Raw genomic sequence first — 57,671 nt, 5'->3', positions numbered from 1 at the left:
AAACCTGTCACTTCATTTTATCTGAGTGCGAGCTCGATAAAAAAGACAGGGAGTTGTTAACTCAAGGGCTTAACAACATCATGACGATAGTAAAAAAAGAATCTATGCAGTAATTAATGTGAATGATTTAACTCATTAGTTTTAATTTTTTTTGGTGCTGTTTTAATCGAGCGACGCTTTTCTTCATATGTTGGCTTTATACTTTTGGCCACATAAACACACTCAAAAGAAAGCCCATGAGATAATTCATAAGTTATTGGCTTAGTATCTTTTGAATAAATAGCATCAATTAGGGTTTGCGGCCCGGTAAAGCGCGGAACTAAATTAGGCAATTTGGCTTTATAGTTAACACTCGCATGAGCATTACACATTGATACCGCAGCAAACCCAGCAATATTAAGTTTATTAATAGGAGTATTACCATTTTCAGATGAACTTTGGTTTCTGCTATTAAATGGATCGATCAAGTCGTGTATCGGTGGTACTTCAATTATATTTACAGTGGAGGTGGCTAATGCCTTTGTTGATGCAATTTGATTAGCATGTTGACCAGAAAAATGATTGTCATCGAGTGATACATTTTGGCTCATCATCCATTTTTCGACTTCAAAATATTTAGATCGCAAATGGAACTCTTCAATAATTTCTTCTTTATTCATTTCAAAAGAAGTAACGACTGTTATGTTTTTTTGATTTGTAGTTAGCTTATCAAAAGCAAGTAAATGCGCATTTACATTAGTAGAAACCGCGACGAGTGCACTAACAGATAATGCATTTAATATTATTTTTTTCATTATTGTATCCTTTAGTTATAACTCTAATAACAGTAGTCAAACTGCCTTATTTAATCTAATTCTAATGGGGGTAAATTTAGGGTCTATTTGAAAGAGCCCCTATTTTAACCCCTTAATTTAAAATACATTTTTATTTTTACTGCTAAGTTTCAATGAGCCAGAGGTATGGCTAATCATAAATTGAAACTTAAAGGATATTAAAATGAAAATATTAAAAAAACTCATACTTGGTACCTGTCTTATGAGCGCAGCTTTGCATGTAAATGCGGGTACGGCAACGGTCACAGGTAATGTAACGGCTGATAACGACTTTATTGTTGTGCACTCCCAAGGCAGTGTTAACAACGTTGTGCATCGTGGCGCACATGGAAGCCAATGGAAAAAAATTGAAGAGTTTAAGTTCGCTGTTAATAATTCAGCGAGTGCTATGGAAAGCTGCTCAGTTAGCGTAATTGCTTGGGGTGACGGAAGTAGTGCTCAAGGATTTGCAGGGATTTTTAAAGGTGACCATACCGTTTATACTGGTTCAGGAGTATTTAGAGCGCATCAATCCGATATTGCATCGACGGGATGGGCGCAAAGTGGTGGTCCAAATGCTGCACAAATAACCACGCTTATAAATGCACAAACAAGCCTGCCTTATACTATGAATAACGGTACTGTTGCTAGCGGCACTCCACCGTGGATGGCGTTAAACTTTCCTTTAGCGAATGTGGTTAATACAAAGTTATTTCGTTGGATTTGGTCAACAAGTAATAAAAGTAAGCGCACCTACTCAGTATTTACAGCCCCATGTGGAAAGTTAGTTAAATCGGAGAGTATTGCAGTAAGTGTGCCTGGAGAGCATTTTCAGTGTTACAACGTTGAGAAAGCAGACCGACTTCCAGAAGAAACAATTATGATTGCAGATCAGTTTGGTAGAACAAAGGCAGTTTTAGGGAAGCCTGTTTTGTTATGTAATCCGTCAACTAAAATACATAATAAACAAGAGTTTAAAATGCTAAACTCAAAACGACACTTAGTTTGCTACAACTACGTTAAGCAAAATAAAGTTAAGAGCCAAAATCTATTAATTAATAACCAATTTGCTCCAGACAATATTGTAAGCGGTCAGCGCGAATTGTTTTGTGTACCTTCAAGTAAAAAGCATGTTAGACCTACACGCCCACGCCCAGTTGAAGAAGTGGCTGTTTTGAAGCCCGCAAAGCTTAATAGAATAAATAACTAATAATTTAGGTCGTTAAAAATAGACTATATGATTTATTTATTTTTGATAAAGTAGGCATCATATTATTTTAAACCCAGCAATTAGCTGGGTTTTTACGTTTAGCTATAAGGGCGTTATGCTTTATTTCACGCTATTTGTTAGTGCATTTATATCTGCCACATTACTGCCTAGCTCATCTGAAGTGATTATGGTGGGAATGATTTCTCAAAATACAGTAAACCTTTGGCTTTTATGGTGTGTTGCAACACTTGGTAATGTTTTAGGCAGTTGCGTTAACTATTGGTTGGGTACACAAATATTACGCTTTAAAGATAAAAAGTGGTTTCCGGTATCACAAAGTGGGCTTGAGAGCGCGCAAAAGCAATTTAATAAATACGGTGTGTTTAGTTTGTTGTTTGCTTGGTTACCTATTGTAGGCGATCCGCTAACAGTGATTGGGGGGATATTTAAGGTACGATTTAGCTTATTTTTATTGTTGGTAACACTAGGCAAAGGCGCGCGCTATTTAGCGGTTATCGCCCTTGCCATAGGATTTGAAAAGCTTTTTTGAATGAACTTTGTCGGTTATTTAGCCCAATCAAGCGTTAACGACACCGAGTCAGCAAAACGCAGTGCGTGGGGTTTATCTACACGCGCTTTGGCATAATGTACACTTGGGTGTATGTGGCAAACAGCAAGAATTTCAGCAACCAGTTTTTCAAGTAGTAAAAAATGACCTTGCTCTACTAAGCTAATCACTTCTTTGGTGATTACTTTATAGTTTAATGCTTGGTCTACTTCATCTGTTTTACAGGCATCATCAGCAGGGTAATGAATCTCTAAGTTAATCACTACGTCTTGCTTTTTTTCGCGCTCATCTGGATTAAAACCAATAAAAGTGCGTAGGCGTAAGTTGGTTACATTAATAATTGCATTAGCCATAGATTAACCTCTTACTAGCTGCAAAAATTCGTTACGCGTTTTTGAATCAGCTCTAAAGTTACCTAGCATTGCAGAAGTTCGCATACTTGAATTTTGCTTTTCTACACCGCGCATCATCATACACATGTGCTTGGCTTCAACAATAACACCTACACCTTTTGCACCGGTTATTTCTTCAACCGCTTTGGCAATTTGATGGGTTAGTTGCTCTTGAATTTGAAAACGACGTGCGTACATATCTACTATGCGTGCAAATTTAGATAAACCGAGTACTTTGCCATTTGGAATATAAGCAATGTGACAACGACCAATAAATGGCAACAAATGATGCTCGCACATAGAGTAAAGCTCTATGTCTTGTATGAGTACCATATCGTCGGCGTCAGAGGTGAATATTGCGTTATTGGTTATCTCTTCAAGTGTTTGACGATACCCTTGCGTTAAATATTCCATTGCTTTTGCTGCGCGTTTTGGCGTATCAAGTAAGCCTTCACGATTAGCGTCTTCGCCTACAGCGGTGATTATTTTTTGGTAACTATCTTTTAATTCATTATGCATAAATGTCTCAGTTTATTAGCTTATTTACTTTAAATGACGACCGCCATCCACAGGCAAAGAACGACCTGTGATGTACTGGCTTTGTAATAGTAAATCAATGCTATTGATAATTTCTTGGCATCCGGGTTCAATGCCCATTAATGATTTTTTTAGGGTTTTAGTACGGTACTGATCGTCATCATGCTCATTAAAAATAATGAGCGATGGAGCAACCGAGTTTACTTTTATATTTGGCGCATATTTAGCGCTAAACGATTTTGTTAGATTTTCAAGTGCAGCTTTACTTGCTGCATAAGCTACATGTTTTGGGCTGCCAGTTTCTACTACGTAATCTGTAAGATGAATGATATCAGCAGGTTTTTTTAAACTAGCTTGATAGTTTAATAGTAAATCGGCACACATTAAATTAATTAAATAAGGTGTTTTAGCATGAATACGCATCATGTTATCAAATAATTGAACGTAGTTAGGATTGTTACCTTCACAGTCCCAGCTTGATGCATTATGTACAATTGCTCGCAATGACGTTGTATGCGTATTAAGCGTGTTTATGAAGTTACTTATACCTTCATCGGTACTAAAATCAGCATACACACACACAGCGCCTTGTTGCTCTAATAAATCAACAGCCTTATGGCGAGTACGATACGTAATAATTATTGCCTGCCCTAGGGCGATATAATGCTGAGCCAGTGCCAANGATGTCATATAATGCAGTGTTCTCTTTGGCGGGTGGTTAATAAAATTTCAAAGCGTTATTTAGTTAGCATATACGCAGAGTTTAAATCAGTCGATCAAAAAAGTAATTAATGCTTATTGGGCATTAATTACTTTATATAGCTTACATGTCATCATAAATAGTTGGAATTGCTTGGCGCTTATGTTGCGTACGTAAGTAAATACCTACAAGCTTTTCTTCAACATCTTTAGACACAGGTTTACCTTCTAAAAAGTCATCAATTTGTTCATAACTTAAACCTAGCGCTTCTTCATCGGTAAGCCCTGGGCGATCGCTTTCTAAATCGGCTGTCGGTGCTTTTTCTACTAATAAAGCGGGCGCACCTAATGCTGTTGCTAAAGAACGTACTTGGCGTTTTGATAAACCAAAAAGAGGAGCTAAATCGCAAGCGCCGTCACCAAATTTAGTATAAAAACCAGTAATGTTTTCAGCACTATGATCGGTACCCACAACTAAGCCTTGGCAAAAACCGGCTATTTCGTATTGTGCAACCATGCGTTGACGTGCTTTTACATTGCCTTTAATAAAGTCTATTTTTGCTTGCTCTGGTAATGTTTCACCATTACCAACAACAGCAGCTATTGCTTGTTCGTGAAGCGCATCGGCAGCAGGCTGAACATTAACGGTCATACGCTTGCTTGGCTGNTTGCACGCCATAAGGTAGACGCACAGCAATAAACTGGTATTTATCTGTACTGTGTTCTTTATTAAGCTCGTTTACGGCAAGTTGGCATAAACGTCCACAGGTAGATGAATCAACACCGCCACTAATGCCAAGCACTAAAGACGTTGAATAGGCAGCTACTAAACGTGTTTTTATAAAGTTAACTCGACGAGTTATTTCAGCGTTTACATCAATCATTGGCTGAACTTTCATTTCAGCTATAATTTCGGCGCGCATGGGTAGCTCCTTATTGTTTAATTAATTTATATACGCAATAGACTTATTATGTGATTTAGTACGGTGTAATTAAAGCCCTAAATGGTCTTTTATCTGGCGAAGCTCTGCTTTTAACTCTTCAACTTCGGTGAGTAGTTCATCTAACTCATTATTTTGGACTGTATCTAACGTTGCGGTTGCCGCATTATTTATTAAATTAGACTCTTGATCACCAAACAGATGAATATAACGGCTATCGCGTTTACCCGGCTCTCGATCTAATTTATTAACGTAGTCACTTTTAACAAGTTCGTTTAACGCATTTTCTACTTCGTTTACGTTATTAAATTGAGCAAGTCTATTACTGCGGGTTTTTAATTCACCTGGAGTTTGCGCGCCACGTAACAGCATTAAACAAACAATGGCACGTTGTTGCTCGGTAAATTGCAAATTACTAAATTGCGTATTACAAAAGCGATGGTCGTATTTATTTACACGACCAGACAGCCCTTCGTCTATTGTCACCAAACGCATTTCAATTAATTCATCTAGTGTATTTTGTACGTCATTTTCAGTAAGATTTAAAACTGGGTCACGATTAGATTTTTGATTACACGCATTAGTTAACCCGTTTAAAGACAGCGGGTAATGTTCAGGCGTCGTACTTTGTTTTTCTAGTAAACACCCAATAATACGTTGTTGATTTGCTGATAACTGCATAAATAATCTCAAATTAGTAAGCGTATTTTATTAGCTTACACCTTTATTGAGTACCAAGCCATTGTTGAAGCTTTGGTTGTAATGCAGCTAAATCAAGAGGCTTACTTAAATAGTCGTTCATACCTGCGGCTAAGCATTTTTCCTTATCGCCCTGCATGGCATTGGCTGTTAATGCAATAATAGTAATATTTTCATTATCTTTACCCGCATCGCCTTCTCTAATAGCTTTAGTTGCTTGGTAGCCGTCCATTTCAGGCATTTGGCAATCCATTAAAACTAGCTTATATGGTTTCCCTTGTTTTGCATTGAGTTTTACAATTGCCTCAAGCCCATTTTCAGCAATATCAAAAATCACACCTGCTTGTTTTAATAAAGCAGAGGCAACAACTTGGTTAATTTTATTGTCTTCAACTAGTAAAAGTGTGGGCTCGGTTGAATCAACAGTTGTTGCTTTGGTTAGTTTATTTTGTAGCTGCGCTTGATTTTGTTGTTGCTCTATATATTTATCGTTAGTGAGCGAGTCAAATAAATCAGAGGGAGTGAGTGGTTTGAAGATCATACAGTTGACCTCCATACCAAGCTTTGACTCTTCTCGTGAGTAGCTCATAGGCGCCATAATCACTAGCTTGCAGTTATGCATAATTATAAAGTTTTTGAGGGTGGCAATATGTGACGGAGTGGCTTTTTCAAAAAAGTAGTAATCTACTAAAATAGCATCTGGCTGAATGGTTATATTTTTTAGATAATCAGCTACATCAAAGTAGCTATGTATGCAGTTAACAGTTGCACCCCATACAGTGAGCTGCTTATTTGCAGTGCCTGCATTTAAAGCACATTCATCAATAATAAGAATACGTTTATTTTTAATTAAATGACTCGGTAAATCTTGCTCTTTACTCAAGCGCGGTTGTATTTTTATGGTGAAAGAAAACGTACTGCCTTCGCCTACCATACTATTGACACTTACTTCGCCATTCATAAGCTCACATAGTTGTTTAACTATAGCTAAACCCAATCCTGTTCCACCAAATTGACGCGTAGTTGAGGTATCTGCTTGCGTAAAAGATTCAAATAATGAATTTTGTTGTTTAGGATCAATACCAATACCAGTGTCGATCACTGAGCATTGTAAAAAGGAACCATCGGTTGTTTCATCTATTTTTGCCGTTATTATTACTTCACCATTTAAAGTAAATTTAACCGCATTACCAATTAAGTTATTTAAAATTTGGCGTAATCTATTAGGATCGCTAATTATCTCACTTACTGTAATTTTAGTAGCGTCTAAAATAAGTTTGGTGTTGTTTTGTTCTACTTTTAAAGCAAATGATTCAACTACTTCACCTAATAACCTTGGGAGATTAAACTGCACATTTTCAATATCGAGCTTACCCGCTTCAATTTTCGAAAAGTCTAAAATATCATTAATTATATTAAGCAGAGATTGAGCTGATGATTGCGCAAGTTCAATGTGATGTCCTTGCTGCTGATCTAATTGAGTTTGTTTGAGTATGTTTAACATCCCCAAAACGCCATTCATTGGAGTGCGAATTTCGTGGCTCATACTCGCTAAAAATTCACTTTTTGCAGCAACTGCTTTTTCTGCGTCTTCTTTAGCGGTAACTAATTGCTGTTCTGTTTCTATTCGTTGTTGGCTTGAATGTAGGCTACCAATTAATGCAGCGACGGCAATTAAAAAACTTTCTTCATTTTTAGACCAATAGCGTTTTGATTCACACTGTTCGGCACATACCATTCCTATTACGCCACTGCCAGCAGGAATAATTACGCATAGCATAGACTTAATGTTTAATGGTGTTAAATAACGTTTTTTGAGAGGTTCTAAAATAGGATTATTTAAAGTATCAGGAGCATTAAAAACAGCCTGATGATCTATAGCATTAAAAAAGTTAGGCGTATTTTGTCTAAGCCAAATTGGCTCTACTTCATTTGCGGGTGAAAGTTTACTATGTACAGCAAAGGGATTTAGCTGACTTTTGTCTTTGTTAAAAAGTAAAATACTGGCACGTTCAATATTAAATGCTTGGCAAACAGCTTGCGTAATAATGTCTTTTGATTGGCTTAATTGACCGTTTAAAATTAATTTATTAACAGTAAGTGAAGCTAGAATTTCGTTATGCAGTGCTATTTTATTATCTTCTAGTTCATTTTTTTTACGAGTATCAATATTTTGTAATGAACCAAAAATTCTTACACAACGTCCATTTTTTAACTCGGCTTCGCCATGTACAAGTACCCAAACAGACTCACCTTTAGCATCTATTACTTCTAGTTCAACTTCGTAGTTTTCACCATATTTAATAGCACGCTCAATTAAGGGTTTAATGGTTTCTCTGCTAGTACCTTTTTTAAAGTAGTTTAGATCTTTAGGCCATTCTGGTTGTGCATTAAGCGGGTATTTAAATATTTTTTTAGTCATGTCTGACCAATACACTTGCTGAGCTTCTAAATTAAAAGCCCATGCGCCAATTTGGGCTAGATCACTCATGGTTTCGAGCATTTTTTCGTTTTGTTGTTGGCGCTCAAGCATTTTTAAAAAGAATAAAAATGCCCAAATTAATAGCCCACAAATAATTATTATTGCTAAGCGTAGTGGCCATATAGCTGAGTTAGGAGGGCTCCAGCCGACCTTCGGAACGACATAGAGTTGCCAGTTGCCACCTTGAAAATTTAAAGTAAATTCAATCGGGTTTATGTTTGTAATATTTTGATCTCCGTAAAAAAACTCACCTTTTTTACCTAATCCATTACGCCCTTGTATAGCTATGGTGTATTCTTTTTCGAGCTCATAAACCTCTGAGTTGACATATACTTTTTCAAGATCTAAAACAACGGATAATAAGCCCCAAAAGGTATTATCCGTTTGCAAATAAACAGGAACGCGTGCCACTAGTGCTAAATCACCTTGCTCTAAAGTGAGAGGACCTGCCATAACTATTGTATTTGTATCGCGAGCTCTAATTGCATTTTCGCGCTGCTTTTCATTTTTTAAAAAGTTAAGACCAATTGCTTTTTCGTTTTCTTTTAGCGGATAGCTCATTTGAATAATCATGTTTGGAGCACCAGCAATACTACGTAACTCGTTTGATGTTTTAAAAAGAGGGGCGGCAATTTTTCCAAAGCGTTCTTGTGTTAAATCGGGTTCAGCAGCAACGGCAACGCCTAAACCTCGTACTAGTTGAATATTAGAAACTAAAGTAGATTCGAGCTGCGCTCTGTAGGTGCTTACTTCGGAAAGAATTTGCAGACGATGGGTATCTTTAACACGATTATAGTTAATACGATCAAGAACTACCCCAACTAGTACTGTTAGCGTAAGCGATAACCAAAAGGTCAGCTTAAAGTTATGAACATTCGTTTTTTTATTGTTACTAGACGGTGGCATTAGCTACATCGTGGCGTTAATTTAGGCAAATTAACTATAGCTAATTTATTGCACAAATGAAAACGGCGCATTAACAAATGCACCGTTTATTTTTTATAATTAGTAGTTTAGCGAGTTACGAATCGCTAACTTCACGCGCCCAATGATTTTGCTTTGCTACGTGTAGCTTGCGGTAACCATCAAGTAGTGCCGCATGCTTTTTAAAGCCTTCAAGCGATAAACCAGGAAAAGTTAAACCGTTAAACTGCTTTTTACCTTCGGCAATTTCTATAGCCAGCGCTACATTATTAGCACCAAACATTAAGCCTAATGCATCTTGGTAATCAGCGTATTCGCGCTCGTCATCGTATTTAATTTCAAGAATCGCTTTTAAACAGCGGAAGTGGCGCATTGCATCTTCGTTTACTTGGCCTGTATGAAGTATCCAATCAACCCAATCAATGGCTTCTTCGCTGCCTGCGGCTAAACATAGGTGCGCTTTAAGTTCACCTATACGCAGAGTGTGCCATGGTGTGTCGGCATCAGTTGCTAAGCCAATAAATTCTGCGGCGCGGATAATATCGCTATGACCTGCTTCTTCTAGGCTGTCGTAAATATCCATCCATTGCTCGGTGCTAAACTGATCAAGCGATAAAAATGCTTCGCGGAATTTAGCGCCTTCGTTATTGTTGCGCCAAATAAGCTCATCAACAGGGTAAATGTCTGACATGCCCGGTACTAAAATACGACATGCGTATACGTTTAGGTGCGTGTAATCCATGATGTAGATATCATGATCCATGCTGTGAATTAGGTCAGTACAGAAGTTATATTCTTGCTCTGTTGTGCCGCTAAAGTCCCAATGTACAAATTCAAAGTCAGGTTTTGCACGGAAAAAATCATGCGAAATCAAACCGCTTGAATCAATAAAGTGCAGTTCAATATTCTCTGGTGTTGCTACTTCGTCGTTATCAAATGTTGCAGGTTGGAATACATCTAGTTGATCTAAACGACGACCTTGTAGTAACTCTGTAACGGTACGCTCAAGTGCAACTTCAAATGATGGGTGAGCACCAAAAGAAGCAAATACAGAACCATCAGTTGGGTTAATAAGCGTTACGCTCATTACTGGGTAAATACCCCCAAGCGATGCATCGGCAATACGTAAATGAAAGCCATGGCTGCGAAGTTCTTCACACGCTTCGTGAATTAGAGGATATTGCTTAACAACATCTTCAGGCACGATTGGTAAACAAATACCTTCGGCGATGATGCGGTTTTTAATAGCGCGTTCAAATACTTCTGATAAACCTTGTACGCGAGCTTCAAACTTCGTGTTACCTGCGCTCATACCGTTAGATACAAAAATATTACCAATAACGTTTACCGGAATGTATACGTCTTGGTTATCGCGTTGGCGTGTGTACGGCAGGGTACAAATGCCACGATCAATATTGCCAGAGTTAAAATCAAAAAGGTGTGATGCGTTAAGTTCGCGCTCTGGGTCAAAGTAATCCCATAAGCTTTCATCCATAATACCTTGTGGTACTTCATCGCCTTCAACTTTAAACCATTTTTCAGTTGGGTAATGAGTAAACTCGCCATTGGCAAATTCTTCACCTAGATAAAAGTCTGCAAAAAAGTAGTTACAGCTTAAACGCTCAAAGTATTCACCGAGTGCTGAGGCAATAGATGCTTTGTCGGTTGCGCCTTTACCATTGGTAAACATAACACCGCAGTCACTGTCTTTTATATGAACCGAATAACAGTTAGCTACAGGGTTAAGCCAAAGCGCTTCTTCAACATTAATGTGTAGGGCTTCAAGCTTGTTTTGCATGGTAGAGATTGACGATTCTAGGTCGCGGTCTTTACCTTTGATAAATGTTTTTTCAGTCATATTGATCTCAACTAGTTCTGCACGATGTGTGGAGCTGACATTATCGTGGATTTTGATGTTTATTTCACCCTTTGCGAGCAAGAACATTATTATTTAATAAAACTGCGGTTATTATATGCTCTTAACGCTTGGTCAAAACGTGCAAAGGAAAGGTTGATGTTTAAAGTAATCAAACGCTTGTTATTATTAATTGTGATTTTAGGGCTGGCAAGTACCGCCGTTGTTTATGGTGTACTTAGTTTAAGTTTACCTGCCCTTGATGGAAACGGACGTAGTAACGCGGTAGTAGAGCCTGTAAAAATTTCGCGCGATGCACTCGGGCAAGCAGTGATAAATGCAAATAGCCGAAACGATGCAGCCTATGGTTTAGGTTATGCGCATGGGCAAGACCGATTTTTTCAAATGGATTTACTAAGACGTAATGCCGCAGGCGAGCTAAGTGAATTATTTGGCGAAGCTGCGCTGGGGCTCGATAAAAAGATGCGTTTTCATCAATTACGTAAACGCAGCCAAATTATTTTACAAACCTTACCTGAGACCGATAAGCAATTACTTAAAAGTTACGCTCAAGGTGTAAACGAAGGCTTAGCGCAAGTAGGGTATTCAAGCTTTGAATATTTACTAACCGGTGCACCACAAAAGCCATGGCAAAGTGAAGACAGCCTACTTGTGATATTTAGCATGTACCTTGATTTGCAAAGCGCCACATTTGAGCGCGACCAAGCACTTATTCAAATTGAGCAAGCGTACACAAAGCAAATGGTTGATTTTTTAACGCAACCGAGTAAGTACCAAGGCGCACTTGATGGCAGTAAATTAGTGCCTTATAGCGGCGGCATACCTACTTTGCCAACTCAAACACAGCATACAGTTAAAAGTATTGAAGCCAACCAAGAGCGCGGCAGTAATAACTGGGCTGTTACAGGAGCGTTGACTAAAACAGGCGCTGGTATGGTGTCTGATGATATGCATTTATCGATGGCAGTGCCTGCAATTTGGTACAGAGCCCAGCTAAATTATACACAAAATGGAAAACCTGCTCAGGTAACTGGTGTATCGCTGCCCGGAGCGCCGGCAATTGTTGTTGGCACTAACAATAATATTGCATGGGGGTTTACTAACGGCTATTTAGATACAGCCGATTGGATTGCATTAAACGATGATAGTAAAACATGGCAAGTAGATGAACCTATTGCATTACCCGATGGGGAGATCGAAAACTACTCATTAATACTCAGCGAATATGGTCCTGTAAAGTACATTAGCGGAAAACCTTATGCATTGAGCTGGGCTGCACATCAGCCTTACGCCGTTAATATGCAACTATTAAAGTTAGAGCAAGCCAAAACAGTAGATGATGCACTTGCTGTAGCAAGCGATGTGGGAATACCTGTGCAAAACCTAATGGTGGTAGACAGCCAAGGTAGCGCCGCGTGGAAAAATATGGGCGGTATACCGGCTCGTAAAACGCCTAGCGAACTTGGCGTAAATGCTGATGACTACTCAGTGCTTTGGCAGCAAACCGAATTAGAGCGTCCCTTTATTAAAAACCCACAAAACGGTCGATTATGGACTGGTAATTCTCGAGTGGTATCGGCTGAAGATAACGCCCGCTTTGGCAATGGTGGCTATGCACTCGGTGCACGTTCGAGCCAAATTCGCGATAGATTATTTGAAAAACAAACATTTGCAGAGAGCGACTTTTACGCACTACAGCTCGATAATCAAGCTCGCTTTTTAATGCCTTGGCATGCGTTGCTATTAAAGCAATTAAAAGCCGATAAAACTAAAAATCAGCAATATATAACAGCGCTCGAAAATTGGCAGCAATGTGCGTGTTCAACCTCCATAGGGTATACCTTAGTTAAGCGCTACCGCGATGAAGTGATTAATATTTTATTTAGTAATATTGAAAGCCAATTAAATAAACAGCAAGGCACGCTTAAATACGTAAAACGAGATTTAGAGCCCGCAGTGTGGCAGCTTATTAACAACAAACCCGATACGTGGATAAACCCACAATTTGAGAGCTGGGATGCACAATTACACGGTGCATTTAACCAAACTATTACTAAGCTTACTGAGCAGTTTGGCAATAACGTGCAAAGCTGGCAGTGGGGCAAGGTCAATGAGTTAGTGATAGAGCACCCGTTTGCAAAGCAAATGCCGTTACTTGCTAAGTTATTAAATATGCCTACAGCAGCGGGTTTTGGTGATAGCTACATGCCCGCCGTACAAGGGCGTAGTTTTGGCGCATCGCAGCGCTTTATTGCTCAACCTGGGCATTTAGAACATGCAATTTTAGCTATTCCGGGTGGGCAATCGGGACACCCTCTTTCTGAATTTTATAGAGCGGGGTTTAGTGATTACGTAGAGGGTAAACATACACCTTTATTGCCGCAAACACTTATACATCAAATAGTCATAAGCCCTGTTAAATAACGTTTAAGTGATCAGTGAGTGAGCTTAAATAGTGATAAAAACGTTCTATATTTATTAATTCATACAACAGAGAACAAAAATGAAAAAAATACTACCCGCATTAATAACAGGTTTATTACTAAGTACAGCAGCGCAAGCCGACGAGGGTCCAGTAACAGCACAAAAGCTAAGTGAGCATGTATACGTACTATTTGGGCAAGGCGGTAATATTGCAGCAAGTGTAGGCGATGATGGCATTTATATTATTGATGATCAGTTTGCCAAGTTATCAGACGACATTAAAAAAACGATTAGCGATTTAAAGCCAGGCAGTGCAGAGTTTGTTATTAATACGCACCATCATGGCGATCATACCGGTGGTAACGAAAACTTTGCTAAAGCGGGTGCGCACGTTATAGCACACGACAATGTACATAAACGTTTAGAAGAGCAGCATGGCGAAGGGTCAGACTTTTTACCGCGCATTAGTTTTGGTCACGATTTAAAACTGCATTTTAATAATGAACACGCCCATGTAGTGCATTACGAACATGCACATACCGATGGCGACTCGGTTGTCTTTTTTAGTAACGACAACATAGTGCACATGGGCGACATTTACTTTAATTTTGGCAGCTTACCGTTTGTTGATGTAGATAGCGGCGGCAGCGTTGATGGTATTTTAGCGGCAGTAAACGATGTAGTTAATCAAATTGACGGCAACACTAAAGTAATACCAGGACACGGTAAGGTAAGTGACCGTTCAGGACTGATAGCGTATGGTAAGCTAGTTCAAAACGCGAAAGATGTGATGCTAAAAGCAATGCAAAATAATGCAAGCTTAGAGCAAGTACTTAAAGCCGATCCATTGGCAGAACTTGGTCTTGAATACGCAGGCTGGTTACCAAAAGAGAAAGTAACCACACTCTTCTATCGCAGTTTAAAGTAGTACATCTAAAGTAAAAAACATGATACAAAGCTGAGTGTATTCTTGATTTAATCGAGCGTACATTCGGCTTTTATTTTCTTATGCCTAAAGGAGTTGTGTATGTCGGCAGAAAAAACCCATCTTGAAATTTGTAACTTAACCAGAGAGCAATATCCGCAAATTAAAACCTTGATGGATCAAGCGTATCCCGACTTAGGTGGTGCGTGGCCAAGTCATACCATTTTTAGATTAATAGACCAATTTCCTGAAGGGCAAATAGGTATTGTAGATGACGGTGTGCTGGTGGGCTTAGCATTAAGTGTACAAGTTGATTACACACGTTTTTCAAACCCGCATACGTACGAAGACATTGCAGATGGTCACGACCGTGTATTTAGCGATACCGATGGCGATGCGCTATACGGCTTAGATGTGGCAATTAGCGAAACTCACAGAGGCATGCGATTAGGTCGTCGCCTTTATGATGCCCGTAAAGAACTGTGCCGNCCGCCAATATAACCTACGCGCTATTTTAGCGGGTGGGCGTATTCCGCGTTATTACAATCACAGTAATGAAATGACGCCAATGGAATACATTGCAAAAGTAGATCAGAGAGAGCTATACGATCCTATTTTAAGTTTTCAGTTATCTAACGATTTTCAGGTAAAGCGTTTACTTAAAAAGTACCTACCGGAGGATCAAGAGTCAGTTGGTTACGCCACTTTACTTGAGTGGAATAACATTATGTATGAACCAACCGACACGGTACTCGAGTCAACTAAATCAATCGTGCGTGTAGGTGCTGTGCAATGGCAAATGCGCTGTGTTGAATCGGTTGAAGAAATGCTAAAACAGGTTGAATACTTTGTAGATACCGTATCTGACTACAAAAGTGACTTTATACTATTCCCTGAATTTTTTAACGCGCCATTAATGGGCTTAGGAAATCAAAGCAACCAAACTGAAGCGATTCGTTATTTAGCAGAATATACCGAAACGTTTAAAAACGCGATGTCGCGTATGGCAATAGAATACAACGCCAATATTATTACCGGCTCTATGCCGCTTGCCGAAGACGATAAAATTTATAACGTGAGTTATTTATGCCACCGCAGCGGTAAAATAGACGAGCAACGTAAAATACATATTACCCCGCATGAGCAAAACGATTGGGTTATTCAAGGCGGCGACAAAATTGCTGTATTTGAAACCGATGCTGGGCGTGTAGGTATTCAAATTTGTTATGACGTAGAGTTTCCTGAGCTTTCACGTATATTAGCAAAACAAGGGTTAGATATTTTGTTCGTCCCATTTTGGACTGATACTAAAAATAGCTACTTACGTGTGCGCCATTGTGCACAAGCGCGTGCAATAGAAAACGAATGTTATGTGGTTATTGCAGGCTCGGTAGGTAACTTACCACAAGTAGAAAGCCTTGATGTGCAGTACTCACAATCGGCTGTGTTAACGCCATCGGACTTTTCGTTCCCGCACGATGCAACACTTAACGAAGCCACACCTAATACAGAAATGCTGTTATTTAGTGACCTTGATATGGATAAGCTTAAAATCCTTCACAGCGAAGGTACAGTGCGTAACTTAAAAGATCGACGTGAAGATTTATACGACGTAATTTTGAAAAAGAGAGATGTTTAATGGCGTGGATTTATTTGGTTATTGCCGGTTTACTTGAAATTGGCTGGCCGATAGGTTTAAAAATCTCACAAAACCCAGATACTCGCTGGCAGGGCATCGCAATAGCGGTGGCATTTTTAGTCGCTAGTGGTTTTATGTTGTGGCTTGCCCAAAGGCAAATATCAATGGGCACCTCATATGCCGTGTGGACAGGCATTGGCGCTGCGGGTACGTTTTTAGTGGGTATATTGTTTTATAACGATGCCGCTACATTTGGTCGTATTGCGGGAGTATTAATGATTATTAGCGGTGTGATAACACTTAAAATAAGCTCTTAATTTATATTTTAAAACGGCACTAAGTTTTTTAGTGCCGTTTAGATTAAAAATATTGAGTCGTTTTATACTCGTCTATCGCTCTTTTTATAATATCTGCGCATTCAAGAGGATGTATTTGAGCAATAAAATGCCCACCGAATATTGTGACAACCTTTGTATTATTAAATACGCTTTTTACCTCATCAACAGCACGTTTATTAACTAATAAGTCGTTTGTAGGTTTGATGTATACCACAGGCGTAGCATGTAAGTTTTTAGGTTTACTTAATCGAGATATGTTCTGCAGTCTATTTTTTAGTTTAGCTTTATTTGCGAAGCTAATTGATTTAAATACATCTAAAACTTGGCTTTCACTTCCCAAACCTGCAAATCCCATTTTATTTAATAGCCATATATTTAATTTTGATGCCTGCAAAGCAAATGTAGGAATTAGATAGGCATACCGAGATAATAAACTAGGCGCCGAAATGAAGCTTGCCAGAAATACAATCTGCTTTACATTACTACCCAATAAATTACATAGCTCATATGCTATTGGTCCAGAGTATGACTCTGCCACGATAAATAATTCAGTGCTTTGCAAATGTTTAGCTAGATATTGTGCTTTTTTAGCATAGCTATCGCCTTCGAGTTCATCTAAACAAAACACTTGAATATCTAAAGTCTTAGGAAGTACTTTGAGTATTCCTTTAAAAAGCATTCCTGTTCCATCAAGCCCCGGTAGTAGTAGTATTTTCAATTAAAACCCTTTTTAATTTATAGTGGCAACATGACTAAAACAGCGGCAATGGCTATGAGTATTAAGCCTGCAGTATCTTGTTTTTTAAGTGGCTGTTTTAACCAAAGTACGGCAATTAGCATGGTAAAAAACACTTCCACCTGTCCAAGTGTTTTAACGTAAGCAACGTGCTGTAAGCTCATAGCACTAAACCAGCCAATAGAACCGACACAACTAAAAACACTAATTGCGGCTGTAGTGCCTTTGTATTGCCACAGTTTACTGAGTGTTTGCGGTTCTTTTAATAATAAATAGCTCAGTAGTATTAGTGTTTGTAAGCTAATTACAAACAGCAAAACCCAAGCGGCTGAGTGTGGAAATAATAATCCTGAGTTTAAGCTGGCTTCACGTACCCACAGTGAGGTAAGTGCAAAGCAAGTACCACATGCCAGTCCTAGTAATGCCGTTTTAGCATTAAAGTGTTTAACGCTTGTTATGCCGCTGAGTAGCAATACGGCAATAGCGCCAAAAAACACACCAAGCCAACCGAGTAAAGAAAGTGCCGAGCCAAAAAATAATACACCTAAAATAGCAGCCACTAACGCCTCGCTTTTGGCAAGACCAGCACCTACAGCATAATTATTCATTTTAAATAATTTAACCATTAAACCAGTGGCAAGTATTTGCATAACACTTGCGCCTACAATAAATCCCCAAAAGGCATTATTAAACGTAGGCATAGCTGTATCTTGATATTGATACAAACTATATAAATACACGGCAGCAATAGGACCTGCAATAATAAAGCGGGAGAGGGTTACGCCAGCAACACTCACATCGTTGCTTAATTTACTTTGCAGGGCATTACGCCATGCTTGCATGAAGGCGGCTAAAAAAGTGAAAAATATCCAGGTCATGGTCGTCATCGTTAAAATATAAGGTAGTAAAGTTAACACGCCCTAGTAAAGCGATGCATTAACTATAATGTTGAATATTCATCATCTGCGACATTATGTCGCATGGGTTTGAGGATATATTTAGCTATAGTAAGCCTGATGTTATTGTTAGCCGCCAGAGTTTGTCATAAAACGTATCTGGCGGCTTTTTTATTGCGCTTATGCTAAATTATCCGAAACATCAAAAGGATAAATTATGACAACATTAGTTGTATGTGCATTACTTGCGGTATTAATGCCTTACTTTGCAAAAGTGCCGGTTGCTATAGCAATGGCAAAATTAGGTCGATACGACAATAAACATCCAAGGGCGCAACAAAAAAAATTAACCGGCTTTGGTGCACGGGCGCTCGCTGCTCATCAAAACTGTTTTGAATCGCTCGCTGTTTTTGCTGTCGCTATTGCAGTTGTACTGGGCACTAATTCTGTAGGCGCAATAACAGAAATGCTAGCTGTTACGCATATTGTGTCGCGTATTTTGTACTGTGTTTTTTATTACATGAACCTAGATATAATACGCTCACTAGTATGGTTTATTGGTTTGGGTACAGCCATTGCTATGATTGTGGTGAGTTTGTAGGTTTATACTTTAAAACCACAAAGCAAGCAGCCTAAAAGGGCGCTTGCTTTGTAGTCTTGAACAACTCAGTAACACTAATGCGATACTTTAATTCGCTCTATTAAGTCGGTATTAGCCACTTCACTATTTATTGCAAAATCTAGCTGTACCAGTACATCTTCAAAACCTGAATCTGACGTTTTATACTTCCATTTTGCAAGTGCCTCTTTTGCCGATTTATCAAAAATATCTTTAGGTTTAGATTGAATGACACTGATATTTTTTGTTTTACCGTTAGCTGCAATATCGTACTTTAATACAACAGAGCCGCTGATCCCTTGTTGAGCTGCTTGTATTGGGTAGGCAGGTTCGATGCGTATTGTTGGTGAAATATGATCCTCTTTAGTTATTTCAGTTTGTGGCTGTTTAGCAATGGCTAAGCCGCTAAGCATGCTTGCCGCTATTAGCATTAAGCTACCTTTAGCAAATCGAGAGCTACTACCGCTGTGTTTTATATTAGTTAGTCGTTGTAACATGGTTTTTTTATCTCCGTAGTGTGAGTAAGCCATAAGTCCTGTGGGCGCATTTGCCGCGCAGTTTACTAAGGCTTTGCTGTATAAAATGTGTTGTTGTGTGGTTTTATTGCTAAGTACCCGTTCATCACAAGTCAGCTCTTGTAATCGGCGCATGCTTGCGTAACAAACCCAAGCTAGTGGGTTGAACCACAGTAAAATAGTAGGCAGTAATATAAGTGCGTTTGTTAGGTTGTCTTTGCGTTTAATATGTACGTTTTCGTGCTCTAAAATAAGCGCTAATGTGGCTTTATCAAACTGGGTATTATAGTTACTCGGTAATACCAGCTTACTGTTTAAAATACCGACTACCATTGGTGTGGCTACATGTTGGCTGGTATAGGTTTTAACACCAGTGGTAATAGTGTGCTCAAGGTGCGTTAGCTCAGTTAGCTGCAGGCTTTTAACAAAACGAGTATGCGTAATAAAACTGGCTATTAATAACCCTGCGGTAATAAGTACATACATGAGCGCCCAGCTAATACCCATTTCATGTGCAAAAGGCTGGTTAGGGGTAATTAGGTAATAGCTAATATTACTATTTTGCAGTGGTTTTATTGCATTGGGTAAATTAGCAATAACCAATGCCGCAGGTAATAGCCATGCTAATTTATATACAAACCGCGAGCCAAGGGCTTTTAAACCAAATCGCTCGAGTAAAATAAATCCACAAAACAAAATACTTAATAGTAGTTGCTGCTCAATTAACCAATTAAACCCAGTTTGAATAATCATGTTAATCCCTTACTTTTGGTTTTTTTCCCAGTCATCTATAACTTTTTTAAGCTCGTTTATATCTTGCTGAGAAAGCTGCTCCGATTTAGCAAAACCGCTTACCAGTGGTGCTATACGCCCACTAAAAAAGCGCTCAATAAAGTTTTGGCTTTCTTTTAAGGTGTAGTCGGCGCGCTCAATACACGGCATATAAATATACTGGCGACCGTCTTTTTCAAATGTAAGTGCGCCTTTTTTTACTAGTCGACCTAGTAGGGTTTTAATTGTTTTTTCGTGCCATTGCTTATCGTCGCTTAAGCGCTCAATTATTTGGCTCGCGGTGGCAGGGTAGTTAATCCAAAGTGCGTCTAGCACGTCAAATTCTGCTTTTGATAACTCAATCATTTTATTGCCTACAAATGTAATCTTCAACTTAAGACTACGCTTGTAATCTATAATTGCAAGCTTATTTTTTAACTTTTTAGCGTGTTATTTAAACTAATTGGTATGGGTTTATAGGTGGGCTTTTAAAATATCGGCTTTATTAATGCGTATATACTGCCCTTCAGGGAGGTTTAAACTTTCTAGTGCAAGGTCACTAAATTGTGCCCGATATAAATCAATTACTTTGTATCCGCAGTAATGCGCCATTTTACGAATTTGCCTGTTTAACCCTTGTTTTAAAATAATATTAAATTGATTGCTGGCTATTTTAGTTACTTCACAAGGCAGGGTGATGTGTTTATCAACAGGTACGCCTGCTGCCATTTTTTTACAAAAAGCATCGTCTAAAGGCTTATGTACGGTGACTAAATAATGTTTAGGCTGGTGGAAGTCAGGATGTATTAGTTGATTACAAAAATCCCCATCGTTGGTCAAAATAAGTAAACCACGAGAGTCTTTATCAAGGCGACCAATAGGGTAAACACGGGTAAGTGTAGGCAAATGGTGAATAAGGCTGGCTGGGTCATCAATATTTAATTTGCAATCAATACCAACTGGTTTGTGATACGCAAAATAAACTAAATCGGCTACGCCTTTAATTTCTTTTTCGTTCACTATTACAATGTCTTGCTCATCAACGTGATCTATATGATTCGCTGGACGATTATTTACAGTCACAACACCTTCATCAATTAAACGCGATGCCTGTTTACGAGAACAAATACCCGCATGGGCAATATATTTAGCGAGTCGGATTTTTGTGCTCATAACGTGTGATGCCAGCGACTAATAAAAATTTGATCGCGATTATAGCAAAGCTGCGTATCGATACTGTTAAATTTAAGTAAGGCAAAAATTATGGGTATTAAATTTTCACAGTTAAAAAAGCATGAGCCACTACAAAAAGTCATTGTACACTCGCTAGATATGGCGCTTTATCAAGTATCGGTAATGATCAATAACGTTGAATATTATGTAACAGAAGACAGCGGTGAATTTTTAAGAGCACTAAGCCCACTGCATGTTCAAAAGCGTTTTGATAAAATAGCCTATGCGGGAATGGTACTGCGCCAAACAAGCGCTTACGACGAAATGTGCGGACAGCCCGAAAAAACCGGCAGTAATATGCTCGAAGTACCTTACGGTAAAAACAACCTGTATTGATAGAACTAGTTTGCTAGTATCTGCTCCTTTAAGGGCGGCACATGTATCAATTAAAAGCAGATAGTACCGATGCGTTAAACTCAGCGCTTCGCACAAAAATGGTTGAATTTAACGCCCAGCATTTTGATGCGCAAAGAGTGCCATTAGGCTATAAATTTACGGATGAGCAAGGCGAGCTTGTTGCCGGTATTAGTGGGTGTGTATTTGGAAATTGGCTGATGATTAGTTGGCTTTGGTGTAGCGATAGTGCGCGAGGGAAAGGGCTTGCAGATAAATTGCTAACGGCTCTTGAGCAAGCTGCTATTGAACTAGGAGTAACAACTGCTCAGCTTGATACACTTGATTTTCAGGCAAAACCTTTTTACGAAAAGCGCGGTTATAGTGTTAAGTATCAACTTAATAATTACCCACGCTCAGGTACGCGTTATTTTATGGAAAAGCCACTTTAATTTTTGTTGGCTATTTTGCTTTTAGTGGCTCGCCTTCAAAGGTAATACCTAAAAATGGTGTTGCCTCTGGTGCTAACATAAACGTGCGAATATTTAGGTGATCATCGCCTTTTGGGTTTTGCAGCACGTCGTCTCGGTAAAATTTACCAAAACAATCTAAGGTATTTTTTTTACTTAAATCGTTTAATTTAGCAAATGCAAAAATTTTACACGAGCCATTGTTCTCACTCGCAGAGCTAAGTAATCCATGGTTATTAAAGTCGCATGCGGTAAATGTGTAATTTGCCTCAATAACAGCAATAGTATCGGTAAATTGAATGCTTTTTGGGTTTTCTGCAAGGGTTGCTAAGTAGTCATTTAACGTCATGTTTTATTCTCATATTTTATAATTATTTAGCGCTCAACTCTAGCTCATCTGTTTGCTGATTTATATTGAATTTAAATCGCGATAAAAAGTTCATTCCTAGTAAACCTTGTCCGCGTGTGTTTTCAATGCTCAACACTTCAAAACCATAAATAATTTGCGAGCCCACTTTAAACGATTCAATTTGATAACGCTTTACAACAATTTGACCGTTAGCTGTATTTAGCGTTACATCGCCTAAATATAAAGGCTGTGGCGAAATTTGCTCAATTATACTTGTAGGTAGCGAGGTCACGCTTGCGCCTGTATCAATCATTAGTTCGGTGGATAGATTATTATTTATTTCGGTGTTTATTAAGTAATGCGCGCCGAAAGGCGTTAAAGCAACGAAGTCGTCTTGTGATTGCGCTTTATTGATCATAGCTTGCAGTGTTTGCACTTGGCTTTTTAGATTGTGTTGGTTTGGCATTCGATCAAGGGTTGTTTGTGCGCTAATTAAATCGCCTTGCTGATAGTAGGCATACGCAAACGGATATAAAAACTGTGCATTATCGCTTTTATAATCAAGCCAAATTTGTGTTTGCTCAATAATAGCTTGCCAATTTTGTTGCTCAGTTAATGTGTGTAATTCGTTTTGAGTGAGCGTATTTAAACGTGTATTTACGTTGTTTTGTTGATGAACAGGTAGTAATGAATTCAGCTCAAATAAAGCAATAATGGCGTTTTGTGTTTGCTCGCTATTTATTAAATACTCAACCTGCAAATTAAGTAATTCTACGTTATAAGGGCTGTTATTTAATAGCGCATTGAGAAATGATTCGCTGAGTAATAAATTGCTATTTAGCCATGTTTTAAGCTGCACTAGCCACGATGAATAAAGGTTTTTTGCAATTTCTGGGTAGCTATTTTTGAGTTGTTGATAGCTACTAAGTGCGGCTTCAAATTGGTGTTGTTTAAATTGCTGCTTTGCCGTATTTAGTAACGTATTTTGTTGTTTAGGCAATATGCTTTGTTTAGCACTTTGTGTTTTTTGTGGTTTAGTTAACGCAGGCTGCGGCCATAATAAATAAGCGTTAAGGCTAAGCGAGCCAATTAATAGCAAGGTGATTAGCTTGGTAGAGTGGCTCATTGTGACCTCTTGTTTTTAAACTAGGTTATACCAATTTTATTAAAACATGATTATTTTATCGCATTAAATAACTCATTAACTGCGTTAAAAATTATTCATATAGAACAACTATATGTCACAATTTTCGCCTTGTTATTATGCTATTTTTTTTAGCGCTATAAAAGAACACTTATTTAATGCAATTGGTATTATTTAATAAAGTGCGTTAAGGCATGAATATTGGCTATTTCAATATCAGCCAGCCCTTTATAAGCATAATTAGCACCTTGGTCGTTTAACCATACCGATTGGCAACCAGCATTATTTGCGCCTTGTACGTCGGTATCTAGGCTATCGCCAATATGTAAAATATCGCTTTTAGCAACGTTTAAATGTGTGGCTGCTTTATCAAATAGGGTGCTGTGAGGTTTTGCTTTACCGTGCATACCTGCTTGCAGTACTAGTTCAAATTTATCGTGTAAGTTAAAGCGTTCAATTTCAACGTTACCGTTAGTAATTGCAACAAGCGTAAAGCGTTTGGCGAGGTTATCTAGTAAGTTAAGTACGTCATTGCTTACGACTATTTTGCTGCGCGCATCGGCAAAGGCGTTATAGGCGGCATTTGCATGGCGCTCTACTTCATCTGCGGTAAAGCCAAGTTTAGAAAGCGCTAAACGTAGGGTGTGTTTGCGCCATTTGGTTACATCATCCGCGAGATCTGGGTTTTGTATTACGGCAAGTTCGCGACATAGTTGCCAGTACTTTTGGCCTTGCTCTTGATAGCCCGGTAGCGCGTTTAAATAATTTTGTTGGGCTTTAACGGCTGCTTTTATAATAGGGTGATTGCTGTATAGCGTGTCGTCTAGATCAAAGCTCATGACAGAAAATGGCTTAATAGCACGATTAAATCGGATCATATTTATTTTCCTAATCAGTTCGTTTTTTTGCGCGAGGGTGAGTGTTGTCGTACACCTTGGCTAAATGTTGAAAATCTAAATGTGTATACACTTGTGTAGCCGACAAACTGCTGTGCCCTAGTAATTCTTGCACGGCGCGTAAATCACCAGACGATTCTAAAATATGTGACGCAAACGAGTGGCGCAGCTTATGCGGGTGAACCTGCGAGCTAATGCCTTGTTTTATTCCCCACTCTTGCATACGCAGGCGCACTTGGCGAATCGAAATACGATTTTTTTGGCTACTTAAAAATACAGCTATTTCATCGGGCTTTGCAAACTGAGGACGTATTGTGAGCCATTTTTTTAATGCGTCTAACGCTTTTTTACCCACCGGAATTAATCGCTCTTTATTGCCTTTACCACGCACTAAAATTTCGCCATTGGCAGCACTAATATCTTGCATGTTAGCGCCAACTAATTCGCTTATACGCAGCCCTGATGAATACATAAGCTCCATCATTGCTTTATCTCTAATTGCGAGAGGCTCGTCGTCGGGTATTTCGAGTAAGCGCGCCATTTGATCTACGTCGAGATTTTTAGGTAAAGGCTTTGCAAACTTAGGACCTTTTATACCCACCGCCGGATTATGGTAATGCGATTGCTCGGCAATGTTTTTTGCTTTTAAAAACTTATACAAACTACGAATGCAGCTGAGCTTTAAACTAATAGTACGCCCACTTAATTGTTTTGAGCGTAGTGCCATGCTGTAGCGGCGAATATGCTCGCCTTGCACGCCAAACCAGTCGTCACATAATTTGCTAAAATAAAGGGCTGCAAAGCCAAGCTGGCTTACATATTGGTTTACGGTGTGCGCTGAATATTGTTTTTCAAACTTTAAATAGTCGCTAAATAGCGTTATGGGTGTACGCCAATTGTCGCTTAACTGGGTAGTATTAGGCGCATCGTCACTCATGCTAGTTTTTGCAACCGCAGGTGTAATGCGTTTATAAAGTCGAGTACAAAGAGGTTATCTTGAGCGGGCTCAAAATGGTTTACGTTACAGCTACCAAACGCCAAAATAGCGATAGGGTGTTTAGTGTCACCAATTAAATAAATCGCGACAGATTGTGTATCTTCACTAAATAATAATTCGCGCTCTTGCTGATTAATACGCCCTAAATAATGCCCAGAATGGGTAAGGCGATGCGCAATAAGCTCGTCGTACTCGGGATTGTATTTTACTAATTTGCAGTCGTTAACATCTTCACTTGAGCAAATTATATTGCGTAGATTATTTGCAAGAGTGTCAAAATCGTCATGATTCCAAAGCTGGCGATGGCACTGGCTAAACAAACGATATACAAGCTCGTTTTGCGTTGCATGTTTGCTCATAGCGTCTATTTGGCTTTTTAAAAGCGTGTTGTGCTCGCGTAATTGGCGTTGCTGAATATGTACTAGCGACGTTGCACCTTGAGCTTGCTGTTGCAGCTCAAGTTGTGCGAGTAGCTCTGGGTGCTGAACTAAAAAATCAGGATGTTGCTGTAAGTAAGCAATAACCTGTTCTTTACTTAGCTCGCTCATAGCGCTACTTGTCCGTCGAACACGTGCTCTGCCGGGCCGGTCATGCGTACCGGATGACCTTCGCCACTCCAACGTACTTGTAGGCTACCGCCTGGTAAATCTACTTGAACGGTTGTTGATAACTTATTTTGCATATGACCAATCACCATTGCTGCACACGCACCTGTGCCACAGGCTAGGGTTTCGTTAACGCCGCGCTCCCACACTCTTAATTTAATGTGTTCTTGCGATACAACTTGCATAAAGCCAATGTTGGCTTTTTGCGGAAAGCGTTCGTGGTTTTCAAGTAATGGACCCAATATATCAACTTGCGCGGTGGTTACGTCGTCAACCTCTAGCACGCAATGCGGGTTACCCATAGATACCGCGCCACTAAATACAGTGTGTTCTTGCGTTCTAATAATATAAGTAAGCTCGCGCTTGCTCGCTTTTAAAGGGATTTTACTTGGCTCAAAATTAGGATGACCCATGTTAACCGTTACTTGACCGTCTTTTTCTATGTAGAGCGTTAAGTTGCCCGACTTGGTCGACACCGTAATTTTATGCTTGTTAGTAAGGCCCTTCATACGTACAAAGCGGGCAAAACAGCGTGCGCCGTTACCGCATTGTTCTACTTCGGTACCATCGGCATTAAATATTCGATAATGAAAGTCGAGATCAGGAGAATATGGCGCTTCAACCATCAGCAATTGGTCAAAGCCAATGCCAAAATGGCGATCTGCCAATTTTTTGATTTGATCTCGCGACAAAAAAACATTTTGTGTAATGTTATCAATCACAACAAAGTCGTTGCCTAAGCCGTGCATTTTGGAAAAATTAACTAACATAGCGCTCTAATTCGGTTTTGCTCTGTGCTAATCATGCCACAGAGCAGCTAGTAGACAAAAACGTTTATGGTAAAACTTTCTCACCTTGATAAAGGCTTTCAATAGTTTCGCGTTCGCGAATAAGGTGATGCTGCTGACCATCTACCATTATTTCTGCAACACGCGGACGCGAGTTGTAGTTTGAGCTCATGGTAAAGCCATATGCACCAGCACTTCGTTGTGCGAGTAAATCGCCTTGTTTAAGCGCTAGTTCACGATCTTTTCCTAAAAAGTCGCCGGTTTCGCACACAGGACCCACAATATCAAAGTTGTGAGTAGGTGTTTCGTCGTCGCGAACGGATACCGGAATAATTTTTTGCCACGCTTGATAAAGCGCAGGGCGAAGCATGTCGTTCATACCTGCATCTACAATGGCAAAAAATTTGCCTTGGTTTTGTTTAATAAATTCAACTTGAGTAACTAAAATACCCGCATTAGCTGCAATAGCGCGTCCTGGTTCAAAAATTAGTTCAAGGTGTTTATAGTTAGCTAAGCGCTCGGTAACTTGCGCTGCATATTCACTTGGGTGCGGTGGTTGCTCGTTGTTATATGGCACGCCTAAACCGCCACCAATATCTAAGTGAGTTAGCTCAATACCGTTAGTTTTTAGCTCATCAATAAGCGCCATTAGTTTATCAAGGGCTTCTAAAAATGGTCTTACTTCAGTTAATTGAGAGCCAATGTGGCAATCAACACCAATTATTTTTAAGCCAGGTAAAGCTGCTGCTTGTTGATAAACACTCACGGCAGTTTGAATATCAATACCAAATTTATTTTCTTTTAAACCAGTAGAAATATACGGATGTGTTTTTGCATCTATGTCGGGGTTTACGCGAATAGAAATAGGCGCTTCTAGGTTAAGCTCGCAAGCCACTTCAGAAATACGCTCAAGCTCAGAGGCTGATTCAACGTTAAAACATTTAATGCCCAGTTTTAATGCGTAAGCTATTTCGTCAGACGTTTTAGCCACGCCCGAAAAAACCACTTTAGAAGCATCGCCTCCCGCTTTAATTACACGTGCGAGTTCGCCTTTGGATACAATATCGAAACCCGATCCTAGGCGCGCTAATATATTAAGCACGGCTATATTTGAGTTTGCTTTAACGGCGTAACATACCAAGCTTTTATGATTTTTAGTGGCGTTAGCAAACGCTAAATAATGGCGCTCAAATGTAGCACGCGAGTACACATAACACGGCGTGCCGTATTGCTGTGCTATGCTTGCCACACTTACATCTTCGGCAAATAATTGGTTGTTTTTGTAGTTAAAATAATCCATTTATTGCCCCTGACTTTGCGGTGTTTTGGCTTGCTCAGCGGTAGTGACTGGCTGAGCTGTATTTTGAGGTTGGTTTTGTTCTGTTTGTTGCTCTGGTAAATATAACGGACCGCTTTGTCCGCAGCCAGCTAAGGCGCTTAACAGTACAGTGCTTATTAATAGTCTTTTTAATTGTAAGGTATGTGTCGCTTTCATTAGATTAATATGGTTGCTGGCTTTATAATCGCAGAGTAACAGAATATCTAAAAAATGCAGCTATTCGCGGATGATTTTATTCCTGTTACACTAGCTGCACACTTTTAAAGCTAAAACGTACCCAATATTAGGCGGCTCGCCTGCAAAGGAAATAACAATGACTGAACACGAATATCACCAATTAGCCGAAGCTCTTATGTTCACTATTGAAGAGCAGGTTGATGATTGCGACGCTGATTTAGACTATGAATCGGCACAAGGTATTTTAGAAATAATTTTTCCTGATAAAAGTAAAATAGTGATTAACAAGCAAGCACCTTTACATCAAGTGTGGGTTGCGACTAAATTTAATGGTCATCATTTTGAATTACGTGGTGATAAATGGATAGATAACCGTTCTGGCGCAGAGTTTTGGGAATTTATGAACGATGCATCTACACGTCAAGCGGGTCAAGAAGTTAAGTGGCAATCAACACTATGAGTTTAGAATTTGTAGAATACCCAGCTCAAAGTGAGCACAAAGCAACGGTTATTTGGTTACATGGCTTAGGTGACTCTGGGGATGGTTTTGCACCAGTAGCACCACAGCTAAATTTACCAAGCGAACTTGGTATACGGTTTATTTTTCCACATGCGCCAGTGCAACCGGTCACCATAAATGGCGGCATGGAAATGCGTTCTTGGTACGATATTAAATCTATAGAATTAGATAAACGTGCCGATGAACAAGGTGTAAGAGATTCTGCTGCAAAGGTAGAAGAATTGATCAACCAAGAAATTGCTAACGGTATTGCTGCAAATAAAATTATTTTAGCTGGGTTTTCACAAGGCGGTGTTGTATCGCTACATTTAGCACCACGTTTTGAGCAAAAGCTCGGAGGTGTTATGGCGCTGTCTACTTATATGTGTGTACCGCAAAAGTTTGCTGATGAAGCAAAGCATACCGATTTGAATGTGTTTATGGCTCATGGTAGTCAAGATAACGTAGTGCCGCACAGTGCGGGAAGAAGTGCGTTTGAAGTATTAACAGCACATGACATGGATGTAAGCTGGCAAGAGTATCCAATGGCTCATCAAGTTTGTGCAGAAGAACTACAAGCTATTCGCCAATGGTTAATTGCCCGTTTAAGCTAATTTTGGAGCCGCTGAGGTTAATATGAGTCAAAAAATAGTTATTAAAGCAAATGTTAAACGCGAACCACAAGATGCCGTGCCAACGGTTAGTTACGTGTGGAACTGGCGTCGTATTGTGAGTATTTCTATGTTGGTACTAATGACCTCCGCTGCTGTTATTTACGGCTTAACGAGCGCAGTTAATGCTGAACAGGGCGAACATCCAAATGAGCAGGAACACTTTTTAAGTTTTAAAAATAGCGTAGAAAATGATGATACATTATTAAGTGATAATGTTGAAAATCAACTTATTACTGAGGCAAGTATTGACCCTATGCTTGTTGTGCAAGCACAGCAAAATGAAGATTCAAATAACAGTAATACTGTTGATGACCTTAACAGTATTACTAGTGGTAGTTCTAACGATACTGCTGAAATAAAGAGTTTCTCTCAAATTGATGATGAAGTATCAGTAGAACAAACTAATGTAGTAGCAGAGTCTAATATAGAGTTTATTACAGATGAAAATACTCAGTCATTAGCAGCGGTAGAATCCGGTATTAATAAAAATATTATTGAAGATAATACCGATGAAAGTAATACAGCGGTAAATAGTTTGAATAATAGCGAAGTCGATGAAGTAGATACTATTAACTTGCTGCCAGAGATAGAAAATGACGATGGCGCGTTGACCGGTACTGAAGGGTTTTCGCCAACGGCGCAAGTGGCGAGTGTAGCACTTGGCGCACAAATAGACACAGGTAAAATAAGCCGAGCAGTACTTACACGCAAGGTTAGTAAACGAGAGCCAACTAATGTGTTTGCAGCAGATATTCGCTTAAGTCAGTTTGAAGAAGATCTATCGTTTTTTAGCGAGTTGAAAAATTTACAAGGGCAAGAAATAAAGCACGTGTGGTCTTTTGAAGGCAATACAATGGCTGAAATTGCTCTTAACGTAACGTCTTCACGTTACAGAACATATTCAACAAAAAATATTATGGATTCACAAACAGGTCATTGGCGTGTTGATGTGGTTGATGAGCAAGGTAATTTAATTGCCCAAAAAGAATTTAGAATTTTAGCTGACTAAATACAGTTAAATAGTAGTAATTAATTGGATATCCCTATGACAGAAAAAACAAAATTAGTACGCATCGCAACTCGTAAAAGTGCTTTAGCACTTTGGCAGGCTGAGTTTGTAAAAGCACAACTTGAGCATTTTCATGCTGATGTACGTGTTGAGTTGTTCCCAATGTCGACTCAAGGGGATATTATTTTAGATACGCCATTGGCTAAAATTGGCGGTAAAGGTTTATTTGTTAAAGAGCTAGAGCAAGCTATGCTAGATGGTCGAGCAGATATTGCCGTGCATTCAATGAAAGACGTGCCAGTAGAGTTCCCAGAAGGATTAGAGCTGTATACTATTTGTGAGCGTGAAGATCCGCGCGATGCATTTGTATCAAATAACTTTGCTAATTTAGGCGAGTTACCACAGGGCGCTATTGTGGGTACCTCTAGCTTACGTCGTCAGTGTCAAATACGTGCGCTTCGCCCTGATTTAAAAATTCGTGATTTACGAGGTAATGTAAATACGCGTTTAGGTAAATTAGATGATGGTCAATACGATGCGATTATATTAGCTGCAGCGGGACTTATTCGTTTAGAAATGCAGGAACGTATTGCTGATTACATTGAGCCAGAAGTGTCGTTACCAGCAAATGGTCAAGGCGCTGTAGGTATTGAGTGTCGTATTGATGATGAAGTAACGAAAGCATTACTTGCACCACTTGAGCATACCCAAACACGTATTCGCGTAAATGCAGAACGTTCGATGAACCGCCATTTAGAAGGTGGTTGCCAAGTACCTATTGGTGCTTATGCGTTAGTTGATGGCGAGCAGGTGCATTTACGTGGTTTAGTTGGTGCCGTTGATGGCAGCGAAATTTTACGTGACGAAGTAACAGGTCATGTAAATGACGCAGAAAAACTAGGTATTGAGCTTGCTAAAAAATTACTAGCTCAAGGCGCAGACAAAATATTAGCTGAAGTTTATAGAGACGCATAAATGACACATATTCTGATAACTCGGCCCGAAGGAAAAGGCGCAGCCCTTGCACAGCAATTAGAGCAAGCGGGTTATCAGGCGTCTTTGTTTCCTGTATTAAAAATAACGCATTTAACACCCTCCAGCACTGAACTTAGCCCGCTGTTAAATGCGGATAAAATAATATTTATATCGCAAGATGCAGTCAGTGCACTTTCGCAATTAAAACCAGATATAAATACCAAAGCGCAGTTTTATGCGGTTGGACAGCAAACAGCAGACATTATATATGAGCAATTTGGTGTGCGCGCAGCAGTACCAAAGCGGTATGATTCAGAAGGGTTACTTGCACTTAAATCGCTTGAGCAGGTTGATGGCTGCAATATTGTATTGGTTAAAGGTCAAGCAGGACGCCCCGATATTGCCAAAACACTTAAAGAGCGAGGCGCTTTTTTAAATAGTTGTGTGGTGTACAAGCGCGAACCAACAGAAGAGTTAATTGCTGACTGGACAGACCACTGGCAAACCCAGAATGTACAGGGTATAGTCTTAACAAGTAATGCAGCAGTTGATGCAATATTCAAAAATGTTGCTGAACTAGAACTACAATGGTTACAACAGTGCCAATTTTATGTTGCCAGCGAGCGGATAGCCGCCTATTTACAGCAGCAAAAAGTAAGTTTGGCTAATATACACATTGCAGCAGGAGCTAGCGATACAGCTATGTTTGCCTGCATTAACCAGCAAGGTAGCAAAATGAGCGAACAGTCAAAGCCGATCAAAGCAGAAAAAACCAATCCTACAACGTCTAACGCAGTGCCTTTAAAAAAGAATGATGTAGAAGCCAAAAAAACAACTGAAAATAACAAACAAAAGGTAAGCAAAGTTGCAGTACTTGCGCTTCTTATTTCGTTAATAGTTGCATCTGGTGTTGGCTATGAGTTTTATCGAAAACTGAATGCTGGCAAAGTACAAAATTTAGCGGTAAATGAGTTAAGCGACCAAAATAAGCAACTTCAAAAAGAGCTACAAACGCTTAAATCGGCGCAGTTTAATTTGCAGCAAGCGCTATTGGATAGTGAGAAAAAAGTTGCTGCAGCACTTAATGAAAGCACTGCTCAAAATCAGCAAGAGCTAAAAGCAGCATTGCAAAAGGCGCAGCAGCAAGGCTCGTCTTTAAATCCACAAGAAGTAACTAGCTTGCAGCGTATGGCTGAGTTTAAACTATGGGCTGAAAAAGATTACCAAGGCACTAGTGCTGTTTTAAAACGCTTAGATGCATTACTTAGCGAACACCCAGGAACCATTGAAGTGCGCCAAGCTATTATGCAAGACATACAAACGCTTGATAGCCTCAAACCTATAGCAACAGAGGCTATTTATTTACAGCTAAACAGTGTGCTTGGTAGTGTTGATGATTTAGTTTTTAATGCGGTTAACTTGCCAGAAGAAGCTTCTGCAATAGATGAAAATGCTTTAAGCGATGACGTGAGTGATTGGCAGCAAAACCTGAGTAATAGCTGGAATAAAATTGTGGATAGCTTTATTACTATTCGCCAGCACGAGGGTGTTTCTATTGAGCCATTACTTACGGATCAAGAGCGCCATTTAATTAATCAACGTATCAAGCTTAATATAACCCAGGCACAAGATGCACTTATGAGTAAGCAGGCGAGTATTTTCTTTAGCGCCTTAAGTGAAGCAAAACGTTTAGTTGGTGAGTACTTTAAGCAAGACGATGATGCAACCAAAACTGCACTTAAAGCGTTGTCTAAACTCGAAAAAGAGCAGCTTAATTTTAATCCAAAAGTAACCTTAAATAGCACAAAAAAGGTTAAGGAGTGGGCGCAATGATAGGGCTAATTATTTTAATAGTAGTTATTGTTGTTGTACTAGCGCTTACTCCATTTGTGCTAGATGAAAAAGGTTATGTACTTATTTCATTTAACAATATGACGATAGAAGGCACGATAGTATCGTTTTGTATAATGGCAGTCATTACCGCTGTTGTTCTATATTTAACATATAAATTAATTCGTTATTTATTATCAATTTATCGAAATACTAAACATGGCTTTTTTGCACGTAGCCAAGAGCGTAAACAAGCAGCTATTGAGCAAGCACTTTGGAGCGCCATTAATGATGATTACGAGCATGTAGAGCAGGCTCTATCAGGTAATAGCGTTCCAGATAAGTTTGAAGATATTCGCTTAGCATTACTTGCCAAAGCAGCGCTTGCTAGTAATCAAACAGATAAAGCGCTTGAACATTTATTCGAAATAAGCCCAGAGCATCAATTAAAAGTCGCGAAACTTTGGTTAGCAAGTGGCGATAGCAGTGCAATTGAATCGCAAATGCGTGTAAGTGCTGAATCTAAAAAAGCGACTCCGCTTGAGTTAATGCTTTATACAGAGGTGTTAGTGCAACAACAGCACTTTAGTACTCTGGAAGATTTTTTACCAAAATTATTACGCAAAAAAATATTCACAAGCGAGCAGTGGACTCGCGTTTTTAGTGCTTATTTTTCAGCGCAGCCGGCTGAAGAAATTACTAATAAATATAAGCAGCTCCCTAAAAAGCTACAAGCTTATGCGCATATCGCTTATTTAATGAGTATGACAGCGGCAGGTAAGCTAACTGTGATTGAGGGCGACTTAATTAAAATGGTTAAACATAATGATCAACATGAGCAGCTTGCTTATATATTAAGTGGTGTAAGTAGTGCCGACGCTATTAAGTTACAAATCAGCATTCAAGATCGCCTTAAAAAAGATGAAAACAATAATGCATTATTGTTAGCACTTGCTTGTCTTTCTAATGCTCAAGGAAATTATGACCTTGCGGCTAGAGTGTTTGATAAGGCACTGAATTTGGATAATAAAAAACAATTTACCCAACAGGCTGCATTAAGTTATAAAAATAGCGCACAAGCAGAAAAGGCACTCGTTTTATATCAATAAATAACTACACTATAACTACTTAGAATTTTTAGTAGTTCAGGAGCACAAGCATTGAAAAAATATTTATTATTAACCTTTAGCTTGGCTTGTGCTTACTTTTTTACTGGATATTTTAGTAATTACCTTCTTGCTATCGATGGATATGCAGTTGCCTCATGGCCACCCTCTGGTATTGCCCTTGCTAGCTTTTTAATTTGGGGTCGAAAAGTATTTCCTGGAATTATGATTGGTGCCTTATTTACTAATTTAATTCACCTTGATAAAGCAGCNGCCGATATTTTACAGTTAAATGTGTTATTGCAAGCAATTGGTGTAATGTTAGCGGCGACTTTGCAAGCTTGGGTTGGTAGGCAAATTATAGTTAATGTAATAAAAGCACCGCTCGATTTATCTTCTATAAAACATAGTATACAAAGTTTAATTGTTGGTGGACCAATATGTTGCACCATTGCTGCTAGTGTTGGCACTAGCTTATTAGTATTAAATAATGTAATACCGATACACGCCGCCTTTGATAACTTTATAGCATGGTGGATAGGCGATAGCATTGGTGTATTAATTTTTACTCCTTTATTACTCGCTGCATTTAATTACTCTGAAATGCGTCATCGTTTGCAGGTTATTTTGCCCTCGTTATTAATTTATACACTTATAAGTATTAGTTTTTATGGTGCTGCCAGCGTTAAAAAAGAAAAAGATAGCCAAAAGCAAGAAGCTAAAGTACTTGCTGTACAAAATGCCATAAACCAAAAGCTTGACGGAATTACTGCTCACTTAGGATTGCTAGCTACATACTTTGCTAGTAGTGATGACGTGAATTTTAGAGAGTTTAAACAGTTTACTTCAAAGCAACTGGACTACAGCCAAGAAATTTTAGCATTTGAATGGATACCTTATGTACCAGCAAATAAACGCACAAATTTTGAAGTCCGTGAAAATACAGCCCCTGATAAACCTTTTTACATAAAAGAAAAGTCACTTGATGGAGGTTGGCAACCTGTAGGTGCCCGTAGCAATTACTTCCCTGTAAAATATGTATACCCTTTGGAGGGTAATGAAGATGTTTTAGGGTTTGATTTAGCTTCTAGTAAAGTAAGAGGTGCTGCGCTTAGTAAAGCGAAAGAACTTAATGAACTTGCGCTAAGTGAGCCAATTAATTTAGTCCAGAATACATCTGAAAAAGGTGTACTCTTTTTATATCCTGTTTTTGGCGAGTCATCTACCGAAGATGATTTTCAAGGTTTTGTGGCAGCAATTGTTAGTCTTAAACGTTTATCGCAAACACTGTTATTTGATCACAACAACTTAATTTCAGCTAGCTTTTTTGATACAACGACACTAGAGAAAAAGCAGCCAATTTATATTGCCGATACCGATAATTCACAAATGCTGTTTAAGCAATATCAATTGTTGATTGGCAAGCGTATGTGGCAGGTCGAGTTATATGAACCACCAGTTAGAACGCCTTGGTTAATGTATTGGCTTGCACAAATTGTAGGTATGTTATTTGTGTGGTTACTGATTACATTTTTGATTTCAGTTACTGGTACAAATATACAAATTCGTAAACAGGTAGCTAAGCAAACACATACATTACGTAAAGAAAAACAAAAAGCAGATGAAGCGAGTTATATTAAAGGGCAATTTTTAGCAAACATGAGCCACGAAGTTCGCACGCCTATTAATGGAATAAAAGGGCTGCATTATTTAGCGTTACAGCAAAATAACTGGCAACAGGCTCGAACATATATAGAGCAAGCTGATGGTGCACTTGGTGTGTTATTAAGAGTGTTAAATGATGTCCTCGACTTTTCTAAAATGGAAGCAGGCAAACTCGATTTAATGCAAGAGCCTATCAATGTAGGTAACTTAGTTGATGAAATGACTAATTTGATACAATTTGAAGCTGATGTTAAGTCATTAAACCTTCAATTAGATTATGATAAAACAACAAATTTGGTAATTTACAGCGACCCGATCCGCTTAAAGCAAGTGCTCTTAAATTTACTTAATAATGCAGTTAAATTTACTCCCAAGGGAGACGTTACTCTTAAAGTGTGGCAATCACAAAAAATGACCTATTTTAGTGTTAATGATACAGGGATAGGCATTAATGCAGCTGCACAAAAAAAATTATTTAAACCTTTTTCACAAGCTGATAGTTCAACCTCTCGACAGTATGGTGGAACCGGTTTAGGTTTAAGTATTTGTAAAAAATTGGTTGAGCTTATGGGAGGCGCTATAGATTTAGCAAGCCATGAGGGAAAGGGTTCTACATTCACATTTAGCCTACCATTGAGTTCCCCACTGCCTAAAGCAGAGCAAATACAGCAACAATATGATGAAATAGATGTCGATACCTTATCGTTTGCTGATTACCGGTTACTCTTAGTTGAAGATAACCCGCTTAACCAGCATGTTGCTAGTGCAATATTAAAAACCAAAGGTTGCATAGCCGATATAGCGAGTGATGGTTTTGAGGCAATAGAAAAGTTGACTGAAAATACTTATGACATTGTTTTGATGGACATTCAGATGCCAAAAATGGATGGCTTACAAGCCACTAAAGTTATTCGTAATGAGCTAGGGTTAATTGATTTACCTATTATTGGTTTGTCAGCAAATGCGCATGATGATGATGTTAAAAAAGCAGCTACTTGCGGAATGGATAATTATATAACTAAGCCGATTGATGCAAATACATTATTTAAAACACTATGGCATCATTTATCGCATAAATAAGCTGCATTATTTTTTGCATAAAAAGCAGACATATGACCGCTTAAATTTGCTACAAACCATATAGACTTGAAAAATAACTATATCTGCGTATCATGCGCGCAAATTTAACTAAACTGGGTTGCTATTATGATCAATAGAAAATTACCTTTGCTAGATATTCATCGCCATTTAGACGGTAATGTACGTGCGCAAACAATATTAGAACTTGGTCGTCAGTTTAATATAGAGCTACCTGCAGATAACGTTGAGGCATTAATTCCTCATGTTCAAGTTATTGACCCAGAGCCAAACCTGATGGCTTTTTTACAAAAGTTAGATTGGGGTGTCACAGTACTTGGCGACTACGATGCGTGTAGACGTATTGCTATTGAAAACATTGAAGATGCACAAGCCCAAGGGCTTGATTATGTAGAGCTACGATTTAGTCCTTACTACATGGCACAAAGCCAAGGTTTACACCCAGAAGGGGTTGTAGAGGCGGTTGTTGATGGTATTAAGTCAGCAACAAAGGGTGCGAATATAAAAGCTAACTTAATTGGTATTCTATCGCGTACTTATGGCATAAAAACATGTCAAAAAGAGCTAGATGCATTACTCGCGTTTAAAAATGATTTAGTGGCTGTTGACTTAGCTGGTGATGAGATTGGTTTTCCGGGCGAGTTGTTTGTAGAGCACTTTAAACAAGTACGAAATGCTTATTTGGCTTCTACTATTCACGCAGGTGAAGCGCTCGGCGCTCCAAGTATTTGGCAAGCAATTAACGAGCTAGGCGCGAGCAGAATAGGGCATGGCGTAAAGGCAATTGAAGATGCAAAACTAATGGATTACTTACGTGATAACCGTATTGGTATTGAGTCGTGCTTAACAAGTAATATTCAAACCAGCACAGTAAACGACTTGGCTAAACACCCGCTTAAACAATTTTTAGATCATGGTATTTTAGCGTGCATTAATACTGATGACCCTGCGGTTGAAGGAATTGAAATTGAGTATGAATATGCAGTTGCAGCCCCTAAGGCTGGTTTATCCCAAGCTGATATGGAAAAAGCCCAAGCAAATGCATTAGAAATAGCATTTTTAAGCGATGGTGATAAAAAAGAGCTTTCAGCACTCGTTAGTGCACGTTAAGTTTTTAATACTGTAAATATAGAAATGCCGCTTTATAAGCGGCATTTTTGTATTTGTAATGTCAGTTTAATTAACGCGTTTGACAGCTAACGTAGTTATTACAAAGTGCTTTAAGTATATCTGAGCGGCTTATCATACCAATCACTTTAACACCCTCTACTACTGGGTAATTTTTTGGTTTACCTGTTTTCATTTGCTCGGCTAGTTCAATAATATTGGTTTCGCCACTAACAGTAACAACGTCTGTTTGCATTAATTGCGACACTTTAACCATGCCGTCACAAAAATAGCTGCTGTGAGTTAGAGGTTTTAGTAATTCTTGTTCGGAGATGAATCCAACTAGGCATCTGTTCTCGTCAAATACTGGCGCGCCAAGCAGTTTAAATTTTTGTAGTTCTGCAATTGCTGTGGTCATTTCTGTTTCAGGTGTTATGTTTGGCAACTTACGCTGCATAAAATCTTTTACTTTTGTATTTAGCATTAGGGTCTCTCCCGCTGATGTTCTATACAGAGTATGGTTTATAGATAGGGATTTAGGAAATTGTTTATATTGATGAAGTTGATAGTTTTTAACTATTAAGTATTTGTCTTTATATAAAATAAAAGCACCGATGAGGTGCCTTTATTTATAATTGAAAGTTAATTTCAGTTATTTTATAAATGCGAATGCATCTGCGTACATGTTTTCACGAATTGCACCATGGGTAATAAAGTCATCGCGCACGATACCTACCATGTCAAAACGACCCGCCATGTAAATATCGTATGGTTCAAGCGATACAATATCTTGCATTACCGCTTTGTGTACATAGCCAGTATGACCTTGCCAATTAGCAGATGGATTTTCTACCACAGGGATAAATTCAAAGTTTTTATGACTATCAGCCCACGTTTGCATTTCTGTGTGTGCGTATAAAGCAGACTCTTCTTTTACGCCCCAATAAAACAATACTGGGCGGTCACATTTAATTTCAGCTAAGTGGTCAGCCATTGATTTAGCGTATGAGAAACCAGTACCGCCAGCAAGCAAAATAATAGGGCGCTCACATTGTAGGCGTAATTGCGAAATACCAAGACCAGCTTCAATGTCTACCAACTGCGTATTGCTATGAGCATTTCGTAGGTGTTCTAATGACTGCATTGCATATGAATCAGCTCCCGATGCGCCAATGTGCAGTTCTATTTCATCACATTGTGAAGGGCGACTGGCAATAGAAAAAGCACGTTTGTCTTTTTCGCTCAATACGAGTTGCATGTATTGACCAGCTTCAAAGGTCACAGGTTGTAGTGGCTTTAAAATTACTTTATGAACAAATTCTGTAAGTGGGCTGATAGCTACAACTTCAGCTTTTAATGTTTGCATTTTTTACCTTTTAGCAGCGCTTTTCACAGCAGATACGCAATAGAATAAATCGATTCTAGCATATCTGCAGGGTTATTTTATAGCCTGTTTATATTATACTAATTCGCAATAATACTTGAGCAATTTGAGTGTTTAAACCTGACGTTAACTGCATTATTATCGACAAGTTCTTTAGCTATAAACGGCTACTTAATTAAGCGAATTGATTTTATATAAACATTTAAAGAATATTAAGGCTTTCCCAAATATCATCTACACGATCTTTGGTGTCTTTATCCATAACAATAGGCTCACCCCATTCTCGAGTAGTTTCACCAGGCCATTTGTTGGTTGCATCCATTCCCATTTTTGAACCCAGACCAGATACTGGCGATGCAAAGTCGAGATAATCTATAGGTGTGTTTTCTATTAATGTTGTATCGCGAGCAGGATCCATTCGGGTTGTGATAGCCCAAATAACGTCTTCCCAATCGCGGGCATTAATATCGTCATCGCATACAATTACAAATTTAGTATACATAAACTGACGTAAGAACGACCAAACTCCCATCATCACGCGCTTGGCATGGCCTGGATATTGTTTTTTCATCGTTACAATCGCCATGCGGTATGAGCATCCTTCTGGCGGAAGGTAAAAGTCGACAATCTCAGGAAACTGCTTTTGTAATATAGGCACAAACACTTCATTAAGTGCCACACCTAAAATAGCCGGCTCATCAGGCGGACGACCAGTAAATGTGCTGTGATAAATAGGATCTTTACGGTGCGTTAAGTGAGTTACAGTCATAACTGGAAAGTTATCAACTTCATTATAGTAACCAGTATGATCGCCATAAGGTCCCTCTGGCGCCATTTCACCTGGCATTATGTAACCTTCAAGTACTATTTCTGCACTGGCAGGGACTTGTAGGTCATTTGAAATAGACTTAACAACTTCGGTTCTGCTACCGCGTAATAAACCGGCAAATGCGTATTCGCTTAATGTGTCGGGTACCGGTGTTACTGCGCCAAGTATTGTCGCAGGGTCTGCACCTAGTGCTACTGAGACTGGGTAAGGTTGCCCTGGATTTTCTTTGCACCATTCTTGAAAATCAAGCGCCCCCCCACGGTGTGATAACCAACGCATAATTATTTTATTTTTACTTAATAATTGCTGGCGATATATACCTAAGTTTTGGCGTTTTTTATAAGGTCCTTTAGTAACCGTAAGGCCCCAAGTAATTAATGGTGCAGCATCACCTGGCCAACAATGCTGAATAGGTAATTTAGTTAAATCTACATCATCACCTTCTAAAATTACTTGTTGGCAAGGCGCTTTTTTAACTTCTTTTGCTGGCATATTGAGCACTTGCTTAAAAATAGGTATAGCGCCTAGTGCTTCTTTAATGCCTTTTGGTGGATCAGGTTCTTTTAAAAATGCGAGTAGTTTACCTACTTCGCGTAATTCACTAACCTCTGTTTGGCCCATGCCCATTGCTACGCGTTTTGGTGTGCCAAATAAGTTGGTAAGCACCGGCATATCGTAGCCTTTTGGATTTTCGAATAATAACGCAGGGCCTTTAGCACGCAATGTGCGATCAGATATTTCGGTCATTTCAAGATACGGGTCGATTTCTTGGGTGATACGTTTAAGTTCGCCTTTTTTTTCAAGCAAATCGATAAAATCACGTAGATCTTTGTATTTCATTGGAGGCCGCTATTAAGCAAAAGAGTTAAAGTATTATACCCAGTTCATGCAAGGCAAGTCATTACTTGCACTCAAAACTTACAGCGTTTCATACTCGTTAAGATATATAAAAGTTGATAGGTGTTTTGGGTTTGCTTGCTAGGGCGGTTATAGCTACTAATACGCTTAATTGCTTTATTTGGTTCAGCATGGAGCTTTATCTATTACTTATTAGTTTAATTTGTAGTGCATTGATACTTTTTACCCGCAATTATTAGCATTGCGTTATTACCTTTACCCCAAAATAAAACATTCTCATTTATATATTTATTACCCGATGCGCTCTCTTCGTGATTGAGTAAATAAATGTCATTATTAAAAGTAAGTTCAGCATTTTTGTTATTAATAACATTTAGTACTACAGTATTTTTATTACATAAATAGGCAGTACTTATTTGTTGGTCGCTACATGCGGTTAAGCTAAGTAAGCTGGCCACTATGACCAAATGCACTTTCATTTTTCCTCCTTTTATCTTATTAAGTCCCTATTTTAAGCTGACTTATTTACTTAGTTTGTATGAGAATAACAAAGCAAAATTAACCGTTGGTGAAAGTAGCGCTTTACGTTATGTTTATAGCAATATTTTTTAAGCTCGGAAGCTTTATGGCTGGCACTAACCTTTTAACTTTATTAGACGATATAACCACCTTACTTGATGACATTGCGACAATGAGTAAGGTTGCAACAAAAAAAACCGCTGGTGTATTAGGCGATGATTTAGCACTTAATGCACAGCAGGTTACAGGTGTTGCTGCAGAACGTGAGTTGCCAGTTGTTTGGGCTGTCGCTAAGGGTTCATTTTTAAATAAAGCGATGTTAGTACCCGCCNGCTTTATTAATTAGTGTGTGGCTGCCTTGGTTAATAACACCACTGTTAATGATTGGTGGTTTATTTTTATGTTTTGAAGGAGCCGAAAAAGTATTTGCTAGGTTTTTACCTCATCACAATGAAGCGGTAGATGAAAATGAAAAATTAGATTTAGTTGAGTACGAAAAACAAAAAATAAAAGGGGCAATAAGAACTGACTTTATTCTTTCTGCCGAAATTATTGTGATTACTTTGGGCACAGTGGCTGGCGCTACATTACTTAACCAAGCTTTAGTGCTTTGTGTTATCGCAATTATAATGACCATTGGTGTTTATGGCTTAGTTGCAGGTATTGTAAAACTGGATGATGCAGGACTTTATTTACTCAACCAATCTAAAGTGTCAGCTAATAAATTTAAAGAGCTACTTGGGAAAGGCTTACTAGCAGCAGCGCCTAGGTTGATGCAGTTTTTAGCATTTGCGGGCACTATTGCGATGTTTTTAGTAGGCGGCGGTATTTTAGTGCATGGTGTTGAGTTACTGCATCACACGCAGATAGATGTAACAAGTTATGCTCAGTCGATGGCTGGCGGCACAGGAGAAGTATTAGCGCCTCTATTGTTTGATGGTTTGCTAGGCGTTATTGCCGGCTTAGTTGTTGTGCTTATACATGTAATTTATACAAAGTTATTTAAAAAATAGTTTATAGCTGGCGTACTTGTTGCGCCAGCTATATTTAAATTCACTCATTCACAGTTAGCTATTTTACAAAGCGATTCCAATTCAAATTGTGCTTTAGTATTTTTTTGCTCAATGGCCTTTTTATACCAATAAATAGCCTGTTGATAATTTTGAGCTATTCCCTGACCATCACGATACATTTGCGCTAAATTTAATTGTCCCCATTGAGAACCCGATTCAGCAGCTAGCTTAAAGCTATCAAATGCTTCAACAAATAACTTATCTTTAAAATAAATTATGCCTTGTTGGTTGTTTTTATCGAGCTTTAAGCCTTTATATAAAGGTTTAGGTTTGGGAGGAAACATCACAAACCCGCCATAAAGGCTGTTGGCATAAGGACGTAATACGTCGTAAATAGCTTCGTCTTTATACAAACGCTTTATTTCATCACGAGGGAGGGTGATTGTTTTAGTGGAGAAGTAATTGTCTTGAATTAGTTGGCTAGTACGCATTGCCAAAGTAATACTGTTGTTACGTTTATAACTGTAGTTACTTATCTGAAAGGTAATAAATTGTTCGTCAAAATTTAATACTTGAGCAATTCTTAAATTGGTTAGGGTCCAAGGTTCGTGTGTAAATTTGTCGGCATGTATTAAGTAGGTGTCGTATATTTTAGGGCTATTTAAATAAGATTGCTTTTGGATTTCGGTATTAAGATGTTGTTGATAAAAAAACAAAACAATCCAGAGCAATAAAAATACGCCAATAAAGTATTTAGGCAGGCTTAGTTTTTCTATTAACGGTAGTTGCGTTATTTTAACGGGTTCGTTTTTTCCGCATTGATAGCATTCGCGTTTGTAATTTAATTTTAAAGCGAGCATAGGTAAAATGCTAAATCGTAAATAGCGGCTTTTATTTACTAAATGATAGGCGTCGCTTTGACAATGAGGGCAGCGTATTATTGGTGCAAAATGTGGAAATGATTCACTCGTGTTAAAAAGCAACATAAAGCACGCTCCTTGTTTTAATTATTTAAAGGTAAAACAAGTAGCGTGTTAGTTAAAGCTGCAAACTGTAAGTAAGTGTGTCTGTTATTACTTATTTTGAGCTTTAGGTTTAATTGTTGTTTTTGCATCAGCAGCCATTAACGCAAACACAGCGTATGCAGCGGTGTTTTGACGTAGCTTAGCAGGTGTTATTTTATCAAGGGTATCGTCGGCTGTATGGTGATAATCAAAGTAATCTGTTCCATCTTGAGCAAGTTCAAAAATAGGCGCTGACGTTGCTGCTTTAAGTGGAATTAGGTCAGGGCCACCATTCGCTTGGTTTTTACCAATATACTCAATATTTAATGGCGCAAGCTCTTTTGCTATAGCGCGTACTACAGGAAGCGAAGCGGCATCTACATTTGATTCAAAAGCATATACTACATCGGCGCCAAAATCAGACTCAGCGGCTGCAACAATATTGTTTAATTCGTTTTTATGCTCTGCAAAATAAGCTTTTGCTCCCCAAAGGCCAAGCTCTTCGGCTGCAAAAAGCACTACGCGAATGCTGCGCTTAGGGCGTTTTACATCACTAATATGTTTAGCGGCTGNCTGCCATTGTTAGCCCAACGCCTGCGCCATCATCTAATGCGCCAGTACCTAAATCCCAAGAATCTAAATGTGCGCCAATAAGTACGTATTGTTCAGGGTTTTCAGTACCATTAAATTGACCAATAACGTTATAACCTGTGCCTTCACCTAGATTTTCGGTTTGCACGTTAATATTTACCGACACGTCTTTATTTAAAGCAATAAGTCGTGCAATTTGATCTGCATCTGGGTTAGCAATTGTTACGTTAGGTATTTTTGTAACACCTTCTTTGTAGTAACTACCGCCAGTGTGTGCAAAACGATGATGACCGGTACTTACCGAGCGCATCATGTAGGCAACAGCCCCTTTTTTAGATGCTTCTATAGCACCTGTACCGCGTGCTTTTACAGCAGGTCCGTAACCATTCCCGTCTATATCGCGGTTCATACGGTAATTAATATACGCAATTTTACCTTTTAAACTGTTTGCCGGTGCGGCTTTTAATTCATCAAGTGTTTCGAATAATACAACAGGCGCTGTGATCCCATCTTTTGGCGTGCTTATACTGTTACCTAATGCAGTTAAGTGCAGTGGTTGCTCGCTTGGTGTTAGTATTTTTCCGCTTTCGCTATAACGGCGCCATTCAGGAAAAGTCGCTTCTTCAAGCCATACTTTATCAAAACCAAGCTCATTAAATTTAGCTTTAGCCCATGCAACCGCTTTTTTATCGTTTTCAGTGCCGGGTAAGCGAGGGCCAACTTCAGTTGTTAATGACTCTAGTAATTTATAGCTTAAATCACTATTTAGAGCAGAGGTGCGTACTTCGTCTACTTGTTGTAATTGCTTTTGGGTAAATTCGGCGCTGTTAGCGTTTGCAGCCATACTGCTAGTAAGCAGTAATGCGGTAATGATTTTTTTCATTTGGGTAAGCCTTTTTAATAATTAACACTATTAAAGCATGTAATAAACGCTATAAAAAATAGATGAGATGAATAGGCGTTGTAATGGGTTTAATACTGTTAGGTATAAATGTTTAGATGTAAAAAAGCCCACGTAAATGTACGTGGGCTATATTTTAAAGCTGTTATTTAGGCATTTATTTAAAAGCTAAATTGCGCTGCTAAACGAAGATTTGTGCCCTCGCCAACAGTTACATTATTAGTTCCGCCACCACCTAAGTAGCTTGTATCAAATAAGTTTTCGATGTTAAGGCGTAAGTTAATATCGGTATTACTTAAGTTAAACTTATAAGTGGCACCTACATCAACACGTGTATATGCATCTTTAGTAATCGTATTATCGCTATCGGCAAAGCGCTCACCTTCGTAAAATGCACCAGCATTAAGTGCAATTGCGTCGTTGAATTCATAACGCGTCCAAAGTGATGCCGACCATTTTGGTGCATCGGTAGGGCGTTTACCTTCTAATTCTTCATCGCGTTCAAAGTTAGCATCTAGATACATAGTTGATGCCATAACAAATAAACGGTCAGTAGCGGCACCTTGCGCGCTGACTTCAACACCTTTATGACGTTGTTCGCCTACTTGGTTTGTTTCACTTGTGAATGAGCCAATAGGAGTATCAAGCTGTTCGCTAACAAGAGTACCTTCTTTGCTAATATCAAAAATAGCACTGGTAAGCATTAGGCGGTCATCAAATAATTGCCATTTAATACCAATTTCTCTTTGCTCAGATGTAACTGCATCTAATTTCATGCCGTTATTTACATCAGTTTCGTCAATCAATGTTTCGCTACCTTGAGGTTCAAAACCTTCTGAGTAACTAGCATATATAGTAGCAGAGGCATTTGGGTGATAAAGCACACCTACTTTTGGTACAAATGATTCGTTATCATTTCCTGTGCTATTTTGTTTGTCGTAACGACCACCCAACGATAGTTGCCATTCTGGCGAGAACGAAATTAAGTCTTGAACGTAAATACCGTAGTAGTCATATTCAGTTTCGCTTACGGTATCATCTGTTTTGTAACTTATTGAAGGGCGAGGTGGCTCTGTCTGTCCAGCTGAAAAATCAAAAGAGTCGGCAGAGGTACGACGTTGCCCGTAGTAATAATCAAGCGAGTTTGCGCCAATTAAAAACTGATGTTGTAAACTTCCCGTTTTAAATTCACCAACGAAATCAATATACGCCGTTTTAAACTGCCAATCATCAAAGCGATCATAAGGGTTTGATTGATAGCTATCACCCTCAACAAAGTCATTTGGCATATTAGGTGCTGATTCAAAGCGTTGGCGCTCAAATGTTTGTTCGTTATAGCCAAGCTTTACTTGCCAGCTATCGGTTAAAAATACTTCTAGGTCTACACCTAGGTTTTCTACAGTTATATCGGTAAAGGCCCAAGACATATCACGGATTGTTTTATCATCACCAATTACATTGGTATTATCGTCTATCCATGCGCCAGTATCTAAACCTGCTTCGTCGTCTGTGCGGTCGTAATGCACACGTACTAATGCGTTGTCGCTAATATCGTAATCAACAACTAAAGCACCTAAAAATCGGTCGCGCTCACGGTTTTCACCATTTTGGTACTCACGCCAGTAATCAACATCTTGTTTAACTAAAATACCACGAGCACGTAAATCTTCTGATTCAGTCAATGCACCACTGGCATCTACCATAAAGCGAGTTGAGCCATGTTGGTCTACATCGGCACTGGCATTAAATAATGTTTGTGCTGTAGGTTTTTTAGTTACCATGTTAACCAAGCCACCAGGACCTGATTGACCATATAAAATGCTTGATGGGCCTTTAATTACTTCAACTTGTTGCAAAATTTCGATTGGTTGTTGATAGTGCGACCAATGCTGATGCCCATCACGTAAATAACCCGTAGATGAGCTAAGCTCAAACCCACGTAAGTTAAATACTTCACGATTTCGTTGCTGTGAGCCTGCCGTTAAACTTGCGTCATTTGTTAGTACTTCACCAAGTGTAGTGGCTAATTGCTCGTTAATTATGGTGTCTGTTATTACGGTAACAGATTGTGCGGTTTCAAGTAATGAAGCTGAGGTTCTCATTGCGCCATTAGCGTTATCTACTTTGTAATCGTTAAAGTAGCTACCTTTGACTTCTATACGTTCAAGGTCGGTAGAGTTTGCATATGCGTTTGTTGTAATACTTGCCAATAGTGCTATGTAAAGTGAATTCAGTTTCATTGATTGCTTCCAGCGCAGTTATGTAAAAAATAATCGCGATCTTAATGCAAACTACTATCATTTTCAACATCTTTTATTAACATGCTTTATAGTGTGTTTGTTCATGGTTGCCAATTGCGAATTCTGCTATTATTAGCAGCATATTTAGTGGGGCTTTCCCCCATGTTATTTTTATTGCTATGGAACTTACTGTGACTTCAACTGCTTTTTCATCTTTGGCTTTACCAGCTGGACTCGTTGATAACTTATCAACACTTGGCTATGCCCACATGACACCTGTACAAGCGCAAAGTTTACCGCCTGTACTTGCTGGTAAAGATATCATTGCTCAGGCAAAAACCGGTTCAGGTAAAACTGCTGCGTTTAGCTTGGGTGTGTTAGCTAAATTAAACGTAAAACGCTTTCGTATTCAATCTTTAGTGTTGTGTCCGACTCGTGAGCTTGCCGAGCAGGTTGCGGTTGAAATGCGTAAATTAGCGCGCGGTATCNCCATAATATTAAAATATTGACGTTATGTGGCGGTGTATCAATTGGTCCACAAATAGGCTCGCTTGAACATGGCGCACATATTATTGTTGGCACACCTGGTCGTGTTGATGATCATATTCGTAAAGGTACTTTACGTTTAGAAGATGTTGAAACGTTGGTACTTGATGAAGCCGATCAAATGCTTGATATGGGTTTTCAAGATACACTTGACGCAATTATTGAGCGTATTCCACAAAATCGTCAAACATTGCTATTTAGTGCAACGTTCCCAAGAGCTATTGAAGCAATTGCTAAACGTGTACTTAAAAATCCAGAAATGGTTAAAGTAGAAGAAGAGCAAGCCAAAAGTACAATTAAGCAGTACTTCTACAAAATGGATAATAATAAGCAGCGCTATCCAACGCTAAAATTATTATTACTTAAATTTACACCACAAAGTTGTGTTGTATTTTGTAATACCAAAGTAGAAACACAACAATTGTGTGATGATTTAGCTGATGAAGGCTTTAGTGCTGTTTCGCTACACGGTGATTTAGAGCAGCGCGATCGTGAGCGTACGTTAATTCACTTTTCAAATAAAAGTGCTTCAATACTTGTTGCAACCGATGTTGCTGCGCGTGGCTTAGATATTGATGACATGGATATGGTTATTAACTACCATTTAGCACATGACACGCAAACACATGTGCATCGTGTTGGTCGTACAGGACGAGCTGGTAAAAAGGGCATTGCATGTTCTATTTACGGTGAAGCAGAAGCGTTTAAAATTGCTCAAATAGGCGAACATTACGAACGCGATATTACTCCAGAGCAAATGCCACCATTTAATTTATTAGACAAGCCGCCTTATCGCCCTGAAATGGTTACTTTGATGATTGATTCAGGTAAAAAGCAAAAAGTACGTGCAGGTGATATTTTAGGTGCTTTAACGGGTAAAGATGGGGTTGCAGGTCGTCAAGTAGGTAAAATTAACGTACTTGATAACGTAGCGTTTGTTGCTGTTGAGCGTAACTCATTAAAACCTGCGCTACGTAAATTAACCGAAGGCAATATTAAAGGGCGAAAAATACGCGCTCGTCGCCTTACTCGTTAATTTATATTAATAATTAGTGCATTAACGAGTAGCTTTTTTTAGCTGCTCGTATTCCTCTTTTATTTTTTTAAACTTTACTTCGCAGCCGCCAGGCTTATCTGGGTGATTTTTGAGTGCATGTTGTCGCCAGCGTTTTTGTAACTCTTTAAGTGTAAAGTTATTTGGCAATTCCCACTCAATGGTAAGTTCATTATAATTTTTTTGCGTTAAGGTCGATATTGCACTTTGGCGTTTAAATTGCCCCCAAAAACTATTTAAAAGTGCATCAACGTCTTCTGTTGAGGTATCGTAGTTTTTCCAATCTAAATAATAATCTCTTAAATTTGTTTTAGTTATTAGTGGTTGATCATTACCTTTTTGTAAAAGTTCTATATGCAACGTTGAAATTAGTAATGTTTGAGGATGAATTTGAATCTGTAGTTGGTACAGTGCGTTCATAATTAAAAAATTACGCTTAAATAAATCACGTTCTGGATTTTTATCAAGTGTTTTTATTGCACCGTTATTTATAAGTTCTGATGCTAAAATATGAACTTGCCAAACTTGCTTTGTTAATATTAAATCAAATATCTGGTCAATCAGTGGGTTAAGCATTGTTTACGCCCTAGTAATTGGTGTATCTTCAGTAAAGATTACATTTGTTATAAGTAACAGTTTGAAGGATTGTAATTATGCAAGGCAAGCTTAAATGCCTCTTATTCATTGTATGCTGTGTATTGCTACCCTCTAGTTATGCTCAAAGTGCTATGTCGTTATTTGACGAGTTTAAAAAAGAGCAGCAATGGGATGCAAAACTTCAACTAGGTAATGCATTACTAACAAACCAAGATACCTCAAAAAAAGAGCGTGCTGAAATTTATTCATCAATGGCTAATTTAGCGCTTTCTGTTGATAACTATACAGGTGCTTTAGAGTATTTTAAGTTACTAGAGCAAGGTACATCAGTATCATTTTTACCTAATGAGCACTTTCGTGCAATTAAAATGCAGGGTGTTGCTCTTTTTTACCAAGGGCATTTTCAAAAAGCAATTGTGGCGTACACTCGAACACTTGCTATAGCTGAAAAAAATGAACTCTTATTAGAGCAAGCTAATTTATTAAATAATATAGGGTTAGCTTATTTTAATATGAATAAGTTAGCGCCAACACTCGAGTACTATTTAAAAGCGAAAGTGATTTATGAAGCGTTAGGTAGCGAGCAAGATAAAACAGATATTTTACTCAATATAGCGGGTGTTTATATTCGCCTATCGCGTTATGACAACGCATTTAGTATTTATCAAGATGTGATTAAAGTTTATCAAAAACTGGGTGATGAGAGTGGTGTTGCTCAAGTGTATAATAATATGGGTGTAGCTTATTCTGAGAGTAATCAGTTTGATTTAGCACTTCATTATTATCAATTAGCGCTTCGTTATTATTTGCCTGCCAATGACTATAATAAATTATCAACGCAATACACCAACCTTGCCAATGTAAACTTAATATTAAATAAAGTAGATATAGCGTATGAGCAAGCCAAGTTAGGTGCACAGTATGGGCTTAAAATTAAGAACCATAATTTAGAACTTAATGCATTGCACACTTTAGCGAAAATACAATTTGTAAAAGGCGAGTTGGGTGAAGCTCAATCGAATTTAGATCGTGCTATATTTTTAGCCCATGAAAATAGTAGTGAGCGAATATTAAGAGATGGTCTAGGGAGTCAATCATTGCTAGAAGCGAGTAAAGGAAACTACTCAAAAGCGATGTCTTTGCACGAGCAATTTATCAGTGAATTAAGAAATCTCAGAAGTGAATCAATTATAAATGCGTTAGCTGTATTGCAAAAGCAATTTAAAGCGACTCAGTTGAATCAAGAAATTGAGCAATTAAAGCAAGATAGAAGAGTACAAAAACTAAAAATGACTCAACGCTCACAGCTTACGCTGTTTATTTTTGTGTTATTTATTTTGGTTATTGTTACAGGGGTTGCACTTTACCGCCGTGGTGCAGAAAAACGTGCAAAGCAGCGTTTAGCCGAACAGGTAGAGCAGCGTACCTCTGAGTTACAAGCCGTAGCTCAAGAATTAAGAGAAGCGAACGAAATTAAAAGTCAGTTTTTAGCAAATATAAGTCATGAAATAAGAACACCATTGACGGCAATTTTAGGGCAAACAGATGATTTAATAAATGGTTTGTATGAGCCTGAACAACTTCAAGATGAGCTTAAAATAATTCAACGCCATAGCGATCATTTAAAAAGCTTAATTAACGATGTACTCGATTTAAGTAAAATTGAAGCAAATAGATTAGAGTTAAATATTTCGTGCTTCGATATTGTTCAATTAGTTAGTGATGTACACGCGATGTTTAGTACGCAAGCAAAAGCTAAAAATTTGCATCTAATTTTAGATAATCAAATAGGTATCGACTTCTATATAAAGCTTGATCTAACGCGCGTAAAACAAATACTAATTAACCTGTGTGCAAATGCAATTAAGTTTACTCGCGCAGGGCAAGTAATAGTCGCATTAAACAAAACAGAACAAGGCTTAGTACTTACAGTTAAAGACACTGGTATTGGTATGAGTTCTTCTCAATTAAAACTAATTTTTGAGTGCTTTAGCCAAGCAGATAATAGTATAAGTCGTCGTTTTGGTGGTACTGGGCTAGGTCTTAGCTTATCGCAACAGCTAGCCTCGATGATGGGTGGCTATATTAGTGTGCAGAGTGAATATAAAAAAGGAAGTCAGTTTTCTTTCTTTTTACCTTGCATAGAAGTCGATAAAGAATTAAATGTTATTGAAAACCAAGACTCTCCTGTTATTAGTAAGCAATTAAATGGTCGAGTTTTACTTGCTGAGGATCATCCAGACAATCGTAGATTCATTAGTCGTTATTTGCGTTCATTAGGGCTTGAAGTTATTGCTGTAGAAAATGGTGAGCAAGCAGTAGAGCAATGCTTGCAAGAATACCCTGACTTGGTTTTACTCGATATTCAAATGCCAGTAATGGATGGACGAGCTGCTTTTAAACTATTAAAAAAATGTGGTTTTGAACGTCCAATTTTTGCATTAACCGCTAATGCAATGAGCCATGAAGTGGATGACTATTTGGCGTTAGGTTTTAGTGGCTATTTAGCTAAACCTATTAATAAAGATTTATTTTATAAAGCATTATCTTTGCACTTAGAAGAGACAGAAGATCAGCAGCAAGTTAAGCAAACAGATATAGATATGAGCGACTTAGTAATTAGCTTTAAGCAAAGCTTTGCGTTGGAGAATGAGGCAATAACACAGCATTTTATAAATGAAGATTTAGAGGCGCTTCAAAAAGATAGCCATAGAATCTTGGGTGCTGCGCAAATGTTTGGACTTGATGAAATAGCATTGGCTGCTAAAAATCTTGATCGGGCATTATTACAAACCCAAAGCAATCGAAATATATTGCATATTAAAAAGCTAGTATCTAGCTTACAAACCGTTCTTAAAAAGTATAATGAAAGCTAGTTATATTGTTTAGTATTACGGTAATAGAAATAAAAAAAGCGCCAAATTTGGCGCTTTTTTATTTCGAATTTAAACGCTTATTGGCGTCTCATCGAGTCAAAAAATTCATCATTAGTTTTGCTCATCGATAATTTATCGATTAAGAATTCCATTGCATCAATTTCTGACATGTCATGAACTATTTTACGTAAAATCCAAAGCTTTTGAAGCTCATCTGGTTTTGTCAGTAATTCTTCACGACGAGTACCTGAGCGATTAAAGTCGATAGCTGGGAATACACGTCTTTCCGCGATTTTACGGTTAAGGTGTAATTCCATGTTACCAGTACCTTTAAACTCTTCGTAGATAACTTCATCCATTTTAGAGCCAGTATCGATAAGTGCTGTAGCAATAATAGTTAAACTACCACCTTCCTCAACGTTACGTGCAGCACCAAAGAAGCGCTTAGGCTTATGTAATGCGTTAGCGTCAACACCACCAGTAAGTACTTTACCTGATGAAGGAATAACAGTGTTATAAGCACGGGCTAAACGAGTGATTGAATCCAATAAGATAACAACATCTTTTTTGTGCTCAACTAAGCGTTTTGCTTTTTCGATAACCATTTCGGCTACTTGTACGTGACGAGAAGCTGGTTCATCAAATGTTGATGCAATAACTTCACCTTTAACTAGGCGTTGCATCTCTGTTACTTCTTCCGGACGCTCATCAATTAGTAATACCATTAATGTTGCATCTGGATGATTGTGTGTAATCGATTGTGCAATATTTTGCAGTAGCATTGTTTTACCCGCTTTTGGCGGTGCTACTAATAAACCACGTTGACCGCGACCAATTGGCGAGGCTAAATCAAGTACACGTGCTGTAATATCTTCTTTACTGCCGTTACCGCGTTCCATACGAAAACGTTCGTTAGCATGTAACGGAGTTAGGTTTTCAAAAAGAATTTTAGTACGAGAGTTTTCAGGCTTATCAAAATTAACTTCGTTTACTTTAAGTAAAGCAAAGTAACGTTCGCCATCTTTCGGTGGGCGAATAAGGCCTGAGATTGAATCGCCAGTACGCATGCTGAAACGGCGAATTTGGCTAGGTGAAACATAAATGTCATCTGGCCCAGCTAAGTAAGAGGCTTCTGATGATCTTAAAAAGCCGAAACCATCTTGTAAAATCTCTAATACACCGCCGCCGAAGATATTCTCTCCGCCTTTGGCATGGGATTTAAGAATGGCAAAAATAATATCTTGCTTTCTTAATCGGGCTACGTTTTCGAGCCCCATGGACTCAGCTAAGTTTACAAGTTCTTTTATAGACTTGTCTTTTAATTCGCGTAAATGCATATTGGTGGGTTCTTTATTACAGTTGTCATACTCAAAATCGCTTTGATCGTTGAGTGAGGTTTGTTGAATATAACTAAGGATTAGTTGGCTTTATAAACTAGCAGTTCACTGGCAAAGCGTCCAGTCTTTATACAAAATAAATTTAAAAAAAGGGCAAATAGCCCTTTTTTATAGTTCTAGCTTACAATTAGATGTTGTTTTCTAAAAACTCGATAAGTTGAGTTTTTGAAAGTGCACCTACTTTCGTTGCAGCTACTTGACCATCTTTAAAAAGAAGTAAAGTAGGGATGCCACGAATACCAAATTTTGGCGGTGTGCCAGCATTTTGGTCAATGTTTAATTTAGCAACAGTCACACGGCTGTCGTATTCATCAGCAACTTCGTGAAGAATAGGGGCGATCATTTTACAAGGTCCGCACCATTCAGCCCAGAAATCTACTAGTACTGGTTTATCTGATTGTAATACGTCAGCTTCAAAGCTATCGTCAGTAATTTGGATTATTTTCTCGCTCATTGCGCTCTCCGATTTAGTTAGGCGAAATATTTAGTGCGTATTTAAACACTCTTGTTTCTTATTGCAAGTTTAAACGTTATGCTTAAACGCTATGACTAAGACACATTTAACCGATAAAAAGTTTTCAGACTTTGCTATCGCACCGGAAGTGGTTGCCGGTTTAACCGAGAATGGGTTTGAATATTGCACACCTATTCAAGCAAAATGCCTACCTTTTATTTGTGATGGCCGTGATATTGCGGGTCAAGCTCAAACAGGTACAGGCAAAACGTTGGCGTTTTTAACGGCAACGTGCCATCGGTTATTACAATCTAGCAAAGCACCTAGTAAACATCCAAGAGCCCTGATCATGGCCCCTACTCGGGAGCTTGCGATTCAGATACACAAAGATGCTAAAATTTTAGCGCCGCACTGTAATCTTAACTTAGGTTTAGTATATGGTGGCGAAGATTACGAAAAACAACGTGCACAACTAGAAAAAGGCGTTGATATTTTAATTGGTACTACAGGTCGCTTAATTGATCTGTATAAGCAAGGCTGTTACACCCTTAATGAAATTGAGGTAGTCGTGCTTGACGAAGCCGATCGTATGTTCGATTTAGGTTTTATCAAAGATATTCGTTATATGTTCGATCGTATGCCAGATACATCAAAGCGTTTAAACTTATTATTCTCTGCTACATTATCGTATCGCGTACAAGAATTAGCTTTTGAACACATGACAAACCCAGAGCATGTTCAAATCGAACCTGACGTTAAAACGGGTAAACGTATTCAAGAAGAGCTATTTCATCCTTCGCAAGAAGACAAAATTAAGCTGTTGTTAACCTTAATTGAAGAAGAATGGCCAGAGAAAGCAATCGTGTTTGCAAATACCAAACACAGCTGTGAAACAGTTTATGCTTGGCTTAAATCTGACGGTCATCGTGTAGGTATGCTTACTGGTGATGTTAACCAGAAAAAACGCCAAACTATATTAGCGCAATTCAGTAAAGGTGAATTAGACTTTTTAGTAGCAACCGATGTTGCAGCGCGTGGTCTTCATATTCCAGAAGTAAGCCATGTATTTAACTTTGATTTACCTGACGACTGCGAAGATTACGTTCACCGTATTGGTCGTACTGGTCGTGCTGGTGCATCAGGTCATGCAATAAGCTTTGCTTGTGAGCAATACGCTTATAATTTACATGAAATTGAAGAATATATAGAGCACAGCATTCCTTTATCACATTATGATAAAACAGCATTGCTAGATGATTTAACTCAGCCTATTATTCAAAGAAAGCGCAACTATTCAACAGGTCCACGTAGCCGTAGTAATAACAGCGGACGTCGCCCAAATAATAGTTACCAAAAAGGACGGTCGTAAGCGACCGTTTGTAAAAGTAGTAGTAACTAGAGGTTTTTGAACGGTGGGGCAACTTAAACCGCAAAAAAATGTGTACGCAGTTATTGATTTGGGCTCAAATAGCTTTCATATGCTTATAGCCAAATCAATTGCTGGCGGTCTACAAACCATTGGACGTGTTAAACGCAAAGTCCGATTAGCCGCAGGGCTTGATACAAACAATGTATTAAGCTCTGAAGCAATGCAGCGAGGCTGGGAATGCCTTGCCCTTTTTGCTGAGCGCTTGCAAGATATTCCAGATAAAAATATCACCATAGTAGCAACTGCCACTTTACGGTTAGCAACTAACGCCGAAGTATTCAAAAATCATGCAGAAAAAATCCTTGGTCACAAAATTAATGTGATTAGTGGAGAACTAGAGGCGCGCACAATTTATAAAGGTGTTGCTCATACTTCTTCTTGTACAGGGAAACAACTGGTTATTGATATTGGCGGTGCTAGCACTGAAGTTGTTATTGGCAAAGCATTTGATGCCTTACATTACAAAAGCCTCAATATGGGGTGTGTTACCTACCTTGAACGCTATTTTAAAGATTGCCAACTAAGTAAGGGTAACTTTAACGCAGCTATAAAGGCAGCGCGCACTGTTATTGATGAAATATCCCCTGATTATAAAGCTGCTGGATGGCAAATTGCATCTGGTGCTTCTGGCACAGTACAAGCAATTCAAGAAATTATGGTCGCTCAAAATCTTGACGATTTACTTACGCTTGAAAAACTCAACACTATAAAAGAACAAGCAATTGCATTTAGCACTATTGCAGCACTAGATCTGCCTGGATTAAGTGAAGACCGTCGACTGGTATTTGTATCAGGACTCGCAATCTTAATTGCACTATTTGAATCTCTTGAAATAGAAAAAATGGGATTGGCGGGTGGAGCACTTCGTGAAGGTGTCTTATATAGCATGGTTCCGGAGTTCCATAATAACGACATTCGTAAACGCACAGTTGATGGGTTTATGAGTCGTTATCATGTCGATCAAAAACAAGCGTGTCGAGTTTCAAGCTTAGTTGTTCAGTTAGCTGCAAATATTGATAAAGACTGGCCAATTGAAAGTTTAAATGGGTTACCACTATTAAGAGCAGTAGCGCAACTTCACGAGATTGGGTTATTAATAGAGTATAAGCAGTACCATAAACATACCGCTTATATTTTAGGAAATACCGATATGCCTGGTTTCTCACAATCAGAACATAAGTTAATAGTAGCCGTAGCAGATGCTCATCGTTCTGACTTTCCAAAAGGCTGCTTTAATTCACTCGGCGTAAATAGTCTATTAGCGCAATACATTGTGAGGTTACTTCGTATAGCAGTTATCTTATCGATGCGCAGACAAGATGACGTACTGCCTAAATTTGAGTTAACTGCTAAAAATGAAGTGTTAGACCTTAAGTTTGAAAGTAACTGGTTAAAAGATCATCCACTGATGGCTAGTGAGCTACAACAAGAGTCTAAACAGCAAGGTAAACTTGGTTGGAAGCTCATAGTAAACTAAGTTAAAAGGTCCTTCAGGACCTTTTTAGTGTTTAAAGTAACCACTTCGATGTAAATGTGTGCGAACAGCACATTATTTCAAGTTTTCTTCAAAAAAGGGTTGATCTGTTTTCGGATCTCCCTATAATGCGACCCCACTGAGACGGGAAACGCCAACGCCTAGCGAGGAGCGAACTACTCAGAGAGTTAAATAAAACTTCGGTTTT

At 38.7% G+C, this 57,671-nt stretch carries 49 protein-coding genes and 5 pseudogenes (1 of these 54 running past the window's edge); 23 read left to right on the top strand and 31 right to left on the bottom strand.

Features of this window, described 5'->3' with window-relative positions; all coding sequences use genetic code 11:
- Positions 1-113 carry the 3' end of a tetratricopeptide repeat protein gene (locus tag L647_RS0103575; protein WP_033024246.1) on the top strand. Its footprint begins 1,669 nt before the window's first position, so the window shows 113 of its 1,782 coding nt (coding positions 1,670-1,782); its start codon lies beyond the left edge, outside the window; it ends in the stop codon at positions 111-113.
- Here the strand turns inward: L647_RS0103575 and L647_RS0103570 are convergent, their stop codons facing one another.
- Positions 114-794: a hypothetical protein gene (locus tag L647_RS0103570; RefSeq protein ID WP_024609971.1), complete on the bottom strand. Its 681-nt coding sequence runs from the start codon at positions 792-794 to the stop codon at positions 114-116.
- 202 nt (positions 795-996) lie between these two features.
- Here L647_RS0103570 and L647_RS0103565 point away from each other — a divergent pair, with 202 nt between their 5' ends.
- On the top strand, positions 997-2,022 hold the full coding sequence (locus L647_RS0103565) for a hypothetical protein (RefSeq protein ID WP_024609970.1): 1,026 nt from the start codon (positions 997-999) through the stop codon (positions 2,020-2,022).
- 115 nt (positions 2,023-2,137) lie between these two features.
- Positions 2,138-2,572 carry a YqaA family protein gene (locus tag L647_RS0103560; protein ID WP_024609969.1) on the top strand — a complete coding sequence of 145 codons (435 nt, stop codon included), beginning with the start codon at positions 2,138-2,140 and terminating at the stop codon, positions 2,570-2,572.
- Between the two features lie 14 nt (positions 2,573-2,586).
- Here the strand turns inward: L647_RS0103560 and folX are convergent, their stop codons facing one another.
- From folX to ycaO, 7 genes and pseudogenes are all read right to left on the bottom strand, one after another.
- Positions 2,587-2,943, bottom strand: a complete 357-nt coding sequence (gene folX / locus L647_RS0103555; RefSeq protein WP_024609968.1) for a dihydroneopterin triphosphate 2'-epimerase — start codon at positions 2,941-2,943, stop codon at positions 2,587-2,589.
- 3 nt (positions 2,944-2,946) lie between these two features.
- Positions 2,947-3,501, bottom strand: coding sequence for a GTP cyclohydrolase I FolE (gene folE, locus L647_RS0103550; RefSeq protein WP_024609967.1), 555 nt, complete (start codon positions 3,499-3,501; stop codon positions 2,947-2,949).
- A gap of 24 nt (positions 3,502-3,525) precedes the next feature.
- On the bottom strand, positions 3,526-4,209 hold the full coding sequence (gene folM / locus L647_RS0103545) for a dihydromonapterin reductase (protein ID WP_024609966.1): 684 nt from the start codon (positions 4,207-4,209) through the stop codon (positions 3,526-3,528).
- 133 nt (positions 4,210-4,342) lie between these two features.
- Positions 4,343-5,141 (bottom strand): annotated as a pseudogene (nadE, locus tag L647_RS01000000123595) (ammonia-dependent NAD(+) synthetase).
- Positions 5,142-5,210: 69 nt separating this feature from the next.
- A complete protein-coding gene (locus L647_RS0103535) occupies positions 5,211-5,840 on the bottom strand; it encodes a DUF480 domain-containing protein (protein WP_024609965.1) in 630 nt (209 codons plus the stop codon).
- Between the two features lie 43 nt (positions 5,841-5,883).
- Positions 5,884-9,246: an ATP-binding protein gene (locus L647_RS0103530; protein WP_024609964.1), complete on the bottom strand. Its 3,363-nt coding sequence runs from the start codon at positions 9,244-9,246 to the stop codon at positions 5,884-5,886.
- A gap of 115 nt (positions 9,247-9,361) precedes the next feature.
- The gene (ycaO, locus tag L647_RS0103525; protein ID WP_024609963.1) at positions 9,362-11,122 is read right to left on the bottom strand and encodes a 30S ribosomal protein S12 methylthiotransferase accessory factor YcaO; all 1,761 of its coding nucleotides are present in this window, start codon (positions 11,120-11,122) and stop codon (positions 9,362-9,364) included.
- A 156-nt stretch (positions 11,123-11,278) separates the two neighbouring features.
- Here ycaO and L647_RS0103520 point away from each other — a divergent pair, with 156 nt between their 5' ends.
- The 4 genes and pseudogenes from L647_RS0103520 to L647_RS0103505 all read left to right on the top strand — a co-directional run bounded on the left by L647_RS0103520 (position 11,279) and on the right by L647_RS0103505 (position 16,445).
- Positions 11,279-13,564, top strand: a complete 2,286-nt coding sequence (locus L647_RS0103520; RefSeq protein WP_024609962.1) for a penicillin acylase family protein — start codon at positions 11,279-11,281, stop codon at positions 13,562-13,564.
- 79 nt (positions 13,565-13,643) lie between these two features.
- Positions 13,644-14,492 carry an MBL fold metallo-hydrolase gene (locus L647_RS0103515; protein WP_024609961.1) on the top strand — a complete coding sequence of 283 codons (849 nt, stop codon included), beginning with the start codon at positions 13,644-13,646 and terminating at the stop codon, positions 14,490-14,492.
- 99 nt (positions 14,493-14,591) lie between these two features.
- Positions 14,592-16,128 (top strand): annotated as a pseudogene (locus L647_RS01000000123590) (carbon-nitrogen hydrolase family protein).
- Positions 16,128-16,445, top strand: a complete 318-nt coding sequence (locus L647_RS0103505) for a multidrug efflux SMR transporter (protein WP_024609960.1) — start codon at positions 16,128-16,130, stop codon at positions 16,443-16,445. The pseudogene L647_RS01000000123590 and the gene L647_RS0103505 overlap by 1 nt, the downstream one beginning before the upstream one ends.
- A 43-nt stretch (positions 16,446-16,488) precedes the next feature.
- Here L647_RS0103505 and L647_RS0103500 read toward each other — a convergent pair whose 3' ends face one another.
- Both L647_RS0103500 and L647_RS0103495 read right to left on the bottom strand, forming a co-directional pair.
- The gene (locus L647_RS0103500) at positions 16,489-17,184 is read right to left on the bottom strand and encodes a hypothetical protein (protein WP_253948828.1); all 696 of its coding nucleotides are present in this window, start codon (positions 17,182-17,184) and stop codon (positions 16,489-16,491) included.
- A gap of 17 nt (positions 17,185-17,201) precedes the next feature.
- The gene (locus L647_RS0103495; protein WP_029880364.1) at positions 17,202-18,080 is read right to left on the bottom strand and encodes a DMT family transporter; all 879 of its coding nucleotides are present in this window, start codon (positions 18,078-18,080) and stop codon (positions 17,202-17,204) included.
- Positions 18,081-18,315: 235 nt separating this feature from the next.
- Between L647_RS0103495 and L647_RS0103490 the strand changes: the two genes are divergently transcribed.
- Positions 18,316-18,699 (top strand): MAPEG family protein, encoded by a 384-nt coding sequence (locus L647_RS0103490; protein ID WP_024609958.1) that lies wholly within the window; start codon positions 18,316-18,318, stop codon positions 18,697-18,699.
- Positions 18,700-18,773: 74 nt separating this feature from the next.
- On the opposite strand, the gene L647_RS0103485 is transcribed toward L647_RS0103490, so the two are convergent.
- The 3 genes from L647_RS0103485 to L647_RS0103475 all read right to left on the bottom strand — a co-directional run bounded on the left by L647_RS0103485 (position 18,774) and on the right by L647_RS0103475 (position 21,176).
- Positions 18,774-19,985: a M56 family metallopeptidase gene (locus tag L647_RS0103485; protein ID WP_024609957.1), complete on the bottom strand. Its 1,212-nt coding sequence runs from the start codon at positions 19,983-19,985 to the stop codon at positions 18,774-18,776.
- A gap of 9 nt (positions 19,986-19,994) precedes the next feature.
- Entirely contained in the window at positions 19,995-20,369 is a 375-nt protein-coding gene (locus L647_RS0103480; RefSeq protein ID WP_024609956.1) for a BlaI/MecI/CopY family transcriptional regulator, read from the bottom strand.
- A 108-nt stretch (positions 20,370-20,477) separates the two neighbouring features.
- Positions 20,478-21,176, bottom strand: coding sequence for a pseudouridine synthase (locus L647_RS0103475; RefSeq protein ID WP_024609955.1), 699 nt, complete (start codon positions 21,174-21,176; stop codon positions 20,478-20,480).
- Positions 21,177-21,266: 90 nt separating this feature from the next.
- Here L647_RS0103475 and L647_RS0103470 point away from each other — a divergent pair, with 90 nt between their 5' ends.
- Together L647_RS0103470 and L647_RS0103465 are read left to right on the top strand one after the other, a co-directional pair.
- Positions 21,267-21,572: a DUF6482 family protein gene (locus L647_RS0103470; protein ID WP_024609954.1), complete on the top strand. Its 306-nt coding sequence runs from the start codon at positions 21,267-21,269 to the stop codon at positions 21,570-21,572.
- Between the two features lie 41 nt (positions 21,573-21,613).
- Positions 21,614-22,021, top strand: a complete 408-nt coding sequence (locus L647_RS0103465) for a GNAT family N-acetyltransferase (RefSeq protein ID WP_024609953.1) — start codon at positions 21,614-21,616, stop codon at positions 22,019-22,021.
- 10 nt (positions 22,022-22,031) lie between these two features.
- Here the strand turns inward: L647_RS0103465 and L647_RS0103460 are convergent, their stop codons facing one another.
- From L647_RS0103460 to L647_RS0103420, 8 genes are all read right to left on the bottom strand, one after another.
- Complete coding sequence (locus L647_RS0103460; RefSeq protein ID WP_024609952.1) at positions 22,032-22,388, bottom strand: HopJ type III effector protein; 357 nt, start codon at positions 22,386-22,388, stop codon at positions 22,032-22,034.
- 22 nt (positions 22,389-22,410) lie between these two features.
- On the bottom strand, positions 22,411-23,514 hold the full coding sequence (locus L647_RS0103455; protein WP_024609951.1) for a retroviral-like aspartic protease family protein: 1,104 nt from the start codon (positions 23,512-23,514) through the stop codon (positions 22,411-22,413).
- A gap of 188 nt (positions 23,515-23,702) precedes the next feature.
- Entirely contained in the window at positions 23,703-24,410 is a 708-nt protein-coding gene (locus L647_RS0103445; RefSeq protein WP_024609950.1) for an HAD-IA family hydrolase, read from the bottom strand.
- A gap of 10 nt (positions 24,411-24,420) precedes the next feature.
- The gene (locus L647_RS0103440) at positions 24,421-25,365 is read right to left on the bottom strand and encodes a tyrosine recombinase XerC (protein ID WP_024592615.1); all 945 of its coding nucleotides are present in this window, start codon (positions 25,363-25,365) and stop codon (positions 24,421-24,423) included.
- The gene (locus L647_RS0103435) at positions 25,362-25,973 is read right to left on the bottom strand and encodes a DUF484 family protein (protein WP_024609949.1); all 612 of its coding nucleotides are present in this window, start codon (positions 25,971-25,973) and stop codon (positions 25,362-25,364) included. Before L647_RS0103435 ends, L647_RS0103440 begins: the two co-directional genes overlap by 4 nt.
- Positions 25,970-26,800: a diaminopimelate epimerase gene (dapF, locus tag L647_RS0103430; protein ID WP_024609948.1), complete on the bottom strand. Its 831-nt coding sequence runs from the start codon at positions 26,798-26,800 to the stop codon at positions 25,970-25,972. Before dapF ends, L647_RS0103435 begins: the two co-directional genes overlap by 4 nt.
- Positions 26,801-26,864: 64 nt before the next feature.
- Entirely contained in the window at positions 26,865-28,118 is a 1,254-nt protein-coding gene (gene lysA / locus L647_RS0103425) for a diaminopimelate decarboxylase (RefSeq protein WP_024609947.1), read from the bottom strand.
- On the bottom strand, positions 28,119-28,313 hold the full coding sequence (locus tag L647_RS0103420) for a lipoprotein (RefSeq protein ID WP_024609946.1): 195 nt from the start codon (positions 28,311-28,313) through the stop codon (positions 28,119-28,121).
- Between the two features lie 157 nt (positions 28,314-28,470).
- On the opposite strand from L647_RS0103420, the gene cyaY reads away from it, so the two are divergent.
- The 8 genes from cyaY (at position 28,471) to add (ending at position 38,300) form a co-directional block, all read left to right on the top strand.
- Positions 28,471-28,794 (top strand): iron donor protein CyaY, encoded by a 324-nt coding sequence (gene cyaY / locus L647_RS0103415; protein WP_024609945.1) that lies wholly within the window; start codon positions 28,471-28,473, stop codon positions 28,792-28,794.
- Positions 28,791-29,447 (top strand): dienelactone hydrolase family protein, encoded by a 657-nt coding sequence (locus L647_RS0103410; RefSeq protein WP_024609944.1) that lies wholly within the window; start codon positions 28,791-28,793, stop codon positions 29,445-29,447. The genes cyaY and L647_RS0103410 overlap by 4 nt, the downstream gene beginning before the upstream one ends.
- A 22-nt stretch (positions 29,448-29,469) precedes the next feature.
- Complete coding sequence (locus tag L647_RS0103405; RefSeq protein ID WP_024609943.1) at positions 29,470-30,516, top strand: DUF2914 domain-containing protein; 1,047 nt, start codon at positions 29,470-29,472, stop codon at positions 30,514-30,516.
- Between the two features lie 36 nt (positions 30,517-30,552).
- Entirely contained in the window at positions 30,553-31,491 is a 939-nt protein-coding gene (hemC, locus tag L647_RS0103400; protein WP_024609942.1) for a hydroxymethylbilane synthase, read from the top strand.
- Positions 31,492-33,324, top strand: a complete 1,833-nt coding sequence (locus tag L647_RS0103395; protein ID WP_024609941.1) for a uroporphyrinogen-III synthase — start codon at positions 31,492-31,494, stop codon at positions 33,322-33,324.
- Positions 33,321-34,430, top strand: a complete 1,110-nt coding sequence (locus tag L647_RS0103390) for a heme biosynthesis HemY N-terminal domain-containing protein (RefSeq protein ID WP_024609940.1) — start codon at positions 33,321-33,323, stop codon at positions 34,428-34,430. The genes L647_RS0103395 and L647_RS0103390 overlap by 4 nt, the downstream gene beginning before the upstream one ends.
- A 51-nt stretch (positions 34,431-34,481) precedes the next feature.
- Entirely contained in the window at positions 34,482-37,172 is a 2,691-nt protein-coding gene (locus L647_RS0103385) for a CHASE domain-containing protein (protein ID WP_024609939.1), read from the top strand.
- A gap of 126 nt (positions 37,173-37,298) precedes the next feature.
- On the top strand, positions 37,299-38,300 hold the full coding sequence (gene add, locus L647_RS0103380) for an adenosine deaminase (protein WP_024609938.1): 1,002 nt from the start codon (positions 37,299-37,301) through the stop codon (positions 38,298-38,300).
- Between the two features lie 70 nt (positions 38,301-38,370).
- On the opposite strand, the gene L647_RS0103375 is transcribed toward add, so the two are convergent.
- The 4 genes from L647_RS0103375 to L647_RS0103360 all read right to left on the bottom strand — a co-directional run bounded on the left by L647_RS0103375 (position 38,371) and on the right by L647_RS0103360 (position 41,847).
- Complete coding sequence (locus L647_RS0103375; RefSeq protein ID WP_024609937.1) at positions 38,371-38,781, bottom strand: CBS domain-containing protein; 411 nt, start codon at positions 38,779-38,781, stop codon at positions 38,371-38,373.
- 168 nt (positions 38,782-38,949) lie between these two features.
- A complete protein-coding gene (gene fre, locus L647_RS0103370) occupies positions 38,950-39,663 on the bottom strand; it encodes an NAD(P)H-flavin reductase (protein ID WP_024609936.1) in 714 nt (237 codons plus the stop codon).
- A 220-nt stretch (positions 39,664-39,883) separates the two neighbouring features.
- Positions 39,884-41,350 (bottom strand): 4-hydroxy-3-polyprenylbenzoate decarboxylase, encoded by a 1,467-nt coding sequence (gene ubiD / locus L647_RS0103365; protein ID WP_024609935.1) that lies wholly within the window; start codon positions 41,348-41,350, stop codon positions 39,884-39,886.
- 215 nt (positions 41,351-41,565) lie between these two features.
- Positions 41,566-41,847 (bottom strand): MliC family protein, encoded by a 282-nt coding sequence (locus L647_RS0103360; protein WP_024609934.1) that lies wholly within the window; start codon positions 41,845-41,847, stop codon positions 41,566-41,568.
- A gap of 146 nt (positions 41,848-41,993) precedes the next feature.
- On the opposite strand from L647_RS0103360, the pseudogene L647_RS01000000123585 reads away from it, so the two are divergent.
- Positions 41,994-42,900, top strand: a pseudogene (locus tag L647_RS01000000123585) (DUF808 domain-containing protein).
- A gap of 44 nt (positions 42,901-42,944) precedes the next feature.
- On the opposite strand, the gene L647_RS0103350 reads toward L647_RS01000000123585, so the two are convergent.
- The 3 genes and pseudogenes from L647_RS0103350 to L647_RS0103340 all read right to left on the bottom strand — a co-directional run bounded on the left by L647_RS0103350 (position 42,945) and on the right by L647_RS0103340 (position 47,636).
- Positions 42,945-43,886: a tetratricopeptide repeat protein gene (locus L647_RS0103350; RefSeq protein ID WP_024609933.1), complete on the bottom strand. Its 942-nt coding sequence runs from the start codon at positions 43,884-43,886 to the stop codon at positions 42,945-42,947.
- A gap of 87 nt (positions 43,887-43,973) precedes the next feature.
- A pseudogene (locus tag L647_RS01000000123580) lies at positions 43,974-45,378 on the bottom strand (M28 family peptidase).
- A 179-nt stretch (positions 45,379-45,557) separates the two neighbouring features.
- Positions 45,558-47,636, bottom strand: coding sequence for a TonB-dependent receptor (locus L647_RS0103340; protein WP_024609932.1), 2,079 nt, complete (start codon positions 47,634-47,636; stop codon positions 45,558-45,560).
- Positions 47,637-47,827: 191 nt separating this feature from the next.
- On the opposite strand from L647_RS0103340, the pseudogene dbpA reads away from it, so the two are divergent.
- A pseudogene (dbpA, locus tag L647_RS01000000123575) lies at positions 47,828-49,218 on the top strand (ATP-dependent RNA helicase DbpA).
- 21 nt (positions 49,219-49,239) lie between these two features.
- Here dbpA and L647_RS0103330 read toward each other — a convergent pair.
- Positions 49,240-49,812, bottom strand: a complete 573-nt coding sequence (locus L647_RS0103330; RefSeq protein ID WP_024609931.1) for a DNA-J related domain-containing protein — start codon at positions 49,810-49,812, stop codon at positions 49,240-49,242.
- Positions 49,813-49,889: 77 nt separating this feature from the next.
- Here L647_RS0103330 and L647_RS0103325 point away from each other — a divergent pair, with 77 nt between their 5' ends.
- Positions 49,890-52,709: an ATP-binding protein gene (locus tag L647_RS0103325; RefSeq protein ID WP_024609930.1), complete on the top strand. Its 2,820-nt coding sequence runs from the start codon at positions 49,890-49,892 to the stop codon at positions 52,707-52,709.
- 77 nt (positions 52,710-52,786) lie between these two features.
- Here the strand turns inward: L647_RS0103325 and rho are convergent, their stop codons facing one another.
- Together rho and trxA are read right to left on the bottom strand one after the other, a co-directional pair.
- Positions 52,787-54,046 carry a transcription termination factor Rho gene (gene rho, locus L647_RS0103320; protein WP_008166441.1) on the bottom strand — a complete coding sequence of 420 codons (1,260 nt, stop codon included), beginning with the start codon at positions 54,044-54,046 and terminating at the stop codon, positions 52,787-52,789.
- 187 nt (positions 54,047-54,233) lie between these two features.
- Positions 54,234-54,560, bottom strand: coding sequence for a thioredoxin TrxA (gene trxA / locus L647_RS0103315; RefSeq protein ID WP_002960942.1), 327 nt, complete (start codon positions 54,558-54,560; stop codon positions 54,234-54,236).
- Positions 54,561-54,651: 91 nt separating this feature from the next.
- Here trxA and rhlB point away from each other — a divergent pair, with 91 nt between their 5' ends.
- Both rhlB and gppA read left to right on the top strand, forming a co-directional pair.
- Positions 54,652-55,929 (top strand): ATP-dependent RNA helicase RhlB, encoded by a 1,278-nt coding sequence (gene rhlB / locus L647_RS0103310; protein ID WP_024609929.1) that lies wholly within the window; start codon positions 54,652-54,654, stop codon positions 55,927-55,929.
- A gap of 43 nt (positions 55,930-55,972) precedes the next feature.
- Positions 55,973-57,466 (top strand): guanosine-5'-triphosphate,3'-diphosphate diphosphatase, encoded by a 1,494-nt coding sequence (gppA, locus tag L647_RS0103305; protein WP_024609928.1) that lies wholly within the window; start codon positions 55,973-55,975, stop codon positions 57,464-57,466.
- Positions 57,467-57,671 lie beyond the last annotated feature (205 nt).

Source organism: Pseudoalteromonas sp. TB64 (genome assembly GCF_000498095.1).
In the GTDB taxonomy this organism is placed as follows: domain Bacteria; phylum Pseudomonadota; class Gammaproteobacteria; order Enterobacterales; family Alteromonadaceae; genus Pseudoalteromonas.
Note: the sequence above shows the minus strand (reverse complement) of the source record. Positions and strands in the feature narration are given on the sequence as shown.

Bases quoted from the DNA above. Each gene is read 5' to 3' on its own strand.
- L647_RS0103570 (WP_024609971.1), bottom strand. From the start codon at position 794: ATGAAAAAAATAATATTAAATGCATTATCTGTTAGTGCACTCGTCGCG.
- L647_RS0103565 (WP_024609970.1), top strand. From the start codon at position 997: ATGAAAATATTAAAAAAACTCATACTTGGTACCTGTCTTATGAGCGCA.
- L647_RS0103560 (WP_024609969.1), top strand. From the start codon at position 2,138: ATGCTTTATTTCACGCTATTTGTTAGTGCATTTATATCTGCCACATTA.
- folX (WP_024609968.1), bottom strand. From the start codon at position 2,943: ATGGCTAATGCAATTATTAATGTAACCAACTTACGCCTACGCACTTTT.
- folE (WP_024609967.1), bottom strand. From the start codon at position 3,501: ATGCATAATGAATTAAAAGATAGTTACCAAAAAATAATCACCGCTGTA.
- L647_RS0103535 (WP_024609965.1), bottom strand. From the start codon at position 5,840: ATGCAGTTATCAGCAAATCAACAACGTATTATTGGGTGTTTACTAGAA.
- L647_RS0103530 (WP_024609964.1), bottom strand. From the start codon at position 9,246: ATGCCACCGTCTAGTAACAATAAAAAAACGAATGTTCATAACTTTAAG.
- ycaO (WP_024609963.1), bottom strand. From the start codon at position 11,122: ATGACTGAAAAAACATTTATCAAAGGTAAAGACCGCGACCTAGAATCG.
- L647_RS0103520 (WP_024609962.1), top strand. From the start codon at position 11,279: ATGTTTAAAGTAATCAAACGCTTGTTATTATTAATTGTGATTTTAGGG.
- L647_RS0103515 (WP_024609961.1), top strand. From the start codon at position 13,644: ATGAAAAAAATACTACCCGCATTAATAACAGGTTTATTACTAAGTACA.
- L647_RS0103505 (WP_024609960.1), top strand. From the start codon at position 16,128: ATGGCGTGGATTTATTTGGTTATTGCCGGTTTACTTGAAATTGGCTGG.
- L647_RS0103495 (WP_029880364.1), bottom strand. From the start codon at position 18,080: ATGACCTGGATATTTTTCACTTTTTTAGCCGCCTTCATGCAAGCATGG.
- L647_RS0103490 (WP_024609958.1), top strand. From the start codon at position 18,316: ATGACAACATTAGTTGTATGTGCATTACTTGCGGTATTAATGCCTTAC.
- L647_RS0103485 (WP_024609957.1), bottom strand. From the start codon at position 19,985: ATGATTATTCAAACTGGGTTTAATTGGTTAATTGAGCAGCAACTACTA.
- L647_RS0103480 (WP_024609956.1), bottom strand. From the start codon at position 20,369: ATGATTGAGTTATCAAAAGCAGAATTTGACGTGCTAGACGCACTTTGG.
- L647_RS0103475 (WP_024609955.1), bottom strand. From the start codon at position 21,176: ATGAGCACAAAAATCCGACTCGCTAAATATATTGCCCATGCGGGTATT.
- L647_RS0103470 (WP_024609954.1), top strand. From the start codon at position 21,267: ATGGGTATTAAATTTTCACAGTTAAAAAAGCATGAGCCACTACAAAAA.
- L647_RS0103465 (WP_024609953.1), top strand. From the start codon at position 21,614: ATGTATCAATTAAAAGCAGATAGTACCGATGCGTTAAACTCAGCGCTT.
- L647_RS0103460 (WP_024609952.1), bottom strand. From the start codon at position 22,388: ATGACGTTAAATGACTACTTAGCAACCCTTGCAGAAAACCCAAAAAGC.
- L647_RS0103455 (WP_024609951.1), bottom strand. From the start codon at position 23,514: ATGAGCCACTCTACCAAGCTAATCACCTTGCTATTAATTGGCTCGCTT.
- L647_RS0103445 (WP_024609950.1), bottom strand. From the start codon at position 24,410: ATGATCCGATTTAATCGTGCTATTAAGCCATTTTCTGTCATGAGCTTT.
- L647_RS0103440 (WP_024592615.1), bottom strand. From the start codon at position 25,365: ATGAGTGACGATGCGCCTAATACTACCCAGTTAAGCGACAATTGGCGT.
- L647_RS0103435 (WP_024609949.1), bottom strand. From the start codon at position 25,973: ATGAGCGAGCTAAGTAAAGAACAGGTTATTGCTTACTTACAGCAACAT.
- dapF (WP_024609948.1), bottom strand. From the start codon at position 26,800: ATGTTAGTTAATTTTTCCAAAATGCACGGCTTAGGCAACGACTTTGTT.
- lysA (WP_024609947.1), bottom strand. From the start codon at position 28,118: ATGGATTATTTTAACTACAAAAACAACCAATTATTTGCCGAAGATGTA.
- L647_RS0103420 (WP_024609946.1), bottom strand. From the start codon at position 28,313: ATGAAAGCGACACATACCTTACAATTAAAAAGACTATTAATAAGCACT.
- cyaY (WP_024609945.1), top strand. From the start codon at position 28,471: ATGACTGAACACGAATATCACCAATTAGCCGAAGCTCTTATGTTCACT.
- L647_RS0103410 (WP_024609944.1), top strand. From the start codon at position 28,791: ATGAGTTTAGAATTTGTAGAATACCCAGCTCAAAGTGAGCACAAAGCA.
- L647_RS0103405 (WP_024609943.1), top strand. From the start codon at position 29,470: ATGAGTCAAAAAATAGTTATTAAAGCAAATGTTAAACGCGAACCACAA.
- hemC (WP_024609942.1), top strand. From the start codon at position 30,553: ATGACAGAAAAAACAAAATTAGTACGCATCGCAACTCGTAAAAGTGCT.
- L647_RS0103395 (WP_024609941.1), top strand. From the start codon at position 31,492: ATGACACATATTCTGATAACTCGGCCCGAAGGAAAAGGCGCAGCCCTT.
- L647_RS0103390 (WP_024609940.1), top strand. From the start codon at position 33,321: ATGATAGGGCTAATTATTTTAATAGTAGTTATTGTTGTTGTACTAGCG.
- add (WP_024609938.1), top strand. From the start codon at position 37,299: ATGATCAATAGAAAATTACCTTTGCTAGATATTCATCGCCATTTAGAC.
- L647_RS0103375 (WP_024609937.1), bottom strand. From the start codon at position 38,781: ATGCTAAATACAAAAGTAAAAGATTTTATGCAGCGTAAGTTGCCAAAC.
- fre (WP_024609936.1), bottom strand. From the start codon at position 39,663: ATGCAAACATTAAAAGCTGAAGTTGTAGCTATCAGCCCACTTACAGAA.
- ubiD (WP_024609935.1), bottom strand. From the start codon at position 41,350: ATGAAATACAAAGATCTACGTGATTTTATCGATTTGCTTGAAAAAAAA.
- L647_RS0103360 (WP_024609934.1), bottom strand. From the start codon at position 41,847: ATGAAAGTGCATTTGGTCATAGTGGCCAGCTTACTTAGCTTAACCGCA.
- L647_RS0103350 (WP_024609933.1), bottom strand. From the start codon at position 43,886: ATGTTGCTTTTTAACACGAGTGAATCATTTCCACATTTTGCACCAATA.
- L647_RS0103340 (WP_024609932.1), bottom strand. From the start codon at position 47,636: ATGAAACTGAATTCACTTTACATAGCACTATTGGCAAGTATTACAACA.
- L647_RS0103330 (WP_024609931.1), bottom strand. From the start codon at position 49,812: ATGCTTAACCCACTGATTGACCAGATATTTGATTTAATATTAACAAAG.
- L647_RS0103325 (WP_024609930.1), top strand. From the start codon at position 49,890: ATGCAAGGCAAGCTTAAATGCCTCTTATTCATTGTATGCTGTGTATTG.
- rho (WP_008166441.1), bottom strand. From the start codon at position 54,046: ATGCATTTACGCGAATTAAAAGACAAGTCTATAAAAGAACTTGTAAAC.
- trxA (WP_002960942.1), bottom strand. From the start codon at position 54,560: ATGAGCGAGAAAATAATCCAAATTACTGACGATAGCTTTGAAGCTGAC.
- rhlB (WP_024609929.1), top strand. From the start codon at position 54,652: ATGACTAAGACACATTTAACCGATAAAAAGTTTTCAGACTTTGCTATC.